Annotated in this window: 52 protein-coding genes, 5 tRNA genes, 2 pseudogenes, 2 riboswitches and 1 other annotated feature (2 of these 62 running past the window's edge); of the genes and pseudogenes, 16 read left to right on the plus strand and 43 right to left on the minus strand. The window is 31.1% G+C overall.

Annotation, left to right across the window (positions count from 1 at the left end; all coding sequences use genetic code 11):
* The 10 genes and pseudogenes from RCG18_RS03715 to RCG18_RS03760 all read right to left on the minus strand — a co-directional run.
* Positions 1 to 229, minus strand: partial view of a YncE family protein gene (locus tag RCG18_RS03715; protein WP_308040090.1) — the 5' portion only. The gene continues 1,304 nt to the left of window position 1, outside the view; the window shows 229 of its 1,533 coding nt (coding positions 1–229); the start codon lies at positions 227 to 229; its stop codon lies off the left edge, out of view.
* A gap of 346 nt (positions 230 to 575) precedes the next feature.
* Positions 576 to 650: transfer RNA gene (locus tag RCG18_RS03720), tRNA-Cys, on the minus strand.
* A 5-nt stretch (positions 651 to 655) separates the two neighbouring features.
* A tRNA-Gly gene (locus tag RCG18_RS03725) sits at positions 656 to 730 on the minus strand.
* A gap of 6 nt (positions 731 to 736) precedes the next feature.
* Positions 737 to 812: transfer RNA gene (locus RCG18_RS03730), tRNA-Phe, on the minus strand.
* Between the two features lie 14 nt (positions 813 to 826).
* Positions 827 to 903: transfer RNA gene (locus RCG18_RS03735), tRNA-Asp, on the minus strand.
* Between the two features lie 7 nt (positions 904 to 910).
* Positions 911 to 986: transfer RNA gene (locus RCG18_RS03740), tRNA-Val, on the minus strand.
* A gap of 236 nt (positions 987 to 1,222) precedes the next feature.
* Positions 1,223 to 2,110 (minus strand): Hsp33 family molecular chaperone HslO, encoded by an 888-nt coding sequence (gene hslO / locus RCG18_RS03745; RefSeq protein ID WP_308040091.1) that lies wholly within the window; start codon positions 2,108 to 2,110, stop codon positions 1,223 to 1,225.
* Positions 2,111 to 2,189: 79 nt separating this feature from the next.
* Positions 2,190 to 2,938: pseudogene (locus RCG18_RS03750) on the minus strand (class I SAM-dependent methyltransferase).
* A 120-nt stretch (positions 2,939 to 3,058) separates the two neighbouring features.
* Positions 3,059 to 3,322 carry a small, acid-soluble spore protein, alpha/beta type gene (locus tag RCG18_RS03755; RefSeq protein ID WP_308040093.1) on the minus strand — a complete coding sequence of 88 codons (264 nt, stop codon included), beginning with the start codon at positions 3,320 to 3,322 and terminating at the stop codon, positions 3,059 to 3,061.
* Positions 3,323 to 3,564: 242 nt separating this feature from the next.
* On the minus strand, positions 3,565 to 5,265 hold the full coding sequence (locus RCG18_RS03760; RefSeq protein WP_308040094.1) for a peptide ABC transporter substrate-binding protein: 1,701 nt from the start codon (positions 5,263 to 5,265) through the stop codon (positions 3,565 to 3,567).
* 194 nt (positions 5,266 to 5,459) lie between these two features.
* Positions 5,460 to 5,682, plus strand: a riboswitch (Lysine riboswitch).
* Between the two features lie 267 nt (positions 5,683 to 5,949).
* Here RCG18_RS03760 and RCG18_RS03765 point away from each other — a divergent pair.
* The 3 genes from RCG18_RS03765 to dapB all read left to right on the plus strand — a co-directional run bounded on the left by RCG18_RS03765 (position 5,950) and on the right by dapB (position 8,780).
* Positions 5,950 to 6,945 carry an aspartate-semialdehyde dehydrogenase gene (locus RCG18_RS03765; RefSeq protein WP_308040095.1) on the plus strand — a complete coding sequence of 332 codons (996 nt, stop codon included), beginning with the start codon at positions 5,950 to 5,952 and terminating at the stop codon, positions 6,943 to 6,945.
* 63 nt (positions 6,946 to 7,008) lie between these two features.
* On the plus strand, positions 7,009 to 7,890 hold the full coding sequence (gene dapA / locus RCG18_RS03770; protein WP_308040096.1) for a 4-hydroxy-tetrahydrodipicolinate synthase: 882 nt from the start codon (positions 7,009 to 7,011) through the stop codon (positions 7,888 to 7,890).
* Between the two features lie 143 nt (positions 7,891 to 8,033).
* Complete coding sequence (dapB, locus tag RCG18_RS03775; protein ID WP_308040097.1) at positions 8,034 to 8,780, plus strand: 4-hydroxy-tetrahydrodipicolinate reductase; 747 nt, start codon at positions 8,034 to 8,036, stop codon at positions 8,778 to 8,780.
* Positions 8,781 to 8,955: 175 nt separating this feature from the next.
* Here the strand turns inward: dapB and RCG18_RS03780 are convergent, their stop codons facing one another.
* From RCG18_RS03780 to tnpB, 9 genes are all read right to left on the minus strand, one after another.
* Positions 8,956 to 10,380: an amino acid permease gene (locus RCG18_RS03780; protein WP_308040098.1), complete on the minus strand. Its 1,425-nt coding sequence runs from the start codon at positions 10,378 to 10,380 to the stop codon at positions 8,956 to 8,958.
* A gap of 138 nt (positions 10,381 to 10,518) precedes the next feature.
* Positions 10,519 to 11,373, minus strand: coding sequence for a gamma-glutamyl-gamma-aminobutyrate hydrolase family protein (locus tag RCG18_RS03785; protein WP_308040099.1), 855 nt, complete (start codon positions 11,371 to 11,373; stop codon positions 10,519 to 10,521).
* A gap of 320 nt (positions 11,374 to 11,693) precedes the next feature.
* Positions 11,694 to 13,181: a sigma 54-interacting transcriptional regulator gene (locus RCG18_RS03790; RefSeq protein ID WP_308040100.1), complete on the minus strand. Its 1,488-nt coding sequence runs from the start codon at positions 13,179 to 13,181 to the stop codon at positions 11,694 to 11,696.
* A gap of 44 nt (positions 13,182 to 13,225) precedes the next feature.
* Positions 13,226 to 13,426, minus strand: coding sequence for a hypothetical protein (locus RCG18_RS03795; RefSeq protein ID WP_308040101.1), 201 nt, complete (start codon positions 13,424 to 13,426; stop codon positions 13,226 to 13,228).
* A gap of 114 nt (positions 13,427 to 13,540) precedes the next feature.
* On the minus strand, positions 13,541 to 14,785 hold the full coding sequence (locus RCG18_RS03800; RefSeq protein ID WP_308040102.1) for a methylaspartate ammonia-lyase: 1,245 nt from the start codon (positions 14,783 to 14,785) through the stop codon (positions 13,541 to 13,543).
* Positions 14,786 to 15,207: 422 nt separating this feature from the next.
* Entirely contained in the window at positions 15,208 to 16,659 is a 1,452-nt protein-coding gene (locus RCG18_RS03805) for a methylaspartate mutase subunit E (RefSeq protein ID WP_308040103.1), read from the minus strand.
* A gap of 173 nt (positions 16,660 to 16,832) precedes the next feature.
* Positions 16,833 to 17,237, minus strand: a complete 405-nt coding sequence (glmS, locus tag RCG18_RS03810) for a methylaspartate mutase subunit S (RefSeq protein WP_308040104.1) — start codon at positions 17,235 to 17,237, stop codon at positions 16,833 to 16,835.
* A 774-nt stretch (positions 17,238 to 18,011) separates the two neighbouring features.
* Positions 18,012 to 19,127, minus strand: coding sequence for an aminotransferase class I/II-fold pyridoxal phosphate-dependent enzyme (locus RCG18_RS03815; protein ID WP_308041957.1), 1,116 nt, complete (start codon positions 19,125 to 19,127; stop codon positions 18,012 to 18,014).
* A 234-nt stretch (positions 19,128 to 19,361) separates the two neighbouring features.
* Positions 19,362 to 20,468 carry an IS200/IS605 family element RNA-guided endonuclease TnpB gene (gene tnpB / locus RCG18_RS03820; RefSeq protein ID WP_308040105.1) on the minus strand — a complete coding sequence of 369 codons (1,107 nt, stop codon included), beginning with the start codon at positions 20,466 to 20,468 and terminating at the stop codon, positions 19,362 to 19,364.
* A gap of 357 nt (positions 20,469 to 20,825) precedes the next feature.
* Between tnpB and RCG18_RS03825 the strand changes: the two genes are divergently transcribed.
* The gene (locus RCG18_RS03825) at positions 20,826 to 21,218 is read left to right on the plus strand and encodes a hotdog domain-containing protein (RefSeq protein WP_308040106.1); all 393 of its coding nucleotides are present in this window, start codon (positions 20,826 to 20,828) and stop codon (positions 21,216 to 21,218) included.
* Positions 21,219 to 21,264: 46 nt separating this feature from the next.
* Here the strand turns inward: RCG18_RS03825 and RCG18_RS03830 are convergent, their stop codons facing one another.
* The gene (locus RCG18_RS03830) at positions 21,265 to 22,542 is read right to left on the minus strand and encodes an FAD-dependent oxidoreductase (RefSeq protein WP_308040107.1); all 1,278 of its coding nucleotides are present in this window, start codon (positions 22,540 to 22,542) and stop codon (positions 21,265 to 21,267) included.
* A gap of 98 nt (positions 22,543 to 22,640) precedes the next feature.
* Positions 22,641 to 23,624 carry a sulfide/dihydroorotate dehydrogenase-like FAD/NAD-binding protein gene (locus tag RCG18_RS03835; RefSeq protein WP_308040108.1) on the minus strand — a complete coding sequence of 328 codons (984 nt, stop codon included), beginning with the start codon at positions 23,622 to 23,624 and terminating at the stop codon, positions 22,641 to 22,643.
* Positions 23,625 to 23,808: 184 nt separating this feature from the next.
* Between RCG18_RS03835 and dapD the strand changes: the two genes are divergently transcribed.
* Positions 23,809 to 24,519: a 2,3,4,5-tetrahydropyridine-2,6-dicarboxylate N-acetyltransferase gene (gene dapD, locus RCG18_RS03840; RefSeq protein WP_308040109.1), complete on the plus strand. Its 711-nt coding sequence runs from the start codon at positions 23,809 to 23,811 to the stop codon at positions 24,517 to 24,519.
* Positions 24,520 to 24,572: 53 nt separating this feature from the next.
* On the opposite strand, the gene RCG18_RS03845 is transcribed toward dapD, so the two are convergent.
* The 3 genes from RCG18_RS03845 to pdaB form a co-directional block, all read right to left on the minus strand.
* On the minus strand, positions 24,573 to 25,307 hold the full coding sequence (locus RCG18_RS03845; protein ID WP_308041958.1) for a single-stranded DNA-binding protein: 735 nt from the start codon (positions 25,305 to 25,307) through the stop codon (positions 24,573 to 24,575).
* A 100-nt stretch (positions 25,308 to 25,407) separates the two neighbouring features.
* Entirely contained in the window at positions 25,408 to 25,911 is a 504-nt protein-coding gene (locus tag RCG18_RS03850) for a hypothetical protein (protein WP_308040110.1), read from the minus strand.
* Positions 25,912 to 26,097: 186 nt separating this feature from the next.
* Positions 26,098 to 26,817 (minus strand): polysaccharide deacetylase family sporulation protein PdaB, encoded by a 720-nt coding sequence (pdaB, locus tag RCG18_RS03855; protein WP_308040111.1) that lies wholly within the window; start codon positions 26,815 to 26,817, stop codon positions 26,098 to 26,100.
* A gap of 229 nt (positions 26,818 to 27,046) precedes the next feature.
* On the opposite strand from pdaB, the gene RCG18_RS03860 reads away from it, so the two are divergent.
* Positions 27,047 to 27,274, plus strand: a complete 228-nt coding sequence (locus RCG18_RS03860; protein ID WP_308040112.1) for an alpha/beta-type small acid-soluble spore protein — start codon at positions 27,047 to 27,049, stop codon at positions 27,272 to 27,274.
* A gap of 114 nt (positions 27,275 to 27,388) precedes the next feature.
* On the plus strand, positions 27,389 to 27,913 hold the full coding sequence (locus tag RCG18_RS03865; RefSeq protein ID WP_308040113.1) for a DUF4364 family protein: 525 nt from the start codon (positions 27,389 to 27,391) through the stop codon (positions 27,911 to 27,913).
* A gap of 8 nt (positions 27,914 to 27,921) precedes the next feature.
* Here RCG18_RS03865 and RCG18_RS03870 read toward each other — a convergent pair whose 3' ends face one another.
* Positions 27,922 to 28,809, minus strand: a complete 888-nt coding sequence (locus RCG18_RS03870; RefSeq protein ID WP_308040114.1) for a YncE family protein — start codon at positions 28,807 to 28,809, stop codon at positions 27,922 to 27,924.
* Positions 28,810 to 29,055: 246 nt separating this feature from the next.
* On the opposite strand from RCG18_RS03870, the gene RCG18_RS03875 reads away from it, so the two are divergent.
* Positions 29,056 to 29,307: a TIGR03905 family TSCPD domain-containing protein gene (locus RCG18_RS03875; RefSeq protein ID WP_308040115.1), complete on the plus strand. Its 252-nt coding sequence runs from the start codon at positions 29,056 to 29,058 to the stop codon at positions 29,305 to 29,307.
* Between the two features lie 89 nt (positions 29,308 to 29,396).
* Here the strand turns inward: RCG18_RS03875 and RCG18_RS03880 are convergent, their stop codons facing one another.
* From RCG18_RS03880 to RCG18_RS03910, 7 genes are all read right to left on the minus strand, one after another.
* Positions 29,397 to 30,734: a folylpolyglutamate synthase/dihydrofolate synthase family protein gene (locus RCG18_RS03880; protein ID WP_308040116.1), complete on the minus strand. Its 1,338-nt coding sequence runs from the start codon at positions 30,732 to 30,734 to the stop codon at positions 29,397 to 29,399.
* A gap of 236 nt (positions 30,735 to 30,970) precedes the next feature.
* Positions 30,971 to 31,606, minus strand: a complete 636-nt coding sequence (locus RCG18_RS03885; protein ID WP_308040117.1) for a hypothetical protein — start codon at positions 31,604 to 31,606, stop codon at positions 30,971 to 30,973.
* Positions 31,607 to 31,677: 71 nt separating this feature from the next.
* The gene (locus RCG18_RS03890; RefSeq protein ID WP_308040118.1) at positions 31,678 to 31,860 is read right to left on the minus strand and encodes a hypothetical protein; all 183 of its coding nucleotides are present in this window, start codon (positions 31,858 to 31,860) and stop codon (positions 31,678 to 31,680) included.
* Positions 31,861 to 32,033: 173 nt separating this feature from the next.
* Positions 32,034 to 34,682: a valine--tRNA ligase gene (locus RCG18_RS03895; RefSeq protein ID WP_308040119.1), complete on the minus strand. Its 2,649-nt coding sequence runs from the start codon at positions 34,680 to 34,682 to the stop codon at positions 32,034 to 32,036.
* A gap of 20 nt (positions 34,683 to 34,702) precedes the next feature.
* Positions 34,703 to 35,209 (minus strand): GNAT family N-acetyltransferase, encoded by a 507-nt coding sequence (locus RCG18_RS03900; RefSeq protein ID WP_308040120.1) that lies wholly within the window; start codon positions 35,207 to 35,209, stop codon positions 34,703 to 34,705.
* Between the two features lie 85 nt (positions 35,210 to 35,294).
* Positions 35,295 to 35,514 (minus strand) — a binding site (T-box leader).
* Positions 35,515 to 35,639: 125 nt separating this feature from the next.
* Positions 35,640 to 36,212 (minus strand): response regulator, encoded by a 573-nt coding sequence (locus RCG18_RS03905; protein ID WP_308040121.1) that lies wholly within the window; start codon positions 36,210 to 36,212, stop codon positions 35,640 to 35,642.
* Positions 36,213 to 36,234: 22 nt separating this feature from the next.
* Positions 36,235 to 38,070 carry an ATP-binding protein gene (locus tag RCG18_RS03910; protein ID WP_308040122.1) on the minus strand — a complete coding sequence of 612 codons (1,836 nt, stop codon included), beginning with the start codon at positions 38,068 to 38,070 and terminating at the stop codon, positions 36,235 to 36,237.
* Between the two features lie 331 nt (positions 38,071 to 38,401).
* Here RCG18_RS03910 and RCG18_RS03915 point away from each other — a divergent pair, with 331 nt between their 5' ends.
* The gene (locus RCG18_RS03915; protein ID WP_374119029.1) at positions 38,402 to 38,836 is read left to right on the plus strand and encodes a hypothetical protein; all 435 of its coding nucleotides are present in this window, start codon (positions 38,402 to 38,404) and stop codon (positions 38,834 to 38,836) included.
* 63 nt (positions 38,837 to 38,899) lie between these two features.
* Here RCG18_RS03915 and RCG18_RS03920 read toward each other — a convergent pair whose 3' ends face one another.
* From RCG18_RS03920 to kdpF, 4 genes are all read right to left on the minus strand, one after another.
* Positions 38,900 to 39,526 (minus strand): K(+)-transporting ATPase subunit C, encoded by a 627-nt coding sequence (locus tag RCG18_RS03920; protein ID WP_308040123.1) that lies wholly within the window; start codon positions 39,524 to 39,526, stop codon positions 38,900 to 38,902.
* A gap of 110 nt (positions 39,527 to 39,636) precedes the next feature.
* Positions 39,637 to 41,700: a potassium-transporting ATPase subunit KdpB gene (kdpB, locus tag RCG18_RS03925; protein WP_308040124.1), complete on the minus strand. Its 2,064-nt coding sequence runs from the start codon at positions 41,698 to 41,700 to the stop codon at positions 39,637 to 39,639.
* Positions 41,701 to 41,749: 49 nt separating this feature from the next.
* Positions 41,750 to 43,432: a potassium-transporting ATPase subunit KdpA gene (gene kdpA, locus RCG18_RS03930; protein ID WP_308040125.1), complete on the minus strand. Its 1,683-nt coding sequence runs from the start codon at positions 43,430 to 43,432 to the stop codon at positions 41,750 to 41,752.
* A 29-nt stretch (positions 43,433 to 43,461) separates the two neighbouring features.
* A complete protein-coding gene (gene kdpF / locus RCG18_RS28965) occupies positions 43,462 to 43,539 on the minus strand; it encodes a K(+)-transporting ATPase subunit F (RefSeq protein ID WP_374119117.1) in 78 nt (25 codons plus the stop codon).
* A 650-nt stretch (positions 43,540 to 44,189) separates the two neighbouring features.
* On the opposite strand from kdpF, the gene RCG18_RS03935 reads away from it, so the two are divergent.
* The gene (locus RCG18_RS03935; RefSeq protein ID WP_308040126.1) at positions 44,190 to 44,531 is read left to right on the plus strand and encodes a hypothetical protein; all 342 of its coding nucleotides are present in this window, start codon (positions 44,190 to 44,192) and stop codon (positions 44,529 to 44,531) included.
* A 78-nt stretch (positions 44,532 to 44,609) separates the two neighbouring features.
* On the opposite strand, the gene RCG18_RS03940 is transcribed toward RCG18_RS03935, so the two are convergent.
* Positions 44,610 to 45,755 (minus strand): universal stress protein, encoded by a 1,146-nt coding sequence (locus RCG18_RS03940; RefSeq protein WP_308040127.1) that lies wholly within the window; start codon positions 45,753 to 45,755, stop codon positions 44,610 to 44,612.
* 278 nt (positions 45,756 to 46,033) lie between these two features.
* Here RCG18_RS03940 and RCG18_RS03945 point away from each other — a divergent pair, with 278 nt between their 5' ends.
* Positions 46,034 to 46,294 carry an ABC transporter substrate-binding protein gene (locus RCG18_RS03945; protein WP_308040128.1) on the plus strand — a complete coding sequence of 87 codons (261 nt, stop codon included), beginning with the start codon at positions 46,034 to 46,036 and terminating at the stop codon, positions 46,292 to 46,294.
* Positions 46,295 to 46,393: 99 nt separating this feature from the next.
* On the opposite strand, the gene RCG18_RS03950 is transcribed toward RCG18_RS03945, so the two are convergent.
* Positions 46,394 to 47,455 (minus strand): FAD:protein FMN transferase, encoded by a 1,062-nt coding sequence (locus RCG18_RS03950; protein ID WP_308040129.1) that lies wholly within the window; start codon positions 47,453 to 47,455, stop codon positions 46,394 to 46,396.
* A 141-nt stretch (positions 47,456 to 47,596) separates the two neighbouring features.
* Positions 47,597 to 47,762, minus strand: a riboswitch (M-box (ykoK) riboswitch).
* Between the two features lie 647 nt (positions 47,763 to 48,409).
* Between RCG18_RS03950 and RCG18_RS03955 the strand changes: the two genes are divergently transcribed.
* From RCG18_RS03955 to RCG18_RS03965, 3 genes are read left to right on the plus strand one after another with little or no spacing between them, the layout of a single operon-like run.
* Positions 48,410 to 48,835 carry a hypothetical protein gene (locus tag RCG18_RS03955; protein ID WP_308040130.1) on the plus strand — a complete coding sequence of 142 codons (426 nt, stop codon included), beginning with the start codon at positions 48,410 to 48,412 and terminating at the stop codon, positions 48,833 to 48,835.
* Between the two features lie 16 nt (positions 48,836 to 48,851).
* A complete protein-coding gene (locus RCG18_RS03960) occupies positions 48,852 to 49,352 on the plus strand; it encodes a GAF domain-containing protein (protein ID WP_308040131.1) in 501 nt (166 codons plus the stop codon).
* 14 nt (positions 49,353 to 49,366) lie between these two features.
* Positions 49,367 to 50,986, plus strand: a complete 1,620-nt coding sequence (locus RCG18_RS03965; RefSeq protein WP_308040132.1) for a thiamine pyrophosphate-binding protein — start codon at positions 49,367 to 49,369, stop codon at positions 50,984 to 50,986.
* 337 nt (positions 50,987 to 51,323) lie between these two features.
* Here RCG18_RS03965 and RCG18_RS03970 read toward each other — a convergent pair whose 3' ends face one another.
* Both RCG18_RS03970 and RCG18_RS03975 read right to left on the minus strand, forming a co-directional pair.
* The gene (locus RCG18_RS03970; protein WP_308040133.1) at positions 51,324 to 52,388 is read right to left on the minus strand and encodes a uroporphyrinogen decarboxylase family protein; all 1,065 of its coding nucleotides are present in this window, start codon (positions 52,386 to 52,388) and stop codon (positions 51,324 to 51,326) included.
* Positions 52,389 to 52,559: 171 nt separating this feature from the next.
* On the minus strand, positions 52,560 to 52,742 hold the full coding sequence (locus RCG18_RS03975) for a hypothetical protein (RefSeq protein WP_308040134.1): 183 nt from the start codon (positions 52,740 to 52,742) through the stop codon (positions 52,560 to 52,562).
* A 133-nt stretch (positions 52,743 to 52,875) separates the two neighbouring features.
* Here RCG18_RS03975 and RCG18_RS03980 point away from each other — a divergent pair, with 133 nt between their 5' ends.
* Positions 52,876 to 54,546, plus strand: a complete 1,671-nt coding sequence (locus tag RCG18_RS03980; protein ID WP_308040135.1) for a recombinase family protein — start codon at positions 52,876 to 52,878, stop codon at positions 54,544 to 54,546.
* Positions 54,500 to 55,341, plus strand: a pseudogene (locus RCG18_RS03985) (ABC transporter substrate-binding protein); the annotation flags it as partial. The gene RCG18_RS03980 and the pseudogene RCG18_RS03985, both read left to right, overlap by 47 nt.
* An 81-nt stretch (positions 55,342 to 55,422) precedes the next feature.
* Here the strand turns inward: RCG18_RS03985 and RCG18_RS03990 are convergent.
* The 3 genes from RCG18_RS03990 to RCG18_RS04000 all read right to left on the minus strand — a co-directional run.
* Complete coding sequence (locus RCG18_RS03990) at positions 55,423 to 56,214, minus strand: sulfite exporter TauE/SafE family protein (RefSeq protein ID WP_308040136.1); 792 nt, start codon at positions 56,212 to 56,214, stop codon at positions 55,423 to 55,425.
* Between the two features lie 24 nt (positions 56,215 to 56,238).
* Positions 56,239 to 56,805, minus strand: a complete 567-nt coding sequence (locus RCG18_RS03995; RefSeq protein ID WP_308040137.1) for a TetR/AcrR family transcriptional regulator — start codon at positions 56,803 to 56,805, stop codon at positions 56,239 to 56,241.
* A 162-nt stretch (positions 56,806 to 56,967) separates the two neighbouring features.
* Positions 56,968 to 57,671: the 3' portion of an acyl-CoA dehydratase activase-related protein gene (locus tag RCG18_RS04000; protein WP_308040138.1), read on the minus strand. It continues 3,586 nt past the right edge of the window; only the last 704 of its 4,290 coding nucleotides appear in the window; its start codon lies off the right edge, out of view — the gene reads right to left on this strand; it ends in the stop codon at positions 56,968 to 56,970.

Consider the following 57,671-nt stretch of genomic DNA (forward strand, 5'->3'; position numbering starts at 1 on the left):
TAGGCATTTTCAAAGTTTTAATGCTATCATTAGCACATACTATAGAAATAGTGTTCGATCCACTATTTGCAACAAGTATTCTATTTTCACTTCCTATTACAACGTCATAGGGTTGAAGTCCACAATTAATTTTTTTGATGATTTCATCTTTTGCTCCGTCTACTATCGATAAAGTTCCCTCTACATAATTTGCAATATAATATATGATTTTATTTAACAAATCTTTCATGTTAAAAATTCACTTCCCATTCACACCTCAAAATAATGGTTTTACATATACTTAAGTAGTTGATTAATTTTATAGATAACAAAACTAACAACTACTATACAGAGCTAATATTATAATATGCAGATGTTGTACTTTATTTGAAAAAGTTTTGTCAAAACTAAACCATTGTACTATATTTTTTAGTGTGCTTTAATTAAGCATATTACTAATATATGCTGTGAATTAACTTTTAATCTATCATATCTTCATCTTTTAAATGTATTAAATGATTTCATCTTAAAATCACTATGATATCTTTATAAAATAAAAAAAAGAGAATTGTTAAAAAACAATTCTCTTTTTTATTTGGAGGCGCCACCCAGATTTGAACTGGGGAATAAAGGTTTTGCAGACCTCTGCCTTACCACTTGGCTATAGCGCCATATTTGGAGCGGAAGACGGGATTCGAACCCGCGACGTTCACCTTGGCAAGGTGACGCTCTACCACTGAGCCACTCCCGCGTTATGTGGTGGCTGGACCAGGAATCGAACCAGGGACACGAGGATTTTCAGTCCTCTGCTCTACCGACTGAGCTATCCAGCCAATTTAGTTTTTTATGGCGACCCAGAAGGGACTCGAACCCTCGACCTCCGGCGTGACAGGCCGGCACTCTAACCAACTGAGCCACTGGGCCATATTTATGGTGGGCACAACAGGGCTCGAACCTGTGACCCTCTGCTTGTAAGGCAGATGCTCTCCCAGCTGAGCTATGCGCCCTCACCAATTTTCTAAGACATATAAGATTATACAACAGTAATTTAATCATGTCAACATTTTTTATGTTTTTTATAAATTACTGAGTATTCTCAATATATGCTTAACAAACACTATCATATAAAATTAAATACAATCTGTCAAAGCCCTAATTATGAACTGTATAAATTTATATTAGTTTATCTTAATCTATCACTATAATTCTTTTAGTTTCTAGATTTTTAAATTTTAAAATAATTCTATTTAGCCTTAGAAGACTTAAGAAGTTCGCCAATTTCCTCTGAATTAAATTTGTAACTTTTATTACAGAAATGACATTTTAATTCTTCTTCTTTTCCTTCATTGTACAGGTCTTGCAAATCCTTTTCTCCTATACTAATTAATGCTCTCTCAACTCTTTCTTTAGAACAATCACATTTATATGAAGGCTCCATATCCTCTAATATCTTTAAATCCATATCATCAAATATGAAATTTAAGATTTCTTCTATAGTCATTCCTTTGCTTATCATTTCTGTTATGGAAGGTATTTCTTGAAGTCTATAGGTTATTATGTCTGCAACTAATTCATTTGCTCCTGGCATCATTTGGATTATAAATCCACCAGCAGCACTTACACTTAAATCTTTATCCACAAGTACTCCTAATCCTACTGCAGATGGAGTTTGTTCTGAAACTGTAAAGTAATACGCTAAATCATCACCTATTTCACCTGTGTATATAGGCACCTGGCCAACATAAGGTTCTTTTAATCCCATATCCCTTATGATAAATAAATTACCATTTTTCCCTACAATCCCACTTACATCAAGCTTTCCTTTTTCATTTGGAGGCAAATCAGCCTGAGGATTACCAATATATCCTTTTACATGCCCATCAGAATGAGCTGTTACTACAACCCCTTGAGCCTCTCCTCCTCCAGAAATTTTTAAAGTTATTGAATCACTTTCTGACTTAAGCATAGCCCCCATAAGGCTTCCCGCTGTAAGCATTCTTCCAAGCGCTGCAGCTGCTGTAGGAGCACAATTATGAACTTTAACACCTTCATTTACAAGGTTAGTTGTTATTGCCGCTATTATTCTAATATCACCATTTTGAGCTGTAGCTCTCACTATCTTATCTTTCATTTTTTTCCTCCTTTTAGTCGGAAACACGAGGTAATTTAACCCGTTCGATCCCGCTCACAAATTACCCGTTAAAGTCCATTTATGACTTTAACCTCTTTTTCACCACATAAACTATTCTTTCTGTTATATCTTGTATATCTCTATCCTCATAATTATTCATTTTCATAACTATTTCAAGCCCTATTTCCTTTAAGATTGTTTCTATTTCTTCGCATTTATAAGCTCTTTCACTATGTTGCTCATCAAATCTTTTATACAGTTCTCCTTGCTTAACAAAAAAGTAAGATACATGTCCACAATATCATCTTCAAGAGAGTTCTGCCAAACATAAGTAACATTATCATCGTCATAATTATAGACATTATTTCCCAGTACTTCTGTAAGCTTATAGTATGAATTAATATCAAATATAAAAATACCTTCATCCTTCAAATGGTTTAAAACACCTAAAAAATATTCTTTTAATTTGCTATCTTCTAATATATAATTTGTAGAATCTAAGCAACAGGTAATTAAATCAAATTTTCTATTTAAATTTAATTCAGTTATGTCCTGACAGACGAATTTGATATTATTTCTATTGCCTCTTAATTTAGTCTCTGCTTCTGTAAGCATATCATAAGATAAGTCAACAGCCCAAGTACTATTAAATTTAGATACAATTTCTCCTGTAATATTACCTGTACCGCATGCAAGATCTAAATAATCTTTTCTATTTATCTTTAATTCATCGCATATATTTAGTATTTGACTTGCCCATTCCTTATAATTTATATCACTATTTATAAGTTCATCATAAATATGAGCAAATTCTTTATAACATTCCATATTAATTTCCCCTCAAAGTTACTAAATTACATTTCTAAATTATCTACCAATTAATATTATATATTTTTGATACATAAGTCAATAATATAGCTTATTAACATAAACTTATATATAGCTCTTTTATAATCCATATCTTTGTTCATTTAAAATAACTTCATTTTTAGGAATGTTTAACTCTTTTTTTCTCTTAGTCATTATACCGCCTATTCTCCCTGTTTCCTCAGCGGTTAAACCGCTCCACCCATGCTTATCTACCTTATCTTTTAGTCCTAACTCTTCTGCTATTTCATATTTTAATTTCTCCCTAAGCTTCTCTGCTTCTGTTAACTCTCTATGAGACTTTAATTTAGCTTTTATAACCTTCTTTAATGGTGTTTTTGTCATATTATACCACCCTCCCACTTTTCTGTTTATTATTTTTTACATTTAATAAATTATTTATACGTCATAATACTTGGTTATAAATAAAAATTAGCTTAGGCATCTTAAAGAAAATAGCAAGTCAAATATACTAGTATACTGACTAGTTATTTTCTTTCAGACGCCTTAATTGTAAATTTATAATACAAATCTAATAAGGGGCTGCCTCATAATGCATAGATATACATTATTAACAGTCCCTACTATTAATTATTTCTCCCACTAGTATAAGCATATTTTAATTCAACATCTGGCCCGAATAATGGTGTCATTATGCCCTTTACATATTTATATTTTAAGATTTGTCTGTTTTTATATACAATAGGTGAAATTACTGCATCTTTTAACACAAGTATATTTTCAGCCTCCTTAAAGGCTTCAAATCTCTCTTCATTCCCATTTACTCCAATACTATTTGCTTTTCCTACTAGTGAGTCATATATAGAATTTGACCATCCAGTTGGTATAACACCTGCGCTAGCGACCCATAGATTTAATTCAGCAGAAGGGTCATTGTAATCCCCTGTCCAGACTATACTAGCCAGTTGGTATTCACCTGAGCTTATTCTCTTCTGGAACACTGGATAATCAACATATTCTATTTTTAAATTTATTCCAAGGTTTTTACAGTACATTTTTTGAAAGAATTCCGCTATATTTCTTTGATTTATATCTGCCCCCGCTTGCAAATAACTTATTGTGATTTTACTTGTATCTGCTTCCATCCCCAGTTCTTTTAACCCTTCAATCAAAAGTTTCTTAGCATCCGGATATTCCTTCTTTAACTCTTTTATTGGTTCAAAGTTAGCTTTTTCTCTAAAGTATTCCTCTCCTATCTGCACAGACGGCGGCACCCACCCATAAGCTGGAACGTATAGCCCCTTCCACAAATCTTTACTGATAACCTCTCTATCTACAGCTAGTGAGAAAGCTTTTCTGACCTTTGGATTGTTGAATATCTTATTACTTTGATTGTAAATTTCACAATTTATAGATGGTTCCTCTACTTTTAAAATATCAATTTCATTCTTCTTGTTAAGTTTATTATTCCATTCCGGTGATAAACCACCTACCAGATCTAGCGAATCATTTAGAAATTCATTCATTATATCTATATCATTTTTTTCTATCTTCATTATTATTTTTTCAAGCTTAACAGATTTAGCATCCCAGTATGAGTTATTTTTTATCAACTCTAGTTCTTTGTTATGAGTCCACTGTTTTATTAAAAATGGGCCATTAAAAACTAGTGTATTCACCTCAGTTCCATATTTATCTCCATACTTTTCTACAATATCCTTTCTTTGAGGCTGCATTATTTTATAACTAGTTAACTTTAAAAAATATCCACAAGGGCTTTCTAGTGTAATTTCTAATGTTTTATCATCTAGTGCCCTTACTCCTAATTTGTTCGAGGATATATTACTAGACTTATTCGTTTCCAAAAGATTATGCTCCTTAGCCCCTTTTATTGGATACAATAAAAATGCATTTTGTGATTTAATTGTTGGATCTAGCGTTCTCTTAATTCCATACTCATAATCTTTAGCTGTTACCTTCTTACCATCAGACCATTGATTATCTCTTAAGTAGAATGTCCATTTCAATTGATCTGGAGACACTTCCCATCTTTCAGCACCAGCAGGCTTGACTATATTTTTGCCATTCTTATCTTCCTCGACTCTTGTTAGGGATTCATTAACCTCGAAGAGAATTTGAGATGAGTACCTATCAGTTGATTTAGATGGGTCTAAAATTTGGGGTTCATCTTTTAATATAATACTTATATATTGCTCACTATCATTTTTATTTAATTCCGAATTGGTTTTAATTGTGTTTTTTCCGCATCCCCATAAAGAAAAAATAGTAAAAACTATTATTATTAATCCAATTTTTTTAATCTTCAATAAATTACCTCCTTATGCCTATAAATTAGATCTTCATGGACTTTTTTACATATTATACATTATTGGTGGTTTACTATGTTTTTATTCAAGTGGTCTCTACAAAACTTCTAAAAATAGTTATATGTATGCATAAAAAAAACTTGAAATGTATAATTACGTATGTTAAACTAATTGTAATTTAATAACGATACTTACCTTAGGGTAGAGGTGCTGTAATTAATAGTATTTATTTTTAGTCGGCAGACGCTAAGAAATAGAGAAAGGAATTATGGCCGAAGAAAATAATTTGGCGGAATTATTTTCTGGCTTTGCATATAATATGTGTAAGGTTGTCACTTAAGTTTTTGTTTTATGCAAAAACTTAGCTATACGGTTTTTGTATGGTTTCATTTATGAAGGTGGAGAGCTACAAAGGGTACACAGAGTTGCATTGTATTTTTTGTGCAGCAAAGGTGTTCCTTTGCTGCTTTTATTTTTCTAGAAATTGCATGCAATTATATAATATAATTAATTTAAAGCACTTTTTGCAATATATTAAGCAATTTTAGCAATAATTTATGCAAAAATTCAACATATAATATAATTAGCTAAGTTGAATTCTTTAAGCAGGAATACAAAATCTTAAGTCATAATTGCTTGAGGTTTTACAATAAACTATAAATAAAATTTTAGGGGGTATTTAAAATGAAATACAATGTAGCAGTGGTTGGCTGTACAGGCATGGTTGGAAGAAAGTTTTTAGAAGTATTAGAAGAAAGAAATTTCCCAGTGGATAAAATTTACCTTTATGCATCTGCAAAATCTGCTGGAAAGGTGATAAAATTTAAAGACATAGATGTTGTTGTTGAAGAGCTAAAAGAAGATAACATTAAAGATAAAAAAATAGATTTCGCACTATTTTCTGCTGGCGGAGACATAAGTAAAGAATTTGCTCCTATATTTGCTAAATATAACGTTACTGTTATAGATAACAGCAGCGCTTGGAGAATGGATCCTGAAGTACCTCTAGTTGTACCTGAGGTAAATCCTGAGGACATCAAGTGGAGCAAAGGGATAATTGCAAATCCTAATTGTTCTACAATTCAAGCTGTAGTTGCACTAAAGCCTTTACATGATAAATATGGAATAGACAGAGTAATATATTCAACTTACCAAGCTGTATCTGGTGCTGGAATGGGTGGTTATAATGACTTATTCGAAGGTTATAAAGGTACTGCACCAAAAAAATTCCCTTATGCTATAGCTGGTAATGTTATTCCTCACATAGATGTATTCATGGATAACGGATACACAAAAGAAGAAATGAAAATGATTAACGAAACAAAAAAAATATTACATGATGATAACTTAAAAATCACAGCTACTACAGTTAGAGTACCTGTAGTTTATAGTCACAGCGAAAGCATCAATGTAGAATTAAAAAATCAATTTGAACTAGATGATGTATTTGAATTATATAAGAATTCAAAAGGAGTAATCTTAAAAGACGATGTTCAAAATCTTGAATACCCAATGCCTATAGATGCTGCAGGTCGTGATGAAGTTTTTGTTGGAAGAATTAGAAGAGACTTTAGTACTGATAATGGCTTAAATTTATGGGTTGTAGCAGATAACATAAGAAAAGGAGCGGCTTCTAACGCTATTCAAATAGCCGAATATATAATTAGTGAAAATAAGTAATTTATATAAATCTAAAACATAAATTACTTATGTATATAAAAATATTTAAGATGAGGTGTTTGTATGAGTTTATTTAAAGGTTCCGGTGTTGCTATAGTAACTCCATTTAATGAAACAGGAGTAGATTTTAAAAAATTAGAAGAACTACTTGAATGGCACATTAAGTCAAGCACAGATGCCATAATAGTTTGTGGTACTACTGGCGAAGCATCTACAATGAGCGAACAAGAAAGAAAAGAAACAATAAAATTCACAGTAGACATAGTAAATAAAAGAATTCCTGTAATAGCTGGAACAGGAACAAACAATACTGCTGCATCAATAAACATGAGCAAATGGGCTGAAAGTATAGGTGTAGACGGACTTTTAGTAATAACTCCTTATTATAATAAAACTACACAAAAGGGTCTTGTAGAACATTTTAAAGCTATAGCTACAAGTGTTAAGACTCCTATAATTATTTATAATGTTCCTGGAAGAACAGGAATGAATATTACTCCAAAAACACTAAAGGAACTATGTCAATTTGACAATATAATTGCTGTTAAAGAAGCAAGCGGAAATATAAGCCAAATAGCTGAAATAAAAGCTTTATGCGGCGACAGACTTGATATATACTCTGGAAATGATGATCAAATAATCCCTATACTATCTTTAGGCGGTGTAGGTGTTATATCAGTACTTGCAAATATAATTCCTAAAGAAACTCATGATATGTGCGAATTATATCTTGCTGGTAAAACTAAAGAGGCTTTAAAATTACAATTAGATTCTCTTGCTTTAACAAATTCTCTATTCATAGAAACAAATCCTATACCTGTTAAAACAGCTATGAATCTTTTAGGAATGAATGTTGGAAATTTAAGACTTCCATTATGCGATATGACTGATGCGAATTTAGAAGTTCTAAAGAAAGAATTGAAAAACTACGGGCTTTTAAAATAACTTTTTAAAATAAAATTATAATCTTAAGTATGGCATCATATAATATGAAGATAAACTTTGTAGAATAAAGACATAATTCTCATATTATTTGATGCTATAATTTTAACACATTTTATTTTTAATTAATTACTAGGAGGTTTACAATGGTTAGAATTATACTAAGTGGATGTAACGGAAAGATGGGAAGGGTTATTTCAAGTATAATATCCAATTTCCCAGACTTAAGTATCGTAGCAGGTGTTGATAAAAGTAACCAGCAAAACACTTATCCTATATTTTCAAATATTGCTGATTGTACTGTTGATGCAGATGTAATTATTGACTTCTCAAGACCAGATGCATTAGATAGTCTTCTTAAATATGCTAAAGAAAAAAATGTAGGTATTGTATTATGTACAACAGGTTTCAGTGATGAACAGATTTTAAAAATTAAGGAAGCATCTAAAGAAATTCCTTTATTCCGTTCAGCAAATATGTCTATAGGAATTAATGTGGTAAATAAAGTTTTAAAAAGCATAAGTGCACTACTTTATAAGGACTTTGATATAGAAATAATTGAAAAGCATCATAATCAGAAAGTTGACTCACCAAGTGGAACTGCTCTTTTACTTGCAAATACAATAAAAGAATCCTTGCCTGAAGAAACTATATTTGTTCATGGGAGAGAAGGCATAGCTAAAAGAAGCCCTAAGGAGATCGGAATACATGCTGTTAGGGGTGGAAGCATAGTTGGAGATCATGAAGTTATCTTTGCAGGGCAAGGAGAAGTTATTGAGGTTAGCCACTATGCTATTTCAAGAGAGGTATTTGCTGTAGGTGCTCTTAAAGCATGTCAATTTATGTACGGCAAAGGAAAAGGACTATACTCAATGGATGATGTAGTTAAATAGCTTTTATATAATTATTAAATACACTAATTTGATGAATATTGCTCATAGCAAAGCACCTCATAGGAAAAGTTCCATGAGGTGCTTAAAAATTCTTGTTTCTTTATTTACTAAGTCTTTATCTTAACAACTCCAAGAATATACTTTACTTAAATATCTGCTAAGTTAAATTCTAATGTTAACCTTCTTTAATTTGATTTTCTTCTACATAGACTTCATTTTTAACAGCCTTGTTTTTATTAAGGCCAAAAATATAATAGCAGGCCGTTAGCACTATAAGCCAGATTGGCCCTACAATAACTGCTACTAAGAGATCTCGATCCATACACATTGCTCCAATTACGAATGCTAAGTATGCAAGGCAAATATAGCTTGTATAAGGATATCCCTTCATTGGAAATTTTATTTTTTCTACCTCTTCAGGTTTAAGACCCTTTCTAAATTTTATTTGAACTAATACAATCATAAACCATGCAAAAACTCCTGCGAAGGTTGCAACACCAGCAACATAAGTAAATACTTTACCTGGAACAAAGTAGTTAAGTATAACACCAATACACATAACAGCTGCAGAACCTAAAATTGCATTCATTGGAACTTGTGTTTTACTAAGTTTTGCAAAAGGCTTTGGTGCTGAACCTTGAAGGGCTAAATTATAAACCATACGACCTGTTGTAAAAATACCGCTATTACAAGAAGATAATGCTGCAGTGAGTACAACAAAATTTATAATTCCAGCTGCGGATTTGATTCCAAGTTTACTGAAAGTTAAGACAAACGGACTTCCAATTGTTCCCAATTGGTCCCATGGGAAAAGTGATAAAACTACTGTTAATGCACCTACATAGAATATACAAATTCTCCAGAAAACTTTATTAATAGCTGCTGGTATTGTTTTTTCTGGATTTTTTGCTTCACCAGCTGTAACACCAATAAGTTCAACTCCAAAGAAAGCAAAGGTGACCATTACTAAGGCCCTAATTGGGCCTGATATTCCATAAGGAAAAAATCCTCCATGAGTCCATAAGTTTGAAAAACCTATGGCTTTTCCTGCATTACCTATTCCAAACAAAATCATAACTAAACCCACAATAATCATAGCAATTATAGTAACAACCTTTATAAGTGCAAACCAAAACTCAAATTCTCCAAAAGCTTTTACAGCAGTTAAATTTACAATTAACATAATAGCGAGAGCTGTAAGTGCTGATACCCATTGCGGAACAGACGGATACCAAAACTTAATATAAACACCTACTGCAGTAACTTCTGCCATACAAGCTGAAACCCAGTTTAACCAATAAGTCCATCCTGTTAAATATCCAGCAAGTGGACCTATATAATCATGAGCATATGCACTAAAAGAACCTGCAACAGGCTTCTCAACTGCTACTTCGCCAAGTGCACGCATAATATAAAATAAAATAGCTCCACCAACAGTATATGCTAATAGAATTGATGGACCTGCTGTTTTAATAGCTCCCGCTGATCCTAAAAACAGCCCAACTCCTATAGCGCCTCCAAGTGCCATCAATTGAATATGCCTTTCCTCTAAACCACGCTGAAGATTCTCTTCTGAGCCAACACCATTTTTCTTATCCATTGTAAAATCCCCCTACTTTTTATTTTAAATTACTAAACGTTTTCTTTTTTCACCCAAAATTAGTTAAACATATCAATTCTAGAATTATGTGATAAGTATAGATGATAGTTCACTCCATCTTTTTATGATTTATTTAGATTATTTTTCACAACAGTTTGCCATAACCAGTTCTTTATATCTTTTATTACTTTTTACTTCATTTACTTTATTAACTAAAAACTTTGTTGACATCTTATATTTCATACACGCATCTACAAATGCCTTGAAAATTAAAAATTGTTCATCATAATGTTCTATCATCATTTCCGGATGCCATTGTGTTCCTAGTACAAATCTGTCTCCTTTTAATTCTATAGCTTCAACTATTCCATCTGGAGCTACAATAGAAACGTTAAAAACATCCGCAACATCTTTTATTGCTTGATGATGATATGAGTTTACTTCTATAGTTTTTTTATTTAAAATTTCGTAGAATTTACTATTTTTATTGATCTCTACTTTATGCACCGGATTATACTTCGGAGACCCATACATAGAATGATTTATATCTAAATTATTTTTTAGTTCTAATGGTACCTGGTATAAATCCTGATATAGTTTCCCACCACAGGCAACATTTAAAAGTTGATAACCTCTACAAATCCCCAAAACAGGCATTTCACTTTTGCTAATTGCATTTTTCGCTAAATTCAACTCATGTTCATCTCTGCCTGGACTAATTGGCCCTATCTTAGAACCCATAAGTTCACCATAATGCTTTGGATGAATATCACTTCCTCCTGCAAATAATAATCCATCTAACATACCAGTAATGTCTTCAATATTATTTTTATAATTATACACTGGAATAATTACTGGGATGCCACCTGCCTTTTCAATTGCCTTAATATAATCATTTGTGGTAAGCTGCCAATCAAGCTTGCTACCTAAACTACCAAAAAGTTCACTTAATCCACTACAATAATCTGCACATATGCCTATAACCGGTTTCATTTCTACTCCTCCTACTTACTTAGTAAAAAATTTAGTTATCATTGAGAATATAATTAAATAATGTCTATCTGTTATGTATTGAATATCTACTCCTTTCCTTATATAAAATAATTTTTTACTATGTATATTTATAAGCAAAATATGTGCCAAAATAGAATTAACAGATTTAGTGCAGTTTTAATTACTTTTAAAATCTATATTGTCAAAATGACAAGTCATTTTGACAATATAGATTAAATATATTAGTTTTGATTAAATATTAACAATAGTAAAGTCTATTGTCATTTTGACAATAAGTTTTTCATTTTGAATAATAAATTCTACAAATTGTATTTTTTTATGTCTCTATATAAAGTAGACAGGCTTATCCCTAGCTCTTCTGCAATTTTTTGTTTACCTTTAAGCGTACTACCGTACTTAATCAATAGATTTTGAAGGCAGTTTCGTCTTATTGATTCTAAATTCTTATATTTTTCATTTTTTGCTTCACTACTAATTTTTCCTGGAATGCATGCAGTTGTTAATATATCTGTATTAGCCATATTAACCGAATACTCAATTGCATTCTCTAATTCCCTTACATTCCCATGCCATTCGTATAGCAATAATTGTTTTTTTACCTCTTCCGATATACTAATAATATTCTTTTTAAACTTTTCATTGTATTTGGCAAGAAAATATTCAGCTAATAAGATAATATCCTCCGGACGTTTTCTAAGAGGTGGTATCATTAGCGGTATTACACATAATCTATAAAAAAGATCTTCTCTAAACTCATCTTTTATTACCATATCTTCAAGATCTTTATTCGTAGCTGCAATTATTCTAACATCCAATTTTATTGGCTTTACTCCTCCTACTCTTTCCAATTGACCATATTCAATTACTCTTAATAATTTAGGCTGCAAATGCAGTGATAAATCTCCAACTTCATCAAGAAATATCGTTCCACCGTTAGCAAGCTCAAACTTGCCTGGTTTTCCTCCCTTATTCGCTCCTGTAAAAGCACCGCTTTCATATCCAAAAAGTTCGCTTTCAAGAAGATTCTCAGGTATAGCCGCACAGTTGATTGCTATAAAAGGTTCTTTCTTTCTTTCACTCATTTCATGAATAGCTCTAGCAAATAATTCTTTACCTGTCCCACTCTCCCCTAAAATTAAAACATTCGATTCATATTTTGCAGCCTGCATTGCAAGACTCTTTGTTTTATTCATTAACTTACTATTTCCTACTATACTGTCAAGATTTATATTTAAATGTGAAGCATCCGCTAAAAGGCGATATGCTATGTTGCTTAATTCTTTCTTATGTTTAAAAGTAAAGAGAACATCAGACTTCTCGTTGTTTTTATTAATAAACTTTATGCTTACAAACATTCTGCTATTGAGAGCTGGACATCTTAAATCTAATTCCCACTCCTTGTTACTGTCTTCTTTTGCATCACTTATTATATTCTCTAAACAAGCTTCTTGAAAAATATTTTTAATGTTAGTCTGATTCTTTAATATTTCTTTCATATTGCTGTTATATTTAATTATTTCACCACAAAAATCGGTTAATACAATTCCCTCACTTATTGAGTTTAATACTGTTATTAACCTATCTTCTGTTTCTTTTTCTTTTATCTTTGTTATAATCGCATCTCCGAGTTTTTCAAGAAATGTAATCAGCTTGCTCTTCATTTTAATTAGTTTATCTTTAAGCTCAGGTGTTAAAGATGCAATTGTAATCGCCCCAATACACTTTCCTTCATTTTTTATAGGATATATTATTGAGTATTCTCTTTCGCATTTATTGTAATCTTTCATTGGACATGCATTGCAAATCTCATTTTCCTGAGGATTATCAATGATTAAGAGAACTCCTTTTTAATAACATAATCATTTGCACAACCTTTAGGAAGTGCTATTCCAGTACTTTCCTTAAATACACCAGTTCCTGCTACTCTTATTAAATACTTGTCAGTAACATAAATATCAAATTCAATAACTGAACTTGTTGTTTCTATTAAATTCTGTATAAATTCTTTTATTTGATACATTAAACTGTGCATAGTGCTTTGCCCCTTTATCAATAAGTCATTTTTTTGAAAATATATCTAATGTTATAAAGTTGAGTATACGAAAAGGCAGTTTTAAAAACTGCCTTTTCCTAACCAAAAATCTGCTTATTTGTTTCTTCTATTTATTAATGCAAGTACTCTGTTCATTTCGTTGTTAACTATCATGTAGCCTTCGTCTACACCCATTCCTGGTTTTGCAAGTACTTGTTTTGCTCCACAAGCCATACCTATGTTTGTTGTAACTTCAGCAGATCTATTAGTTTCGTTGCAAGTTCCTCCACAATAAGCTCCCATGCCATGTTCTTTACAGTACATTATAGCATCAGCTATATTGTTAACTCCTCCAAGATCTGGAGTTTTGATTTGAACCATATGTCCAGCTTTATTATCTGTAAAGAATTTAACATCCTCAACAGTATTGCACCATTCATCTGCAACTAATTCAACTTTTATTCCTCTGCTATCAATTTCAGCTCTTAAATCTCTTAAAGCTTCCATTTGCTTTTGTCTGTCTTCTACGTCCATAGGTCCTTCAATTCTTAATTGGAATGGTTTAGCTGCTTCTTCTAATATTCCAATATAGTCAGCCATAGCTTTTGTATTACAGTCAAATGCCATTCCTATTGTTCCATAAACATCTATATGGAATATTGGATTATAATTTTCTGATGTTCTTAATTGAAGCACTCTATCTCTTAACCATTTTACATAGTCTAATAATTTCTCACCCTTTAATCCAAGCTTTTCTGCTACGTGGTTTATAAGTGCGTGAGGCATTACATCTGCACCTTTTATGATCATTTTGTCTGAGTTATCGTATCTATCATCACCAGATTGTGTGAATATTGGCACTCTTTTTATTTCAGCTTCTGGATTGTATTCATTTCTTATAACTTCAGCCATAGTTATTTTTTGTGATTTTGCTACAGCATCAAGTATTGCTTGAGATACTCCGTATCTTATAGCAGTGTGTAATCTATTTCCGTTAATTTTCATGTTATCAAACTCTTCAGCAAGAGCTTTAAAGCTGTTTAATTCTCTTCCTATAAGCTTTGGTGCTATTTCCTTTTCTATTACTGGTATAAAGTCTTTTGCTAAAAATAGTGGATCTCTTCCGCCTGCTCCTGAATATTGAACAGCAGCACAATCTCCGTATGCTACTTGACCATCTTCAAGCACTAACATAACAGATATAGCTTCTCCTGCCTGTCTTACACTAGTAAAGCCATCTGTTACAGGCTCTCCTACATATGTAAATCCATCATGTTTTGCTCCTTTTTTTATTGCTCTTTGGTCATCAAAATAAAATCCAGTTTTTCCTTCTGCACAAATAACGTCAACTATTTTCATTTTTTACACCTGTCTTTCCAATTATTTTATTTTTATGTTATAAATAAATTAATTAGAAAGTTAACTTATACAGAGGGATATGTTTCCAAAGCTGAAGATAGATTTAAAAACTTTGTGTTAGTCTTAGCGGAGAATTTGAGAAAACCTTAGATTATTCGATTGTCTGAGCATAGCGAGTTTATCGAAGGTTCTTAGGTCTTCTCAAATTCGAGCTTTAGACTAACTAAAAGTTTTTAACGTACTGAAGCTTGGAAGCATAGACCGGAGTATAAGTTAACTTTCAGCCTTATATTCTTATATAGATAAATGTGCTTAAAAGTTGACTTATTCTTGATTAAATACATTGATATACAAGGCTTCTAATGAAGGAATAAGTCAACTTTATGGTTAAGAAATCTATATAATGTTAAAAATTAATTTTATTATTCTGGTCTTCCTATAAGAACACCCTTACCTACAGCAAATATATCATCTATTGTCATTTGGAAGCTTACTTCTCTTCCTTCGAAGTTTCCTCTCTCTTGTAGCTTTTTCATGTTAAATTCTTTTAATTCATCACTTAGAGGTACATTCCCAAAGTTAAGATATCTTACAGCTCCATTGTTATCTCTTGCTGGCATCATCTGTCCTAAATTATATTTACTTGGAGCGAATGGTATATCTACTGTTCCAACTTCGAAACCTTTTACTGTTCCTATTGCTAAATCGCCATTTCCAAGTTCAAATAATTTATCCATCATACATTTAGTTTCAGCTTTAATTACAGCTATTTCTGTTTCTAATTCTTTTGACATAGGAAGTCTTTGTCCTTGAAGCATGTTTAATGCCATTTTTGTAGCCTTTATTCCAGCTGCATTCGCTTCTTTTGTTGGTATTCCTAGTGCTTCATGAGGAGTTTTTACTATAACCTTTGTAGCTCCAGCTAAAGCTGCTGTTGCTGCTCCTGATGATATAACTCCGAAAGCTTTTGCTTCATCTTGTGGGAATCCACCCATCCACTGATGGAATACTGTTGTTACATAAACATCATTATATCCATATTGCTTTAAGTATTCATTTACTTGCTCTTCTAAAGCTCTTATTGCTGCAACGTCTTGAACTAGGTTTCCGCATTGTCCATATCCAACAGTTATGTTTTTAACTCCTTGCTCTGCTGCAAGTAAAGCTTCTATTATAGCAACTGTATTTGATGTGCTTGGTGGAACTAATGTACCTGTTAAAGGACCGAATGGTTCTCTATTTATAGATATTCCTTGCTCTTCATAATATCCAGCAAGTCTATCACAGTACTGCCAATCTAATAAAGTCTTTTCTATAGATACACTCTTTGCATAAGGAATGTTGTAGGATATTCCACCACCTTCATTTGAAGTCCATCCTGCTGCATGGATTATCTCTGTAAGTAATCTAGCATCTGGTGTACCGTGTCTTGCTTGAAGAGGTAATTCTACTGATTCAAATACCTTTCTACATCCTTGCACTCCATGGTTAACTCCTGGGAAACCATTTAATAGTGATCTTCCTGCTGCTATACTTTCTTGAATTCCTACTTCACACTCATCGTATCTGTTTTGTCTTGTATAACTATCTATAGTTGATGGAAGCAAATCTGCTCCACCTTCATTTTGTAGGTATGTTAAAAGTTCTATATGCTCATTTAATAAAGCAACACCTGCTCTTGGTTGAGCTAATGTAATTCCTGTTTCTTTAGCCTTCTTTAATTTAGCTGGAAAGCTTTTACTTTCAGGTATGCTCTTTAAGTATTCAACAGCTTCTTGAAGATCTACTTCTTTACCAGTTGGCCACTGAGCTAAAACCTCTTTTCTCATATTGAAAAACTCTTCATCAGTCCATTTTTTATTTTTAAGTTCCAATCCGATTACCTCCTAATCTACATTAACCAAATATTTTTTCATTATTCTTACCGCTTTATCTGGATTCACTTCTGCTAATAACCCCATAGCAGATAAAATTTATGTATCATTATAAAGTAAATATTCTTCTAAAAGTTAGTCTTACATCGTTTTCAAGAGAGGCCTATTTAAACCTAAAGCTTTAGATCTGCCTTTAAATCTCCAATTGTTATTTCTGGAGATGTTCCTGGAGCATACACTTTGTCGAATCCCATATCTTTAAACTTTTGGTGAACCTCTTCCCATTTTTGCTTTCCAACAACTAAGTTTCCACCAACATACATTAATATTCCTTTTAAACCTGCTTCATCACACTTTTCTCTTAATCCTCTACAGTCTATCTCTCCATGTCCGTATAATGATGAAACTATTATGGCATCTGCATTAGTTTCTATTGCAGCATTTATAAAATCCTCTTGCGGAGAAAGAACTCCTATATTTACTACATTAAATCCTGCTTGTGTAAATGAATGTTCTAATATTTTATTCCCTACAGCATGACAGTCAGATCCAATTACACCTATTACTAAAGTTTTCATTATGAGACCTCCTAAAATTTACTTTTCATATTTTAATTCTATATATAATATAAAGCCTTTGTTTTAGTTATAATTTAGGCTATATAAAAATCATTCTATTATCTTATATCTAAGTTGTTTTTCTAGTAACTTGTACACTTTTTGAAAATTCCATCATTTTAAAATCTCAAAAACAGAATGGACTAATAGACCAATCCATTGTTCTTTTTTTATAATAGCATAATAAAAAATACATATCAAATATTTTTTCAAATAATTCATTTTTCATAATTTTCAAATAACTATATGTATTTTTATTCATATTTTTCATTCAATATTCATGGTCTGAAACTCTACTATTTCGTAACTAATTATAAAAATCTATAATTAATTACAAAATTCTATATTTATATACTAATATGCACAAGCATATTTGCTATACTGTTCAAATAAGCATTTTATAAGCCCTGCATATATTTTCATATAACCAAAAACATAACATGAATATTTCATTGCATAAAATTGCATACACTAATTTACTTATACAATTATTTTATCTTGCTATTATATTTCATAATAATTCTTAATTGATTCTAATATTAACTGATATATATTTAGATACTTATTATTTTATAGGTCCAATTTTAAAATTGGACTCATGAGATTTTATTCGATAACTATCTGCTCTAATACTTCTCGCACTCTGTCTATCTTAAATTACATAACAAAAAGTGCAATACTTAAGTATATAGAGCTCTTCTATAATACAAAAGACTGCACTTTTTTAAGTTTAAATTATAAATTCTCAATAAAGTTTTCTATTCTATCGCATGCTTCTTTTAATTGTTCCATGCTATAAGCATAGGAAATTCTCATATAACCTTCTCCACCAACACCAAAGGCCGATCCTGGTACAGCAGCAACTCCTGCTTCCTTTAAAAGTCTTTCACAAAAATCTTCACTTTTAAAATTAAATTTCTTTATGGAAGGAAACATATAAAAAGCACCCATTGGAATATTAGATTCAAATCCCATTTTGGTTAGTCTGCCATATAAATAGTCTCTTCTTTTTATAAATTCATTCTTCATATATTCTACATCTTCCATACAATTTTTAAGTCCTTCATATGCTCCATATTGGACAATAGAAGGTGCGCAGGATACATTGTACTGGTGAACCTTCATTATAGAGTTCATAAATTCTTCTACAGCACATACATATCCTATTCTAAGTCCTGTCATAGAAAACATTTTTGAAAATCCACCAACCACTATTACTTTATCTTTTATGTCATCGAATTGTGCTATAGAATAATATTCTTTTTCAAAATATAGTGCACTATACATCTCATCACTTACAACAATAATCTCATTTTCACTTATTATTTTATGAAGTTTATCATTATCTTCTTTGGATAAAATAGCTCCTGTAGGATTAGACGGATAGGATAACACCATAACTTTAGGTTTTTCTTGTGCTATTAACTTTTCTAGCTCTTCAAAATTAATTGAGAAATCTTCTTTTAAGTTATAATTTACAATATCGCCGCCTAATAGCTTTACACAACTTTCATAAGCTGGATAAGCCGGTGTTGGTACTAGAACCTTATCTGAAGGATCTATCAATGCCGCAAAAACATCCATTAACCCTTCACTACCTCCTACTGTAATACATATCTCGTTTTCATTATAATTTATATGTTGAGTTTTTAAGTAGTTAGAAATCTCTTTTCTAAGTTCTATAATACCTGCATTTGATGTATATGTAGTTTTATTTTCATTTATTGCATTAATCATAGCTTCCTTAATTTTCTCAGGTACATTAAAATCCGGCTGACCTAAAGTTAATGAAATTGTATTAGGATATTTAACTACTTTGTTGAAAAACTTTCTAATTCCTGAGATCTCTATACTTTGAACATTTCTGAGAAATAATACTGTTTATATCTTTCATTTTACAACTAGCCCCTTTCCATTACTTACGTTAAATCATACCTTAATAATGTCTAGTTTAATACTTTAACAATATGATATCGTGAACTTACTCCACCCATAAGGGGATGTGGCTTCCTGCTTCTTCGACCTCGTAATCTACTATCTCCACAGGCTTAACTCCGATAGTTCCTACGGTATTTATCTACAGGCTTAAGCTACTAATATTTTTAGTTCTTTCAACCCTTGTTTAAGAATATTTTTACTTGCATTGATGTCCCTATCATGTTTATTATCACACTTAGGACATACCCATTCCCTTATGTTTAAATCCTTTACTTCTGCATTTTGATAGCCACATATTGAACATAATTGACTTGAAGGGTAGAAAGTATCTATTTTATGTACAGTTCTACCATACCATTCAGCCTTATATGTGAGTAGTCTTGTGAACTCCGACCAACTGCAATCACCTATTTTTTGTGCTAACTTTTCATTCTTCATCATGTTTTTCACATTCAAATCTTCAAGAACTATAATTTGATTTTCTTTTATAAGTCTTGAAGTTAATTTATACAAAAAGTCTATTCTTTGATTAGCAATTTTCTCATGTATTTTGGCAAGTTTAACCCTTGCTTTATGATAGTTCTTACTTCCTTTAGTTTTACTGCTTAATCTTCTTTGAGACTTTATCAACTTTTCATAAGACTTTTGAAGATATTTAGGATTTTCTATATTTTCCTCATTAGATATAGTACAAAATGACTTTATGCCTACATCAATACCTATTGCATTAGGATTTTGAGGTAATTTTTCATTCTCAATATTACTACAACAAACTGAAACAAAACACTTATTAGAAGGCATTCTGCTTACAGTAACATTAAGTATCTTACCTTGAATTTCTCTATGCTTTTTAAACTCTACCCAACCAATTTTAGGTAGTTTAATTTTGTTCCCCTCAATTTTGATGTTTTTATTAACCGTTTGAGTTCTATAACTTTGATTATGGTTATGTTTACTCTTGAATTTAGGGAATCCACTGCCCTTAAAGAAATTTTTGTAGGCTTTATCTAAATCTCTCAAACTCTGTTGAAGTGATATTGCATCTATTTCTTTAAGCCACTCATATTGATTTTTAAGTTTTTTCATATCATTAGCACACTCACCATAAGACATGGATTTACCTTCACTTTTGTACAATTTTATCTTCTTATCAAGGTAGTAATTATATACAAATCTGCAAGAGCCAAAAGCCTTACTTAACATTATTTCTTGCTCTTTAGTTGGTGCTAATCTAAATTTAAAAGTCTTTTCCACAATATCACCTCACCTTCATGTAGTTCATATAGTCATTATACAATGATATTGAAATAATTCAAAGATACATTCAGAATCAGAAGTTAGTGTAATACTAAATTAATGGAGTATCGAATTCCCTTGGCTTAAAGCCTCTTACCTCCTCAGCCACAAGTATTCGAGGTTTTACGGGCCAAAATATAAAACTATTTTTATAAACAGACTTCTTAGTTTTGTATAGAATCTAAAAGCTCATGAAGTTATCTATTATTCTAAAGCATTTTTCGACTACTTTTTTACGAATTATGTTATAATACAAATAATGAAGAACTTAAGAAACTATAAAAAATTTTTAACAATTGAAAGGGTGATTGCTAAATGAACCTTAATGATCTTTTGAAGATTGGAGAAACACATGTTAATGAATATATAGTCAAGCCGGAAGATACAGCAGACTTTATCGGAAACAAAAGTGTAACTATGTTATCTACACCTGTTATGATTAAATTTATGGAAACCACAGCTACACATTCAATAATTAATAATATACCTAAAAACTATAGACCTGTTGGAACTAGAATTGATGTTAAACATATAAATCCAACTCCTGTCAATGCAAAGGTTACTGTAAAAGCAGTATTAACATCAATCGAGGGTAGAAAGCTTTGTTATGATGTAGAAGCTTTCAGCGAGGAACGTAAAATAGGCTTTGGAGTATATGAACAGCACTTAATTAACTTAGAAGATTTTTTAAGTAAAAATAGAAAATAGGAACTGGACCTTCGACTTCCAATTCCTATCTTTATCTATCACTATTTTAAATTAATTTTTGATTCATAACATCTGTCAACCCTAAGGTTTCTATTTTACTTTCAATTTCATTTTTATCAGTAGTATATAGTTTCATATCCTGCATTCGTTTAAAATATTCTGCTCCTGCAAAAGTATATCTATTCCTTCTTCCTTTCTTTGACATCATCTTGTAATTAGCATAAGATATAATATCCCCAATAGCTGTTGTTTTTGGAAGAACTAATAGTGGCATACCTGAAAGATATCTTACAGCATTATGCCCCGCTAAGCTTCCTGTGCATATAGCTTCTGTATGCCCTACAAAAAGACCGCTTTTCTCACCACCACAGAATAAGTTGCTTATATCTCTTACCTTCATATCATCGGTTCTTGGAGCTACGGATAAATATCTAATTGAATTGCCTTTTCCTCCTGCATAAGGATCAATATATTTTGCATTCTCTAGTCCTTTAATCTTTCTTAATTTATCCAATGGATAATAGGAAGTCATAAGCTTTACATGCCCTGTGTCAAGTAAAACCACGTTTTCAGCAAATTCTTTCAAAGCATACTGTTGACATACTTTCGCTTTTAATTTATCCATATTTATATCCTCTGGAGGAACCTTTAGAACAACTGCTCCTTTTTCATTTAACTCTTTAACCAATCCTTCATCTAAACTCTCTTTGCAGAGTTTACAAGAACCACTAAAAGCTCCGTATATATCGTCTTCCCTTTCTCCTTGAAGATCGTCCACGCCAGCCCTCATGCTTATACTTACTCTTGGGCCAAAAGCTGGACATCTTAATACACACATTGAGCAACCATTGCCATATCTCAAACAATTACCCATAGGTCCAGTTGAGCCTGTGGTTTCAATAAATACATCACCTTCATCATAAGTTCCATCTGCTAAATACAATCCTATTATCTTATCCTCAACTTTCTTTATATCTACTACCCTAGATAGCATTTTTAATTCTATGTCTAATTCTAGTAAATATTTTTTAACAGCAGGTTCTATTTTGTTAACATCATAAAGCCAGGCATGCTTATGTCCTGGGAAATCTATATTCTTATGTCGTGTATTTTTGTCTGTTATATTAATTAAATCTCCTGCTCCAAGTGCTAAAAGCTCTTCAGCAGCAGTATACCTTCCGTTATTTCTCATTATTCCACCAACGTTACCCAGTCCTAAAAGCATATCGGTTTTTTCATAAAGTGTAACTTTAGCTCCTGCTTTTTTTGCTGTTATTGCAGCAGCACAACCAGACCATCCACCACCGATTATAATAACTTTCATTAATAATCCTCCTTATTAATACTACCCTAAAATACCAATAGTTAGATTAAAATACATCTTATATTTCTGCAATTCATAATTTAAAGCAATTGTCAGCTTTAAATAAGCCTTCTTTCTTTAAATACATATTTAGGATCTATCTGAATCTTACATAGCTTCTTAACTACATGATTTTTATATCTTGTGCTGCACGTACCGCATACTCCTTCTCCACAGCACATTTTTGAGTTATTACAACAAGATACATCAATGGAATCACTTAAATAGTTTAACAATTTATAAATTAATATATCAGGCCCGTCACAATGAACTAAATTCACATTTTCAACCTTTAATATTTGGCCAATTATATTTTTAAATTCTTCTGAAAGCTCGCCTGCCTCTAACATATTGCAGTAAAATATTTCAGCATTACACATATCAAAATACTTTTTACCCAAAAGTTCCTTAAAAGGGGTTTTATCTATTATTGCAATAACTTTGTTTCCATTTGAATATAATTTTTTTAATACCGGTACTAATGGTGCAATCCCTATCCCCCTTGCCACTACAATAGAAATCCCTTCCTTTGCCTTATATACATTTTTCAATCCTAAAACTCCATTCCAAAATGGCCCTCTTATAAGTACGCTTTCGTCTTCTTTAAGCTTACAAATACTTTTTGTTTTTATTCCCTTTAGTTCAATAGCTACTTTTAGAGTATTTTCCTCAGTATCTGCTTCCATTATAGAAATAGGAGTATCATAATAGGTTGATGACTCAGGATTTCTTATGAATATTACACTACCAGGGTATATTAAATCGCTCACTAAACTATGTGGAGCATTTATTGTAAGAATAAATAATTTATTTTCCAATACCTCTTTTTTCATTATCTTGCATAGATATTCTTTCCTTACATCTTTAGCTTTTTTATTATTCAATATATATTCTTGATACATGCACACTCCTTTCCAGTTAATACAATCGCAAAAGGTTTTTCCTGAAAGTTGTGAACATAGTATGCAATCTCCAGTTTCTGCCAGATGACAAGGACAATATATAGTTCCAGCATCAATACAATCCTTTATTTCATACCCCATTAAATTACCTCCTAACGCACTATACTATTAGATTATTTTTCGAGGTTATATTTTGTTACTGAAACTTATATTTTGTTGCTAAAAATGTGCTTTACCCCTTTAATTCATGAAATATATTTATTATAATTATACTTATTATGATAAATATGATGATTTAAATTACTTAACTAAGGAGGTTCTAAATATGAACTATAATTTAACCGATCCATATGAAATTGCCAGATACATAAAAGAAGCTAAAAAATCCACTCCTATTAAAGTATATCTTAAAGGAGATATCTCAGATTGCAATCTAGGAAATATAGAAAGCTATAACGGTTCAGACTTTTATGTACTTTTTGGTGAGTCTGAAGAAGTTTCAAAATTTCTTGAAGATAACAAAGAAATGATTAAACAATTTAGAATGGAATCTGACAGAAGAAATTCTGCAATACCTCTTATTGATGTAAGAAATATTGAGGCAAGAATTGAGCCAGGTGCCATCATAAGAGATAAGGTTACAATAGGTAAAAATGCCGTTATAATGATGGGAGCTGTTGTAAATATAGGTGCTGAGATTGGCGAAGGTACAATGGTAGATATGAATGCTGTTGTTGGCGCGCGAGGTACTCTTGGTAAGAGAGTTCACCTTGGTGCTGGTGCAGTTGTTGCTGGTGTTTTAGAACCGCCAAGCAAATCACCATGCGAAATAGGAGATGATGTTCTAATTGGTGCTAATGCAGTTATACTTGAAGGAGTGAAAATTGGAAAAGGTTCTGTTGTAGCTGCAGGTTCTGTTGTGACCGAAGATGTCCCTGAAGGAGTAGTTGTAGCAGGCACACCAGCTAAAATAATAAAGCAAGTTGATGAAAAAACAAAGGATAAGACTAAGATTCTTGAAGATTTAAGAAAGTAAATTAATTCAATTTAAACAGTGAATAGTTTTTAATACCATTCACTGTTTACTTTTTAAGAAATCTGTTTTCCTGGTAGAGTTTCCTCTAAGTTAGTTTCATTCTCCTTATGGCTATATTCTACATCTTCATCCATCTCTATAGTGCTATTTATTTCATTACCATTTTCATCTTTATTTACTTTTTCCATTTTTGATATAGAAACTTCATATGCTATCTTTTTTATTACATCCTCTTCTGAAACCTTCTTTTGGTATTCTCTGCTCTGCAGCCTTCCCCAAATTCTTATGTTATCACCAACCTGTAAAGTCTTACAGAATCTTGAGTTTCTTCCCCAAGCAATAGTTGGTATGTAGTCCGATTTGTTATAAGACCTATTTACTGCAAGAAGCATATCTGATATTTCTCTTCCAAAAGGAGTTGTCCTATAAATTGGTTGTTTACAAATAAAACCATCAAGAAATATCTGATTAGGATTTTTGCTTCTTTCCTCGCAAGTGCTAATATTTCTTGCAAAAACCGTTAATATTAGCCTATTAGCCCCATCTACAAATTTGTTATAAGATCTTAGCTGACCCTCAACTATAATTTGGGCCCCAACTCTAATATCCATACCACTTATTAGTCTTTCAGAAACCGTGATAAATAATGAGTCCTTAGCATCACTTAATCTCGGAACCTCGATATAAAAAGTATAAAACCCCTCGCCATACATCTCATGACTAAATTCCAGCTCCGAGCTTACTTCTCCCTCAAGATAAATTTTATTATTTAACATTAAATTGTCCATCATAACCCCTCTTTCCCTTAGTTTTTGAATTATCTCATCAACATATAATTATTCAAAGAATACTGGAAATATACTTATTAAATTTTAGTATATATACTGTTTAGGTTAAAACAGTGAGTTTTTTTCCTTTAACTAAACTACTTATATCTTTTCCTTCAATAAGGCTAATAGTTATTCCAACCATAGCTGCATATATCTCTTCTTCTCCGCTAAAACTTATATTAATTGGGACTTCTGCAGGTTCTAATTTTCTAAATGCATTATAGTTTAAGTCCCTCTGTAGACAATACACAAAACTGTTATTATCCTCCATGCTCGAAACTGTTATTGTATTTTTGCTACCTAAACCATAAGTTATCATGTTTCCATATATGTTAACATTTCTATTACTATTTACTAAATCCATGTTAACAAAGCAATATCCTCCGTTTAATAATACATCTTTAATGCTACTATTAGAATTAAAGATTACGTAATCATAATAACTTTCTCTTTTTACAGCATATTTAGTAAAATACTTACAATCAACCTCTAATGATTTGAGAACTTTCTGTAAATAGGAATTAAAACTTTTATTACCACCTATTATGGATACTGTTTTCATTTTCCTACCTCCTCAAAATAATTGATTAAAATTATTTTAAACAAGAGATAGTTTTTTATACTATTTTATTAGTTTATATATAATATCTCCTTCCTAATCTACTTTTATATTTCCATTATAATACAAATTTGCACTAGGTTTCAATAACTCTTATATTAAACTAAGTAAAACATAGTATAAATTGACTTAATTAGGTATTTGTTTACCTGAGTAATCAATTTTATAATTATCTTTATAAATCAAATTTCCAATTTTTTCGAATTTATAACCTTCTCCTTGGAGTTTTTCTATGATTCTTGGCAAATTGCCTGGTGTATACTTTGCATTATTGTGGAATAGTAAAATGGAACCTGGCTTTGTATTTTTTATAATCCTACTATACTCTATATCTGACCCCTCTTCTCTCCAATCTATACTATCCACATCCCATTGTACGCAATAGTGTCCTGTTTCGGATGCAGTTTGTACTGACATATCATTATATGACCCTTCTGGGAACCTGAAGAGTTTTGTGCCTTCACCTGTAAGCTGTCTAATCTTTGCATCACTAATATCTATTTCTTGTATAATTCTTTCTCTTGATATTTTAGTCATGTCTGGATGCTTATTAGAATGATTTCCAATCTCATGGCCTCTCTTGTAAATTTCTTTTACCTTGTCTGGATTTTCGTCTACCCACCCTCCTACTAAGAAAAATGTTGCTTTAATATTGTATTTATCAAGTATGTCTAATATCTTTTCTGTGTTGTCATTACCCCAGCTTACGTCGAAACTCATAGCTATTTTTTTATCTTTTATATCAACACAGTAAATAGGCAAATTTCTGTTTATTCTTATAAAAGCTCCTCTTTCTTTATAGTTGATAAAAATAGATGTTATAATAGCTACAAAAAGCAAAAATAACACAAGTAAAATTTTTTTGATAACCCAAACCTCAAAATTTTCCCTCCAAAATATAATTGTTCTTATAAATTTATATAGTATCATTTACTAGCAATTATTACACAAATTAAATAAATTTCTTGTTAATATTTTTAGTGGTTAAGTTAACCTAATCTTCCTAAAACTCTATAGAATAAACTGATAATAAAAGTACAAACTATGATTACAGTACATAGTTAAAGGAGGATTTTATATGGCATTAGGTCAATCTGGAAGTGGAAGAACACAATTAGTACCAGAAGCTCATCCTATACTGGATAATATGAAATATGAAATAGCTGAAGAATTAAATTTAGGAGTTCACCAAGGTTCTGAAGATTATTGGGGCGAAGTTTCATCAAGAAACTGTGGTAAAGTCGGTGGTGAAATGGTAAGAAGACTTATATCAATGGCAGAACAAAACCTAGCTAACGGAAAATAGCATATAAAAAATAAAGCACTGAAGAAATTCAGTGCTTTATTCATTTTCATACATTTTATGTTATAATATAAAATATAATTATTGTGTAACTAATAATTTATCAGGAGGATAGAAATGTTTGAGGATACTGTAGAGCTAGCAGAAAACAAATTATTACTGCTTTACATACTTAATAAAATTAAACTTCCTATTTCGAATAATCATATAACACAGATTATTTTAGAAAATAATTTTATTAATTATTTTACTCTTCAGCAATATTTAGCAGAGCTTGTTTCTTCGAGTTTTATAAAAGATATAGACGACTCAGGTAACCACAGATTTATGATTACTGAAAAAGGGACTAAAGTGTTATCTTTATTTGAAAATAGGCTTTCTAATAGCAAAATAGATATTATAGATAACTATTTAAAAAATCACATAGAAAATATAAAGAAGGAAGTTGCTGTAACGGCTAACTATACAATAGAAGATAAGGATAACTATATAGTTAGCTTGAAGGCACTAGAAAATGATTCTATACTTATCGATATAAAAATTAATGTAGGATCAAATAAACAAGCTAAAGATCTATGCCAAAAATGGAAAAGTAATTCTTCAGAGTTATATAATAAAATTATTAATTTGTTGATAACCTAATAGCATGTTTATACTAAAATCATACCTGTAGGCTCTCCCCCTATAGGTATATATTTTTTATTTCCACTTTCAATATTTACATTTATTAATCTATTATTATAATTATCTCCTACGTATATATTTCTGCCATATTTCATTATTCCTCTTGGCATTCCACCCACAATTATTTTTTTATCTTCCTTATAATGATTTATATCTATAATACTTATGCTGCCATCTCCAAAGTTGGATACAAGACAAGTTTTCTCATCACAATACATATCAATAGGTGAATTTCCCACAGTAATTCTGTTAATAACCTTATAGTTTTTCAATGAAAGGATCGCTATACTTCCTCTAAAATCGGAGCCTATATTACTTTCACATACAAGAGAATATTGTCCATCAACTGTAAATAAGGCTTTTGTAGGATATGCACCTACTCTTATATTTTTAATATTATCGCTATTAGTACAATCAATTATTGTTATGCTATCATCATACATATTTGATACTAGTAAGAGCTTCTTCTCCTTATTTAAGCATATACTATGTGGTAAACTTCCACAGGGGATTTCCTCTACTATTTTATTTTCTATAAGATCAAATACTATTAAACCATTAAGGTCACCACATATTATATATGCATTTTTTCTAAAAACAACTACATCATTACAGTGTACACCTATATAGTGGCTGCTTTCCTCTACTTCTTCTAATAAATTTATAATTGATATACTATTACTATAATTATTTGCTACTATAAGTTTGTCTTTGTATAAACATATGCCATGTGGTCCAATTCTGTCATTCATATTATTTGACTTTAATATGATTCTACCTTCTTCTTCGAAATTATTTATATTAACCTTTGAAATAAAATCTGAAGAAGTATTACATACATATAAATGCCTCAATTCTATCCCCCCCTTACAAATATAATATGAACATCCCTCAAAATAGGTAATAATAATTTAAGAAATTTTATTAGGCATCCGAAAGAAAATAATAAGTCAAAGATGCAAAAGATATCTTGAAGATGCCTTAGTTAAACTTTAAGAACATTTTTTAATAAAACTATATCTTGAGTAATATAGATGTTTTGTTATATAATATTTTTGTCAATCGTAAATTTACTAATAAGATTCAAGGCAGGTGATATTATGTATAGCTACAAAACTAGTGGAGTTTGTTCTAAAGAAATAAATTTTGATGTAGTAGATAACAAAATTACTAATGTTTCTTTTGTTGGAGGATGCAATGGTAACCTTCAAGGATTATCTAGTCTCTTAGAGGGGTTAGAGGTTGAGGACGCTATTGGAAGATTAGAAGGTATATCCTGTGGCGGCAAGAGTACATCTTGTCCTGATCAGTTTGTAAAAGCTCTTCAAGAAATGATTATAAAGAATAATTAGTCTTTGTAGAGATATTTTTGTACAAGTATCTTTTATGCTATAGGGGTACAAGGACGAAAGTTAACTTTCGTCCTTGTACCCCTATAATACTAAAGTGATTTTAATATTTTCCTCATGTCACCTATCATATATAATGAGCCAGAAATTAACAATAGATCATCATCATTGCAATATGAAAGAGCTAACTCATATGCATCTTTATAATTCTCTACCGCTTCACATTTTGTGTTATACTTTTGTATTACATTTTTAAGTTCTTCTGCACTCTCAGCTCTATAACTATTAGGTGTTACTGCTATAACTCTATCCGCTAGTGGAACAATGGTGTTTACCATCTTATCTACTTCTTTATCTGCTAATATTCCTAATATTAACGTCATCTTATTATATTTAAAATATAATTCAACATTTCCCTTGAGTTTTGAAATACCATCTATATTATGTGCTCCATCTATTACAACTAAAGGCTTGTTCCTAACAACTTCAAGTCTTCCTATCCATTTCACAGTCTTTAATCCATTAATAATGTTATCAACACTTATCTTTATCCCTTGCTTTATAAGTTCTTCTATAACAAAAACTGCTGTAGCACAATTTAATAATTGATGTTTACCTAACAAAGCTAATTCTATATAATATGTACTCTCATTAGTCTGTAATTTAATGTTTTGACTGTAATTCGTGCTCCTATTGTCTATTTTAGTATTATTATCTAAGTATTCTACACAGTTATTTGGAACCTTTATTAATTTACAACCTCTCTCAAAGCATACTTTTTCTATAACTTCTTCCGCTTCCTTTTGCTGCGGATACATTATTACAGGCACACCATTTTTTATTATTCCAGCTTTTTCATAAGCAATGTCCGCTAATGTATTGCCTAATATTTGCATATGATCATAGCTTATAGATGCTATGACACTTGCTAACACTCCTCCACCTTCATTAGAAGAAAATGGTTCAATCACATTTGTAGAGTCTAATCTTCCACCTAATCCTACTTCAACTACTGCAAAATATACGTTTTTCTTCGAAAAATAATAAAACATTGTACAAGTTATAATCTCAAATTCAGTTGGATGTTCATAGCCTAATTCTATAACTTTATTTACTGAATTTGAAACTTCTGTAACAGTTTCACTTAACTCTTCTTTAGAAATATTTTCTCCATTTATTTGAATTCTTTCTTCAAAGACCTCAAGGTAAGGTGAAGTATACATACCAACCTTATATCCAGCATCCATAAGTATTCGAGTAATCATAGCCGTAGTAGATCCTTTTCCATTAGTGCCGGCTAAATGTATACATTTTAACTTTTTATGAGGATTTCCCAGCAATTCTAGTATCTTTTCCGTTCTATCCAATCCAAAGTTAGTTCCGAATTTGGCCGTATTGGTTATATAACTCATAGTTTCTTGATAATTCATAATGTCACACCCCAATATTTTAAAATTTATTCAATGGATAATTTGTTCTGATTTAAACTCTATCTTATTTTATCAAGAATTTAACAATCAATCAATTTTATTATAAAACTATATATTCTTATAAACAGAGTTCTAAGTATAGTATAAATTATTACTATATTAACAATTTCTGTATAACTAACCAAAAAATAAAAACTGCTATAATATTTCTACTACAACAGTCTTCTATATCAATCCTATTTTACAGATTCTATAATACTATTTATTTTTTGAATTTCATATTCTATCATATGCTTTTGCTCGCTTTGAAGATTTTCTTTCTTATTTATACTTTGTTTTAACTCTTCTATTTCTTTCAGCAATTCTTTAATTCTACTTTGATATTGATTTACTACTTCATCTGTATTCTTAGAGAATTCTTTAAGATAATCCCTAAGTACCACCACTCTGTCTTTACCATCCTTTAGTAAAGCATTAATGTTCATGCCTGATGCATTTATTATATTAACAACTGACTGTTTTTTTATTTCAGTTGGAAGATTACCTGGCAAAGCATTAAAAAAGTTATCTATTATGTACACCTTTTTTGTATTTTCATTTTCCAAATTAAACATGCTATATATTTCTTCTATACTTAGAACTGTATCTATATTCATACCACTAGTTTCCTCATATATATTATTTTCTATCTCTTCTTGGTTTGCTACTACAATTTCATCATCTTTTGATGAGTAACTTTCAATATTATTGTCTTCCTGTTTATCACTTTCGCTTAATATTTTATCTTCACTTTTACCCTCATCTTCTAGTTTTGTGTCCTCTATTTTCTCTACTAGCTTGAATTTTTCAAATATAGATTTTTTTGCTGCCATCTTCTTATCCTCCTATTTATTACTACAAAATTTAACACTATAATAAATCCTTTAGTTAGTTTTTATCTGTCTTAAACTAAAACTCCTGAAATAAATCCCAATATAATACATAACGTACTTTCTACAGTATATCTACATCTGTCGGTTAATCTAAATCTATTTTTAGCAAGCTTTTTATCTAGAATAAAAAAAGTAATCTCACAAAACAAAAGAGTAAATAGAAATATCATAGAAGCTTTAATGTATTTATCCATAATATACCAACCTTCCATTCACTTTAGCAAAAGTATCGTATATACAGTTCGACTCATATATAATATACGTAAGTTTTAAAATATACTTTAATGTATTTTTAAATATACTTTAAAATTTTTTAATACATAAAAATACCCTCGTAATTATTACGAGGGGTATTGGACTTAACCTGTTATTTTAAACTTTCCAATCTTGAAACTACTGCTGCAAGCATTTCTTTATACTTGTCACCTTTAGCTTTTTCTTCATCAACTACTGCTTGAGGTGCTTTTGATACGAATTTTTCGTTAGCAAGCTTCTTTTCTACTCTATCTATTTCTTTTTCTAGTTTTTCTTTTTCTTTATTTAATCTTTCAAGTTCTTTTTCAAGGTCTACTAAATCAAGTAAAGGCATAAACATTTCTGCGCCTCTTGTAACTACTGAAACTGCATTTTCTGGAGCCTCTTCTTTGCTATTTAAGAATTCTACTTCACTAGCTGAAGCAAGCTTTTGGAAATAAGTTTCTCCACTCTTGAAAGCTTCTAATGCTTCATTTTCAGTTACGAATGCCATTACTTTAGCTTTTCTTGAAGGTGGAACGTTCATTTCTGTTCTTACATTTCTTAATGACTTAATAGCTTCTATTATATATTCCATATCTTTTTCAGCTTTTTCATCATTTAGTGCTTCATCATATTCTGGCCATTTTGATATAACTATTGATTCAAACTCAGTGTAAAGGTGAGTATATATCTCTTCTGTTATAAATGGCATTATTGGATGTAGTAATTGTAAACTTGTTGATAAAACTTTGTTTAATACGTTAAATGCAACGCCCTTAGCTTCTTCATCTTCTCCGTACATTACTGGTTTTACAAGTTCTATATACCAATCACAGAACTCACCCCAAATAAAATCATAAACCTTTTGTGAAGCTATTCCAAGCTCAAATTTTTCTATATTATCTGTTACTTCTTTTACTACAGTATTCATTCTTGATAGTATCCACTTATCAGCAGCACTGTAGTTTTTGCACTCCTTGTATTTGTTCATAACTTCTTCATCTATATTCATTAGAACGAATCTTGAAGCATTCCAAATCTTGTTCGCAAAGTTTCTAGCAGCTTCTACTCTTTCTGGATAGTATCTTATATCATTTCCTGGAGCGTTTCCTGTTGTAAGTGCAAATCTTAAAGCATCTGCACCAAATTGCTCAATTACTTCTAGTGGATCTACACCATTTCCTAAGGATTTAGACATTTTCTTTCCATTTGCATCTCTTACTATACCGTGAATTAATACATTTTCAAATGGAATATCATCCATACAATATAATCCTGAGAATACCATTCTAGCTACCCAGAAGAATATTATATCGTATCCTGTAACTAATGTACTATTTGGATAGAAATACTTTAAGTCTGGTGTTTTATCTGGCCAGCCCATTGTTGAGAAAGGCCATAATGCTGAACTAAACCAAGTATCTAATACGTCATTGTCTTGTTGTAATTTTTCTGAATTACATTTAGTACATTTTGTTGGCTCATCTACAGAAGCTATAACCTCACCACAATCTTGACAGTACCAAACTGGAATTCTATGTCCCCACCATAATTGTCTTGAAATACACCAATCTTGAATGTTTTCCATCCAGTTGAAGTAAGTCTTTTCAAATCTTTCTGGTACAAATTTAATTTTCTTAGTTTTTACAACTTCTAAAGCTGGTTTTGCCAGTGATTCCATCTTTACAAACCATTGTTTTGAAACCATAGGTTCTATAACTGTATTACATCTATCATGAGTTCCTACATTGTGATTGTGTTCTTTTATATTTACTAAGAAGCCTTCATTTTTTAAATCTTCAACTATAAGTTTTCTAGCTTCATATCTATCTAATCCATCATATCTGCTTCCTGGGAAGTTTATTCTTCCATCTAGGTGCATAACAATTATTTCTGGTAGGTTATGTCTCTTTCCTACTTGATAATCATTTGGATCATGAGCCGGAGTTATTTTAACTGCCCCTGTACCAAACTCTAAATCAACATAATCATCTGCTACTATCGGAATTTCTCTATTAACTAGTGGAAGTATTAAAGTCTTTCCTATTAAGTGAGCATATCTTTCATCATTAGGATTAACTGCAACAGCAGTATCTCCAAGCATTGTCTCTGGTCTTGTAGTAGCTATTTCTAAATATTCATTACTGCCTACAACTGGATATTTAATATGCCAGAAATGTCCGTCCTGCTCGCTGTATTCTATTTCAGCATCTGATATAGCAGTTTGACATTTTGGGCACCAATTTGTTATTCTATTCCCTTGATAAATTAAACCTTCATTGTATAACTTAACAAAGAAATTTCTAACAGCTTTGTTTGCTTTCTCTTCCATAGTAAAACATTCTCGTGTAGAGTCTACTGAACAACCTAACTGTTTTACCTGGTCCATTATTCTGCCTCTATACTCATTAGCCCATTCCCAAACCTTATCTAGGAATGCTTCTCTACCCATTTCTTTTTTCTTAAGGCCTTGTTTTAGAAGTTCATTTTCAACCTTAACTTCTGTAGCTATACTTGCATGGTCTTGTCCTGGCAGCCATAAAGTACTATAACCTTGCATTCTTTTAGTTCTTATGATTATATCTTGAATAGTATCGTCTAGTGCGTGGCCTAAGTGAAGCTTTCCTGTAATATTTGGTGGAGGTAATACTATTGTATATGGAGTTTTATTCTCATCCACTTCTGGAGTAAAATAGCCTTTCTCCTCCCAATTTTTATAGATTCTGCCTTCAAATTCTTTTGGGCTATAAGTTGTTGCCATTTCTCTTTTTTCTGACATTCTAATTCCTCCTTAGATTTTTATATATTTTTGTATCTTGCCATTATATAATCATCAGCATATTTGCCATCTTTAATAGCAGCATACTTTTTTATTCCCTCAATTTCAAATCCAAAATTTTTATAAACCTTTATAGCTTTTTCGTTATCAGTAAATACGCCTAATTCTATTCTAATTAACATAAGCCAATTATCAGCTAAGTCAAGTATTTCTGTCATAAGCTTTTTCCCTATCCCCATACCTTGGTAAGCTTTGTGAACCATAATACCTAAGGTTGCAGTGTGCTTTGTTCTTGGATTACTACTTACATTTAATCCTATAATTCCAACTACTTTTTTAATTCCATTTTCCTGAACCTCAGCTACAAGTAAGTGGTCATTTCTGCCTAAGCCTTCTATGAAAGCCTTTGATTGATGAAAACTTTCACTTGTTATGCCTAGTATATTTTCTCTTACGCCATCCATACGTCTTATTTCATTAATATCTTCATAATCCCCCAATTTTACTGGTCTAATAACCATATCCATGTCTATCCCTCCCCTATATTTTTCCCCTTACCATAAGCTTTATCAAGTTTATCTATTTGTAAAACAAAAAGAGGTTTTCCATCCATAAAAGGACGAAAAAACCTCGCGTTACCACCTTTTTTCCTGCAAAATTACAGGCTCTTAATACAAATAACGGTTAAGAAAACCGTCTTTACCTACTATAAATTCAGCAAAGAAGCTCCGAAGCTACATTCAAAGTAATCCATATAGAAAGCCTTTCAGCTAATAAGCTTTCCTCTCTTAATACTTTTCTTACCTTTACTCCTCTTCATCATAGCAAATTGAATCCCTATATTTAACTTTTAAATAATATTATATCCTTATTTGTTCTACTGTCAAGTATATTTATATAAATTAATAATATTTTTTCCACAAAAGTACGAATTATTCTTTATATTTATCTATTACACTATATACTAAATCGCTCTGACGTTTCATAAAATTTTTTAGCTTGATTTAGATTTCCACTTTTTTCATAAATCATTCCAATGGTATAATATACTTCTGGACATAATGGATCTATAGATAAAGCCTTTTTCAAAATATCATAAGCCTCTTCATTTCTTCCTAATTCAATCAATTCTCTGCTGTACTTTAAGTAGTCCTCTAAAGCTTTAGCACTATCATTATTAAAAATTTCATTTAATACAGACTTAATTTTTTCAGCAGTAAAAGGTTTTTGCAAATATACCACAGCACCAAGTTTTGTGCATTCCACTGCATTTTTAATTGTAGCAAATGCAGTCATAATTACCACTGGAATATTAATGCCTTTTTTTCTCATTTTCTGCAAAACCGTGGTTCCACTTATTTCTGGCATTTTTATGTCTAAGAAAGCCAAATCAAACTTCTCAGTATTTAATAGCTCAATTGCCTCATGTCCATTTTTAGCTGTGATAACTTCATAATCATTTATTTCAAGACATGTAGTTAATAACGTTCTTATATTTTTGGTATCATCAACCACTAATGCTTTTTTCATTTAAAATAACCTCCATATCTAACTAATTTGCCACAGGAATAGTAAAGATAAAAGTGCTTCCTACATCTAATTTACTTTCACACCAAATTTGCCCACCATGAGCTTCTACAATTTCCTTAGCAATAGCTAATCCTAACCCGCTGCCTCTCATTTCTAAATCGCTACCTTTTACCTGAACAAACTTATTAAATATTCTCTTCTGGTACTCAACAGGTATTCCTACTCCTGTATCAGTCACAGATACAAATATCTTCTTATCTGCAATAAATGCTTTTATGAAGATTTCATCTCCGGCATTTACGTATTTTAAAGCATTTGACACTAAATTATTTAATACCCATGATATCTTATCTTGATCTAATAGTATTTTGGGTAGCTTCTCGCTTGCTTCATAATATAAATTTACTTCCTTATCTGCAGCCTGATCATTAAATCTCTTAATGCAGTTTTCTATTATTCCAATTATAGAACAGGGCTCTATGTTAAATAACGCCTTATCTGATTCAATTTTAGAAAGCTGAAGCAGCTCATTTATAAGGCTAGAAAGCCTTTCTCCATCCTCTCTTATTGTTCCTACAATACTTTCTTGCTTTTCGCTTAAATGTCCTATTTTCTTATCCGTAATCAAGCTTAAGCCCATCATTATCGAGGTTAAAGGCGTTTTTAACTCATGAGATATAGTAGCCATAAAATCTGCTTTTATTTTTTCAAGCTGTTTTAGCTTAGTAACATTCTGAAACAATACAACTATTCCATATATATTTAAATTTCTATCTTCTATAGCTGTAGCAATAATATTAAAGTAATAATCTTTTTCCCTTATCTCTAAATTCATTATTTTTTCTGCTCTTTTTTCATGTTCTTCCCCATAGACGCTGGATATATATTCATATAACTCTCTATTATTTATGCTTTCTAAAAAGTGCTTATTTAAAACATCAATTTCTTTTATACCAAAAATGTTTTCACAAGCATCGTTTAATAAAATAACCTTGTAATCTGTATCTAAAACAATTAAAGGGTCAGAAATACTTTTTACAATGGCAAGGGATTTATTTTTTTCTTCTAACAACTTCCCTTTACTACTATATTCAAATTGTTGAAGTCTTTTTGTCATGTTATTAAATTCATGAGCTAGAAGACCTATTTCATCAGTTGAGACTACAGGTATCTCCTGATGCAAATATCCTTCTTTAACAGACTTTATGCATTCCGTAAGAATGTATACTGGCTTTAAAAATCTATTAATGAAAAATGTTGAAATAAAGAACCCTCCTACTACAGCCAACGTAGATAATCCTAAAATTATATACATTGTTGCTATTGTGTCATTAGTTACATTATTTTTTCCATTAAACATTGCTTTTTCATTTAAAGATGATAAACCTTTTAATTCACTTTTCAAGTTATTATACTGAACGCTAATTTTCTTATTATAAAAGTCAAGAGCCTTATATGTTCCCTGTTTACCTTTAATTTCCTGTATGTCGGGAAATAACGTCATATATTTGACATACTCATTATTAATTTTAGTTACGTAGTCCCTCTCCCCTAGTTCTGTTACATTATTAGATTCTATGTTATACCATTTATAAAACTCATTACTACTTTTGTAAAACGAATCCTTTCCTATTTGTTCATTGTTATTGATATAGCTTAAAATAGCCATATTTTGTCCATCAATGGCTTCAATCATGTTGTCAACTGCACTTATACTCTTATAATTATTAACCATTAAACCATCTATAGACTTACTTAATATATGAAAACTAATTACTGAAGTAAATCCTACCACAGCAATCATTAATACAAGACAAATATATACTGCTGAAATTTTACCTTTAAGTGTTCTTATCATATTCTCCTCCGTTATGATACTCTTCATTTATTCCTCAGTATATGATTATCGGTAACTAACGTCAATTAGTTAAGCTAATATTAAAACGAGAAAACATCAAATATACCTATAAGTTAGCAAATTAATTAAGCTAGATCCTACTTAATAGCAAGGAAAATCAAAAAACAGGCAATTTTCAAGACTTCAGCTAAAAGACTATAGATTATATAATTAACTAATAATAAACCGTATGTTATAATTCTAGCTGTACTTATTTTATGTATTAGCACTATAAATACATTATTATATTTCATGATAACTATACAATAATTGTTGATTATAGAGGTGTAATATGAGTAAAATTTCAAAGAAAGGTTTTATTGAAAACTTGTTAGTAATCTTTTGTAAAAATACTTTAGAAAGAAAAGAAAAAAAACAATCTCATGACCTTAATAGCTTAGATAATAGCGTTGTAAGGCTTTTAGATAAAAAGGGAAACATAAAAACAGTCAATGCATGCCGTCTAAAAAAAGGAGATATAGTTGTTGTAGAGGTTGGTGATATCATCCCAAGTGATGGTGAAGTAATTGAAGGATTAGCTTTAGTAGACGAGTCTGCTATAACTGGTGAATCTGTTCCTGTTATGAAGGAAGTCGGTGGAGATTCCTGTTCAGTTATAAGCGGGACAAGGCTTGTAAGCAATTGGCTTAAAATTAAAGTCGTTAAACCTCCTGTAGAATCATGTTTAGATAAAACATTTTACTCTACAGAGCGCAATGCTATATAAAGTGAATCCTATATAAATAAAAATAACTCTAGATAGTCTAGAGTTATTTTTATTTATAACTTTTTATTTTATTTTTAATAATGTTGCTATTTCAAGATTTACCTTAAGAACGTTAACTCTAGGTTCCCCAAAAATTCCCAAAGCTCTTCCTTCCGTATATTTGTTAACTATATTTTGAAGCTCTGCTTCGCTTATGCCTGTAGCTTTTGAAACTGTTGGTATTTGTATCTTTGCTGATTCAGGGCTTACATTTGGATCAAGTCCTGAACCTGAGCTTGTAAGTAAATCTGTTGGTATATCTTCTTTCTTCACGCCAGGATGGGATTTTAAGAACTCATCTATATCTTTTTGTACCCTATCAGTTAAAGCTTTATTTGATGGAGCAAGGTTTTGTGAACCTGAACTTACACCAGTATATGCAGCTTTACCGTTCTTATCAGGTTTAGTATCTGCTTCAGTATAAGTATTATAATTAACTGCTGAAACTCTTCCATGGAAAAATCTTGGATCAGTAAAACTCTGACCAATGAGCTCTGAACCAACTTCTTTTCCATTGACAAATATCATGCTTCCATTGGCCTTTTTATTAAAAACAAGTTGACTTATCCCTGTCATAGCTAAAGGATATATTATTCCACATAAGATCAACAATACAACACTTATAAGAATTGATCTCTTTAATGTTTTCATGGTTTTAATCTCCTTCATAAAATATATTTATATAAGTATTTTATTAGGGATACAGGCTCAGAATTGGTGTGGATAATTCATCACCTGCATCCTTAAACAAAATTAAGATATTAGCTTAAATTTAATATTCTTAGTAATGGTGTTATAATTAAATCTATGACTTTAATCCCAACAAAAGGTACTATCATACCACCAACACCAAATACTAACATATTTCTGAGTAAAAGCATTTCCGATTTCATAGGTTTATACTTTACACCTCTCATGGCAATAGGTATCAACGCTGGGATTATTATGGCATTAAATATCAATGCTGAAATTATAGCACTAGAAGGCGTGGATAATTTCATAACATTTAATATCTGCATTTGAGGTATTACTACAGTAAATATAGCAGGGATTATAGCAAAGTACTTAGCAACGTCATTTGCAATACTAAAAGTTGTTAAAGCCCCTCTAGTTATAAGAAGCTGCTTACCAATTTCAACAACCTCCAAAATCTTTGTAGGGTCTGAATCCAAATCAACCATATTTGCTGCTTCCTTAGCTGCTGTAGTACCACTATTCATAGCAAGACCAACGTCTGCTTGAGCAAGAGCTGGAGCATCATTAGTCCCGTCTCCTGTCATAGCTACTATCTTTCCTTCATTTTGTTCTCTCTTTATAGCATCTATTTTATCTTCTGGCTTAGCTTCTGCTATAAATTCGTCAACCCCAGCCTCTCTAGCAATTGTTTCTGCAGTTAATGGGTTATCTCCCGTACACATTACAGTTTTTATTCCCATTTCTCTTAGCCTTGCGAATCTTTCAATAAGACCAGGCTTTACTGTATCTTTTAGATATATAATTCCATATATTTTGTTATCTACACATACTACTAATGGGGTACCACCTAATTTGGAAACTCTAGTTAGATTTTCATCTAAATCTGATGGAATTTCACCACCGGCTTCAGTAACGAATTTCTTTATCGAATCTTGAGCTCCTTTTCTCACCTTTCTTCCATCGGTCAGGTCTACTCCACTCATTCTGGTTTGAGCTGTAAATTCTATAAAGTCTAAATTCTCATATTTAGATGCTTCTACTGTAGTTCCTTGTTTTTTACCAAGTTCAACTATGGACTTTCCTTCTGGAGTATCATCTTTAAGTGATGATATTACTGAGTAATTGATAAGCTCTTCAATTTTTATACCACCTGTTGGAATAAACTCAGCTGCTAATCTATTACCATAAGTTATAGTACCTGTTTTATCAAGTATCATTGTATTAACGTCACCGCAAGCTTCAACGGCTTTACCTGACATTGCTATAACATTAAATCTTGTGACTCTATCCATACCAGCAATACCTATAGCTGATAAAAGACCACCTATAGTTGTAGGTATCAGACAAACAAGGAGTGCAATTAATGTTGATATAGGAATTTTAACTCCAGAATACATAGCCATAGGGTAAAGAGCTACTAAAACTATTAAAAATATTAGTGTTAAACTAACAAGTACTGTATTTAAAGCTATCTCATTAGGTGTCTTTTGTCTGGATGCACCTTCTACTAGAGCAATCATCTTGTCAAGGAAGGATTCACCAGGTGTAGCTGTTATTTTAACCTTTAACCAGTCACTTACAACCTTAGTTCCTCCAGTAACAGAGGCAAAATCTCCGCCAGCTTCCTTCATAACTGGTGCGGATTCGCCTGTTATAGCAGACTCATCTACAGATGCAAGACCTGCTATAACTTCACCATCATTAGGAATTAAATCTCCTGTTTCTACAAGAACAATATCTCCTTTTTTTAGTTCACTTGCACTTATTACTTTTACATCGCTATTGCTATCTAAAAGCTTAGCCATAGTATCTTTACGTGTTTTCTTCAAGCTTTCTGCTTGAGCTTTACCACGACCTTCTGCTATAGCTTCAGCAAAATTTGCAAATAAAACAGTTATAAAAAGAATTAACATAACAATCAAATTATATGTTCTTAAGTTATTACCAGTATCTCCAAATATGGTTGGAAAAAATGTTAATACTAAAGATATAAAGAAGCCTATTTCAACGACAAACATAACTGGATTTTTAATCATATATTTAGGATTTAACTTTCGAAAGGATTCAGTTATAGCTTCATTAACTATTTCTTTGGTAATAAACTTATTTTTTCTATCATTTTTACTCATACCAAATGCTCCTTCTTAAATATTTGTAAAACTTATATTACCATTAATCTTAACGTATAAGTGTTAAATGCTCTGCTATCGGTCCTAATGCAATAGCTGGTAAGAATGTTAATGCTCCGATTATTAAAACAATAACCACTAGAGTTATTGAGAACATAGCATTATCAGTTTTAAAGGTACCAGCAGTTACAGGTATAGCTCTTTTAGAAGCTAAAGATCCTGCTACAGCTATAAGAATTATCATGGATAAATATCTTCCAAGGAACATTACAATTCCTGTAGTAGTATTCCAAAATGTTGTGTTAACTGACATACCTGCAAAACCTGATCCATTATTAGCTGCAGATGAAGTATACTGATAAACCACTTGAGTTAAGCCATGGAATCCAGGATTTGATATACCAGCTAAGCCTTGAGGAACAATTAATGCTAGTGCAGAAAACATAAGTATTAGAAACGGATGTATTATTATAGCTAGTGCAATCAGCTTAATTTCTCTTCCCTCTAGTTTCTTAGATAGGAACTCTGGAGTTCTACCTACCATTAATCCGCATAGGAACACAGTTAACATTGCATACATAATCATATTCATAAAGCCTACGCCTTTTCCACCAAAGACTACATTTAACATCATATTAAACAGTGGTACTAACCCTCCCAAAGGTGTTAAAGAGTCATGCATATTATTTACAGTTCCCGTTGTAAAAGCTGTAGTTACAGTAGTAAATAACGAGGATTGAGGTATGCCAAATCTAACTTCTTTACCTTCCATGTTTCCCATAAGCTGATTAAGACCTATATGTGATAGCGCTGGATTACCTGCTTTTTCTGCTGAATAACAAATTGGAAGTACAAGTAAAAATAATATTCCCATAGCGGCAAATATTGTCCATCCTTGTTTTTTATTCTTTGCCATTAATCCAAAAGTATATACTACAGCACCAGGCAGTATCATCATTGATAACATTTCAATTAAATTTGTTATAGGTGTTGGATTTTCAAAAGGATGAGATGAGTTAGCACCAAAGAAGCCACCACCATTTGTCCCTAAATGTTTGATTGACTCAAGAGTCGCAACTGGACCTAATGCTATATCCTGAAGCTTACCTTCTATTGTAGCTACTGTATGAGTACCGGTCAGAGTTTGCGGTACACCCTGTGCTACTAATAACAAAGTAACTATAACTGATAGAGGAAGAAGTACTCTAGTTATAACTCTAGTTAAATCTACAAAAAAGTTTCCAAGAGTTTTATTTCTGCCAATGATTCCTCTCATAAATGCAAGTGCTGCAGCAAAACCAGTAGCCGCAGAAGTAAACATCATAAATGTCATTACAGTCATTTGACTTAAATAAGATACTCCAGATTCACCACTGTAATCCTGAAGATTTGTATTGGTTATAAAGCTTATTACTGTATTAAAAGTAAGTGACTGCTCCATTCCCCCTACCTTACTTGGATTAAAAAAGTGTATAGATTGTGTTCTCAATATTAAATATCCTAATGCTGCCATTACTGCATTTACAGTAATAATTGATAAAACATATTGCTTCCACGTCATTTCTTCATCTTTCTTTATTCCGCATATACTATATATAAAGTTATCTATAATATCGAAAAATCTGTTACCGAAATGTTTTTCAAAGGTACTTACCTTGTACAAATATTTACCAACTGGGATAACCAATAAAACAAATATTATTAGCGGTAGTATTATTTGCAAAGTTTCCATTACAACTTCCTCCTTATACAATTAAATTATTAAAACTTTTCAGGGTTAAAGAGTGCATAACATAAATATACAAACAGCAAGATGGTTATTATAATTAATCCCCACATTCTCTAGCTCCTCCTACTAATCCTTTTTATTTTCAGTTTGCTTATCGCACCAATCAATAAAAAATTTTAGACATACAAAACCTATAAAAAGTGATGCTGCAAATATAACATCCAACATATATATTTACCTCCTTTTTGTCCAGTTGAACATTAATAAATCATAATTCGTTATCAATGCAATTGAGCATATTGAGATTATACTGCCATTAAGGAAAAAAATGAAATTTAGTGTTGCCCTCAATTTGAAAAACTCCAAGCTATTGTACACAGTTTAGAAAAACTATTATCAATATTCTTAGTAATCCTTAGTATTTGCTTTACTTAACTTAAGTATTCTAAATTGACATAAAACAAAAAAGTACTAAAATATAAACTTTTTTTAATTTAAACCTGTATTAATATTCTGACTTTAGTACTAATCAATATTTTGCTATTAACATCAATTAACTAAAAAGTCAATATATTGTTCATATCATAACATATAATAAATAAGCACAAATCATAGAAAAAGTTTTATATTTCAATTTAACTACTTTTAATGTTATTGATAATGTTAAATAGAAAATGAATCTTGATTTTAAATATTAATAAATAAGTACTATAATCTTTATACATAAGATGAATTTTTTAATGAACTGAGGTGTTTATGTATGAAAAAGCTGTTATCGCTTTTAATATTCGTTTTAATCATTTTGTTTATGACAAGCTATGATAAAAATCCTTATTATGGCAAATATATTTGTCAAGTAAATACTAATTTAACATTGAATCTTAACAAAGACAATAGTTATAATCTAATAAATACATTTAATAAAGACGCAGAATACTCCTATGGAAAATATACAATTACTGATAACCAAATTACTCTTATACCTAAAGAAGATAATTCTTGTTTTTTTAATGACAAAACTATAAAAGGAAAAGTAGAAGGAACAAGAATTACACTTTCAAACTTTCTAGTCGACCAAAGCTGTATATTCAATAAACAATAATTAACATAATAACTTAATAAAGTCATAAGGCTAGATCCTGTAAATTTCACTGTGCAGGATCTAGCCTTATGACTTTATTTATCTTAAATCATTTGGTATGACATGAACTTCTATATCTTTTGTAAGCTTTAAAAGTCTTGTAACTGTCGAGCCTCTTAATATAGTTTGCCATTTAGTTCTCGTACTATGGCCAATAATTATCTGTGTTATATATCTCTGAGTTGCAAATTGTGCTAACTCTCTTGATATGCTCTTTCCAGTCAGATTTACAACTTCTGCTCCTAACTGCCGTGCCAATTTAAAATGTCCTTCAAGCCTCTTCGAATCTTTTTCGGTCATTTTCTGAGCAAATATCCTTGTGCTATTTATGTTAACTACAACCCATTCACATTTGAATTTTCTCGCTATTCTAGCGCCTCTTCGAATGAGCTTTTTAGAAGTTGGACTAGGACTTATACATACCATTACTCTTTCTATAATGTGCCAGTTTTCTTTAATTCCATGCTCTTTTTTATACTCTTCAAGTTCTTCATCAACTTCTTCGGCAGTTTGTCGAAGAGCTATTTCTCTTAATGCATTTAGGTTACCTAGCCTAAAAAAGTTTTTTAATGATCTAGCAATATTTTCATATTTATATATATATCCGCCTTTTAACCTGCTTTGAAGGGCTGTTGGAGTAATATCTATTACTACTACTTCATCTGCCTCTTCAACAATTTTATCTGGTATAGTTTCTCTAACTGTAACTCCTGTAATTTGTCTCACTATATCATTAAGACTTTCTAAATGCTGAATATTTAATGTAGATACTACATTTATCCCTTGGCTTAAAATCTCTTCAACATCTTCATATCTCTTTTTATTCTTAGATCCTGGTACATTGTTATGTGCCAATTCATCTATAAGAACAGTACTAGGCCTTCTTGATATAATAGTCTCAGTATCCATTTCCTCCATTACTATACCATTGTACTCAATCTTTTTTCTAGGTATAGTTTCTAGATTCCCTATTTGAGCCTCTGTTTCTTTCCTCTGATGGGATTCTAAATACCCGATTACTATGTCTTCACCTTTTTCAAACCTGCTATTAGCGTCATTAAGCATAGCATAAGTCTTTCCAACACCTGGTGCATAACCTATGTATATTTTTAATTGTCCTCTTAGTTCTCTTTTAAACTTTTCCAAAGCTTCCTCTGGGGTATCTCTTTTGAACTCTCTTCTCATTTATCTCAACCTCTTAAAATAACTATATATTTAAGTACATTATATCTAACAAAATATAGTAAGTAAACTTATTCTTCTACTGTTCAGAGATTCAGAAACAAGACTCCAGTAAGAAACACATATTCACTTAGTTATATTTTTTATTTATAATTTTCATAGAAAATTTAATTTTATACATTTCTCAATTTTGAGTTCTATATGCTATACAAAAGTTTAACCAAAATTTACTTAATTTCATAATATAAATTAATATCTAATTTATTTAACGGAGGTTCTATATGAAAAAACGTAAGTTTATTCCCTACTCCATTTTAATGACTTTTATTTTTATAGTCACTATTTTTGCCGGATGCGCTGAAAAGAAAAATGCTGATAAGGATGTTGTAAATGTTAGGTTGAATGAAGTTACTCGTTCAGTTTTCTATGCTCCAATGTACGCAGCAATGAGTCAGGGATTCTTTGCTGAAGAAGGTTTAAAAGTAGACTTAACAACTGGAGAAGGTGCTGATACAACTATCTTGAAAACACAAGTATTATAGTAAAAAAGTGTAAATAATATAAAAAAGGAGCCTGACTATAGTTGTCAAGCTCAGTTATTGATATCCATATATTACCTAAAGCATTGTTGTGAAATTTTATTAGTTTGCAAATTTAAAATCCTTATTTAAATTTGTAATTTTATCTTTAAATCCTTTTGTAGTATATATTTTATTATCTGTTGCAGTAACTTCACAGGATACTCCTGGTATATTACTTGCAAACTGTACACCTTTTTCCGGTCCTAATATAAAAATTGTTGTAGTCAGAAGATCTGCTAACATATTTTTGTCTTCAACATTGCTATCAATTATTATTGTATCAGACATTACACCAGTATCTGCTGGATATCCTGTAGCCGGATTCATTATATGATGATATCTCTTTCCGTTATTAATAAAATATCTTTCATTATCTCCTGATGTAGATAACGCTTGATTTGATATCTTAACTATTCCTAAATAATTTTGGTTATCTTCACTTCTAGGGTGCTTGATTCCAACGGACCATAGATTATCTTCTTCATTTGTTCCAATTGCATATATACTACTTCCCCCTAAGCTTATAAGGCCCTTTTTGATTCCATACTTATTAAAGATTTTTAATACTTCGTCAGCAGTAAACCCTTTAGCAATTCCTCCCAAATCAATAGCCATTCCTTGTTTTTTAAGCATGACACTGTTATCAGTCTCATTAATACTAATATTATTATAACCAACTAGAGGCAGCTTGGCCTTTATTTCAGAGTCCGCTGGTAATCTTTGTTTATCTGTTCCTATACCCCATAAGTTTATTATTGGCCCCGTTGTTATATCCCATGCTCCTCCACTCAACTTTGAATATTGTATTGATGTTTTTATCATTTTGATTATTTCTGGGTGAACCTTTACATATTCTTTTCCAGCCTCAGCATTAATTTTACTAACATCACTAGTACTTATATTAGGGCTAGCAATTTTATCAAGTTCATCTACTTTCTTAAACCCTTCATCAACAGCTGCTTTTGCATTTGGTCCATAAGCTTTTAAGCTTATAACCGTATCCATCATAATATTACTTTGCTCGTAGAGTTGATTATTTGCCTGGCTTTTAAAGCTTGAACAGGATACAAAAGATACAGTAAATAAAATACAAGCCACTAATACACATATAATTTTTTTCATATGTTTTTCTCCTTTACTCTACAAATACTTTGTAAAACCTTCATATTTTTCTAATTCTACAAACATATATCTTATATAGTAAAAAATAAAAGAGCCCTAAAAAAGACTCTAAAACTCTAAATGCGAATAAATAAACATTCTTACAAATATCCTTCATTGAGCTTTAGCACTATATAGCTTTGAGTTAAACTCAGCTACATTAAGTAAAACCTTAATCCGGCAGTACCTGTTGACCCATTGGCATCTTTCGATATTTTTGGGCAGTAGCGTATATCTAGTATAGGAGCCTCACCTAACAATATTTTATTTAATTTTTGTCTAAATTTATCATATATTGTAAGTATAGATTTTTTTATTTAGCTTGTCAATAAAATATGTAGTTTTCCGTGTTAAATTCAACTTACATTTTTGAAACTTTATGTAATTATATAAGCTAAAGTACCTAAATAGTTAAATATTGTTTTAAACCACTTTACAAATCTGTTATTTAAATATATTAAGACCTTAAATTCGTAATAATGACTTTTCCTTTATCGTAATGACTTTATTATTTTTAACAAAACATTATATCACTTGTTTTTGCATATTTTCATATTATTTATTGAAGATTATACAAAATTCCCCTTTTTTCGACTTGCCTTTTTGGTATAATATACACATATTAGTAATTTGATGTAGTAATCTTGATTAAATAAGATTACTAATTTGACAAAATAACCATTAACAAAATTTAATCTACTATTAGGATTAGATTTTGTAGATTTTTGAAAATCAATTTTAAATCTATTAAAACATGTTTATTCTCCTCCGCTGTGATTTATTATTTTGTGTAGATATATCTATCATTTCATAGTGGCGGAAAATATAAAAGCCTAACGGCTAAAAAGTTATACAAATCAGCGCTTGCAGAATTCCTCAAGCGACTAAAAAATTAATTATAGGGAGGAAACTAATATGAAAAGAGAAAAAATATTTAGACAGGGAAAACCAAATGAGTGTAGTTATACACTTGAAACAAAACCAGGACAAAAAAGAGTATATGAAACTATAACTGGGTTATTTACAGATGAAGAATACTCAGAATACCACAATGAATATGCAGTACAACTTTGCAGCGAAATAAAAAATATGGGAAAATGGATTAAAGTTGTAGATATGAGAAAATACAAAATGTCAAGCGTAGTAGAATCCGTATCAAAGCATCTTAAATGGTGTAGTGATAACGGATTGCAAGCATCCATTGTTATAGCTGACGGAGTACTAGTTAAATCTCAAATGAACAGATCAACTAAGGTAGATGGATCCAAGGAACTATTTCCTCAATTCTATGTAACTACTTTAGAAGAAGCTGAAGCCAAGGCTAGAGAATTAGGCTACTAAGGAGGATAAAAAAGGAATGGATGAATTAAACTCCGCTATTGCTGAGTATAAAGCTGATGAAATTAAATATAAAATTAGCAGAGTAAATAAACTCTATGAAGATTTATTTAGTGTTTGTCATGTTGGAGATATAAACTATCACCGTTTTAAAGATGGACATCTGGATCCAATACATATAATGGAAACAGATTTAATGGGCATCAAGAGATGGAAGGATACCCATAGAAGTATGAGAGGCAGATTGACAATAAAAGGCGATCCTGTTCTTGAAAGAATAATCAAGGGAGAGACGGTATATATTTATGATGTTCCAAATGATCCAGGTTCATCGCCAGCATTTAAAGCCTTTGGTATAAAAAGCCTTTTAATATTTCCTCTGTTTGATAAAGACAATCAAACAGCCGTAGGATTAATATGCATACCATCCTTGGACAAGCATCATGAGTTTACGTCCTTCGAAATCGAAGAATGTGGAAATCTCGTGAGAGAGTTTAATAAAGATATAAATGATGACTAGGAGCTGACAGATTTATGAAGGTATACGAAAAAGTACTTCAATACTTATCACTAAATGGCGTAAGAGAAATATGGGGAGTCCCAAGTGCAACCTTTAGCCCAATAGTGGATGCACTAATAGATTTTAAAGATATAGAGTATATTAGAACATTTCATGAAGGAGCAGCAAGTTTTTCCGCTGACAAGTATGGAAAAATTGGTGAAAAAATAGGTGTATGTGTGCTTTCTGGCTCTGTTGGATTAGCTAATGCTATAAACGGTATTGCAGAAGCAAGACAATGCAAATCACCTGTTTTAGTCATAGGTGGACAAATAAATACTTGGCAGAAAGGATTGGGAGCTATTCAGGAATTGCCTGGAGATAAATTAGTGGGTGGATTGGTTAAGTATACCGTAGAAATAAATAATGAAAAAAATGTTATCAAAGAATTAAAAAAGGCTATGGAAATAGCACTAGAACACCCTAGAGGACCTGTTCATGTAGAAATACCTCTAGATATTCAAAAATCAGAATACACTGGCGAAGAATATGGTGTTGTTAACTTTAGAAGTATTATGCCAAATTATACTGCCTTAGATGAAGCTGTAAAACTTATAAATAAATGTTCTAATGGATTGATAATTGTAGGCGGAGGGTGCAGAGGATTAAGAGATAAAATATTATATCTTGAAGAAAAATTAAATTGGAGAATGGTAACAACTACTGGCGGAAAATCAGTAATCGAGGAGACTTATAGGTTAAACATGGGTAACTTTGGTTTTCCAGGCACAGACTTAGCTAACAAGATAGTACTCAATGATGACAATATCGAATGTGTACTTGCGCTGGGTACCCAACTTGGTGAAAATGCAACCCAAAACTTTGATAAAAGACTTACAGCAGGTAGAAAGCTCATACACATAGATATAGATAATGAAACCTTTAATAAAGCATATAAAGCTGATGTAGCTGTTATTTCAGACCTTGGAGAAGCACTTGATTATTTGGCAAAACATATCATGCACAAATATGTAGATACTGATATTTCAGAACCATTAAATGAATCATATGAAGATAGCCATACAGGAGTTTCTCTAAGAAGATTTTATGAAAATATAACAAATATTCTACCAAAAGATACTTTCTATCTAAATGATATAGGCTCCAGCCAAAACTTTGCTTATAAATTTTTAAAAGTTCCTAAAGAAGGTGACTTCGAATGTAATATATCTCATGGAAGCATGGGTAGTTCATCAGGTGCTATGGGCATCTCAAGGTTATTTCCAAATAGGACTGTAGCTGTAGTTGTTGGTGATGGAAGTTTCTTTATGAGCAATTTAAATGAACTGAGAACTCATAAAAGATATAATATGAATATAATAACATTTGTAGTTAACAACAGTGGGCTGGAATTCGTAAGAAAAGGTCATGATGTTATTCATAGTAGACATCCTGAAATAATGGAGGATGAGAAAATCGATATAACAAAAATGGTTTCTAGTATGGGAATAAAGGCCATAAAAATAAACTCTGACTTGGAATTATTTAAATTAAAGGACTTAGATTTAAATAACGAACCTCTAGTTGTTGAACTTATGGTTAACTGCTCAGAACCTATGCCCCTAGGTAGATTAGCTCTACTTATAAAAAACTAAAATAATATTAATTTTTTCACCCATTTAGTAAAAATACTCAATTCCTAATTCTATACAAACAGTAAAACATAAAAAACTATGTGACTTAAAACGCCAATAGAATAGTTGTTACTAGCAAGTGACTTTAGAAAGATTTACAATAGTAATTTTACCCAAGTTTTTCTAAAGACATTTGCTAGTAACATATGATCATGTTTTTTATCAAAAATATGATTTATCTATACACCTCAATAATTCTCTAGTATCACTAATAATAACTCCCCTCATAATAAAATTGGTCTGTAACCTCAAATTTACTATAGAGAGGAGCTTGTTTGCATATTTTATTATTTACTAATTAATCTAATAGTCTTAAATCCACAGGACATTTTCCATAGGTCCTACCTGCTTCCATAAACATTTCAACCTTTTCTATTGGTGTATGCATTGGAATTTGACATCCTGTGCTTAGAATGTACCCTTTTTTAGAATCATGTCCCTTTCTAATTGATTCTTTAACTGCTTTAAAGATATCTTCTTTGCTTCCTGAATATACTACATCTACTGGTGGAACGTTTCCAGTAATAACTACTCTATCACCCATTATTTCTTTAGCTTCTTCTAAATCCTCTACATTATCAATACTGAAATTAGAAACACCAGCATTTACAACGTCTTCCCAAATTTCCTTACTTTTGCCGCAAATATGTATACCAGGAGCGCCTCCTGTTTTTTCTTTTATCTTATTTATATTTTTCTGTAGAGCAGGTAAGGAAAACTCTCTAAACTGCTTTGGACTTATAAGACTAGTAGATGAAACTGGATCTGCAAATCCAATAGATACACCTAGCTTAGCTACTTCCTCTATATACCTGTTGTTAGATTCTGCTACTATTTCCATCAAAGTATGCACTCTTTTAGGATACTTAATCATCCATTTTAATAAATTTTCTGTTCCCACTACTGAAGCCGCAACACTAAAAGGTCCCGACATAGCAGCGCCAACATCTACTTCGTCTTTAAGCGCATCCCTAGTAAGCCTTATTGCTTCAATTAAAATTGGCAAATTACCATCCTTTAGCGGATCTACAACCTTAAGAGACTCTATCTCATCTACAGATTTAATAGCTGGTTCCACTAAATATGAAATACCATACTCAGGATAACCTACTTTAGATCCCATAGCTTGAGCAACCCCTCTAAGGCTAGTAGATATACCTACGCTATCATGACGGAGTCTTTTAAATAAAGCTATTTCCAAATCAGCCATAAGTTGTGCTGAATGATAATATTCCCTGGCTGTTACTCCAATAAAAGGAACCATTGTAACTCCCATATCAGGAACACATATTACTCTATCAATTTCCTCTCCTTTAGAAAAAGCCTTCATTCTTTCTAGTGGTGTCATTTCTTCTCTAATCAACTAAAATCATCCCTTCTTTTGCTTTCATATATACAATTCTAACATTGTAATGTCAAGCTTTCTACAAACATATCAAATTGTAATAGTTCAAGCCTTTTCTATAAAAATTTCAATATAACATCATTTTTTAAAGTTATCTACTTCTTCTTAAATTTTAAAAATAAAAAACCGTTACTTTGACTTTTTCCTATGGTTTCCTTTGATACTACTTATATACTCTTCTAAAGTCACATCTCCATACTTCTCTTTTAGCACCTCAAACATAATCCTAATCTTTCTATTTTCTAATTCTCTTAAATTCTCTTCTTTATCTGGACAATTAACCTTAACTAAAACATCTTTTTTCTCTCTCATAAAAATCTCCATTAAAATCACTGTTATAACTATAATATTCAGCTCTATTAATTTCTTTCAAAAATCTTCTTTTAAATTTTACAAGAACATAAACTTTAATATAGAACTTTAACTTGATATGGAGGTAGGCTCTATGATTGCTGCAATATATGCTAGAAAATCTATTGAAACTGACAAAGGAGAATCTATAGAAAACCAAATACGATTATGCAAGGAGATTGGCGATAAAGCAGGAATTACAGATTTTTTATACTATAGGGATGAGGGATTTAGTGGTGGTAATACTAATCGTCCTAAGTTTAAGCAAATGATAAAGGATGCTAAAGCTAAGAAGTTTTCTATGCTTATTTGCTATAGGTTGGATAGAATTTCTCGTAATGTAGCTGACTTTTCTTCTACATTAGAAACTCTCCAAGAATATAATATAGCTTTTGTTTCCATCAAGGAACATTTCGATACTTCAACTCCTATAGGTCGTGCTATGGTTTATATTGCTTCTGTTTTTGCACAGCTTGAACGTGAAACTATTGCTGAAAGGGTTAGAGATAACATGCTTGAACTTGCCAAAAGCGGTCGTTGGCTAGGTGGTACCGCTCCACTTGGTTTTAAGTCTGAAGCTATCAATTATAGAGATGTAAATGGTAAGAATAAAAGAATGTACAAATTAACTTTAGTACCAGAAGAAATTGAACTTGTTAAGCTAATTTTTAATTTGTATTTAGAGAAAAAAGGGTTTCCTTCTGTTGCCACCTATCTTTGCAGTCATCATTATAAAGGCAAAAACGGTGGAGAGTTTTCACAAGGTACTGTGGAGCAAATTATAAAAAATCCCGTATACACCTATGCCGATAAGAAAATTTATGAGCATTTTAAAAATCTTGGTGCAGTAGTTTGTGGTGATTTTGATAGTAAGAATGGTGTTATCACTTATAACAAAAGAGAAAAAGGAAAGAAAACAAACCCTATTAATGAATGGATTATAGCTGTTGGAAAACATAAGGGTATTATTCCTAGTGACCTATGGTTGAGGTGTCAAAATATCAATGCTTTAAATAATAAAAAGACTTCTCCTAGAAGTGCTACTGGTAACAAATTTCTTTTATCTGGACTCTTAATCTGCAGTGAGTGTGGAAGTGGCATGAGTTCTTGGAGCAGAAATAATCCTAAAAGCGGTAAATACGAAAGATATTATAGATGTACCTTAAAGAACAGAGCCTCTAATAGATGTAGTTCTACCATGTTAAATGCAGATGTAGCTGAAGATTTAGTTTTAAAAAATATAAAGGGACTTACTGTAGAACAGCTTATAAAATATTATGATAAGATAGTTTCTAAACAAAAAAGTAAAGACAGTTTAATCAAAAAGGAAGAACTAAAACTACAAGCCCAAATAGAAAACAATAAAAAACTTATTCAAAGGTTAATAAGAAAACTAGCTCTTTTAGATGATGATTCTTTCATAGTTTCAGAGTTTCAAAAGGAAATTAATAATTTAAATTCTCAAAACCTTTCTTTAAAAAAGGATCTACTTGCCTTAAAGAATCTTACCTTAAAAATAGATTCCGATTTAAATTATATTAATGAAATAACCAGCAAAATAGAGAACTTTAAAGAACTTTTTGACTGCATTGAAAGTAAAGATAAAAAGCGTCAGTATCTTTTAGAAATTGTAAATACTATTGTGTGGGACAGTAAAAATAGAACTCTACAAGTTAACTTATTCAACTCTAATTCTGATGTTCCTATTGGCGGTGTTAGAAAAAGCTCTAAGGATAACTTGTCCTTTGAAAATGTTTCCAGATAAAACTATGCAACAGGTATTAAGCAAAAGTGCTGATATAGGATTTTGCGGACCTGAGCAAGTTATATATATCTACAATCAAAAAGGGATGATTATCCTGTATTGTTTGCGCAGTTAACTCAGACAGATGGTTCTTTTTTAGTTGGAAGACATGAGGATAGTAATTTTAAGTGGGAATCCTTAAAGGGAAAAACTGTTATTGGTGGAAGGCCAGGAGGAGTTCCTGAAATGACTTTTGAATATGTACTTAAAAAACATGGTCTACAGCCAGGAAAAGATTTAAATGTTATAACCAATATTGCTTTCGCTGCTGTTACTGGCGCATTTAAGGGCGGTACTGGAGATTATGCAACAATATTTGAGCCAAATGCAAGTATGCTAAAAAAAGTAAACTCTGGGTATGTTGTAGCTTCAGTAGGAAAAGAGGCTGGAGAAATTCCATATACATGCTATTTTTCAACAAAATCATATATGGATAAAAATCCTCAAACAATAGAAAAATTTACTCGTGCAATTTATAAAGGCCAGCTTTGGGTTCAAAAACATAGTGATGAAGAAGTAGCAAAATCTATAAAATCCTTTTTCCCTGGAACTGATGAGGAAATACTAGTATCTGTAGTAAAAAACTATAGAGGCATTAATGCTTTTGCTTCTAATCCAACACTTAAAGAAGAAAATTTCAGTAGACTTATGGATATAATTCAATCTTACAAAGCTGATCTAATACCTCAGAGACCACCATTTGATAAAATTGTAAATAATACTTTTGGCGAAAAAGCTATTAAGGAAATAAAATAAGGGTGCACAATGCACCCTTATTTTGTTAACAACCTTTTACACTTATCACAAAAATTATTTTCTATATTGAAAATAGCTAGTTTATTTGATTATTTCTATTGTAGTCATAATTATACCCATAGCCATAAAGCATATTCCCACAACCTTTTGCAATGTCTTTTCATTAACTTTATTTGCATAACGAGAACCTATAACTCCACCAAGTACTGCTCCTACAGATACTAAACTACCTAATACAAAGTCTATATTACCTCTAATCCCATAACCAACCGTAGAGGAAAGAGCTGTTATAGCCATTATAAGAGTAGAAGTACCTATAGCCTTATGAAGTGGAAATGACATTAATACTATTAAAGCTAAAAGTATCATAACTCCGCCGCCAGCTCCAAATATTCCACTTAATATTCCTATACCTAATCCTATAACTAAAGCTGCTAATATTTTTTGCCACTCTTTTTTAAAGTTAACCAATTTGCTTAAAGTATCTGATGAATCCTTTTTCTCTTTATAACTCCTACGGACCATTGATAAACCTGCAATAACTAATACAATTCCAAAACTTGAAGACAAGTTGCCTTCTCCCATTTTACTTGCAAATGATGCACCTAATTGAGCTCCAATAATAGAAGTTAAAGCTATCCAAATACCTGATTTAAGCTCTATATTACCATTCTTGTAGTAAGAATAAGATACAGTTAAAGAAGCTATAACATCCACAAAAAGACTCGTACCTATTGCGGTATGAACACTAACCTTAAAGAGCATAGTTAAAATAGGAACTATAATCATAACCCCACTAGCCCCTATAAGACTTGTTATGCCACCTGTGATAATACCTATAACTATTGCTAATAAATACAATACTAAATTCATAAAAATATATCTCCCTTGCTATTTCTATTTAATAGATAAACCTATGAAATTAACTAAAAAATTGATGTTATCTCCTTTATCATTTGGATGAAATTCTAACATTACTAATGTAGATACTAATAAGGATTCTGCTAATCTAGTATCAATTTTAGAATATTTGCTAAGAGTTTCAACCTTATCAAGATGGCTTAAAAAATTTTCTACTCTTAAAATTAAGCTATTTTTTAAATCATTAATCTCTTTATCATCTTTCAGCTCAGCTACTGAAGTATTTATCAGAGCTTTTCCTAAACCATTTCTTTCTTCAATGTCTTCATAAAGTGTGCTTATAAATTTTCTAAGTTTTTCTTCTGAAGAAATAGTAATATCACTTATAGAATCAAGTTTATTAAATGTATTTTGCCAACTTTCTTTAAGTATGCTTACATAAAGTTGTTTCTTATTTTCATAGTAATTATATAGAGTTCCAACAGCTACACCGGATTTTTTAGATATCATTTTCATATCAACATTAGTATAGCTAAGCTCAACAAACAATTCTAAAGCACAATTTCTAATAGTCTTCTCAACATCTTTTATTATCTTTGGCATAACATCACCTCTTTTTTATGAATCATGATTCATTTAAACATAATCCTATTTTATACTCTTATTTGCTATTTGTAAATAAATTTAAATGCCAAATTTGATAGAATTATAAATAACAGCTTTGGTAAAAAAACTATAAAAAAAATAAGAATGCTTAATGCATTCTTATTTTTTAGTTCCATCTTCAGCTGCTATTTGATCTTTAGTTTCAGTTTGGTTTCTCAACACTTCATTTTCCATAGCTTTAAAGGCTACTGAAAGCATGAGCTTTATCCTGTTTAATTGGTTAACCTCACTTGCACCAGGATCATAATCTATAGCTGCTATGTTTGCACCAGGATATCTTCTTTTTAATTCCTTTATCATTCCCTTACCTGTAACATGATTAGGCAAACATGCAAAAGGCTGCATACATATAATATTCTTTGTTCCACTCTCTATAAGTTCTACCATTTCTGCAGTTAAGAACCAACCTTCGCCAGTTTGATTACCTAATGATACTATTGGTGAAGCACCTTCTGCTAATTTTTCAATTTCTATAGGAGGACTAAATCTTTTGCTATTAGCTAAAGCAGCCTTCATAGGTTTTCTATAATACTCAATAGCCTTTATAAAAGCATTACGTATAATTTTGTTTCCTCTATTTCCTGAAAGATATTCATATTTAAACTTCGCATCGTATGCACAATACAGGAAGAAGTCTACTAAATCCGGCATTACTGCCTCAGCACCTTCTTTTTCAATAATATCTACAATATTATTATTTGCTGTAGGATGAAATTTTACAAGTATCTCTCCTACTATTCCAATCTTAGGCTTTCTAATATTATTTATCTCTAAAGTATCAAAATCCTCTACTATAGCATATA

It is taken from the genome of Clostridium sp. OS1-26 (assembly GCF_030915445.1).
Classification (GTDB): Bacteria; Bacillota; Clostridia; order Clostridiales; family Clostridiaceae; genus Clostridium_AM.

Bases quoted from the DNA above. Each gene is read 5' to 3' on its own strand.
- RCG18_RS03940 (WP_308040127.1), bottom strand. From the start codon at position 45,755: ATGAGAAGAGAGTTCAAAAGAGATACCCCAGAGGAAGCTTTGGAAAAG.
- RCG18_RS03945 (WP_308040128.1), top strand. From the start codon at position 46,034: ATGAAAAAACGTAAGTTTATTCCCTACTCCATTTTAATGACTTTTATT.
- RCG18_RS03900 (WP_308040120.1), bottom strand. From the start codon at position 35,209: ATGGATATGGTTATTAGACCAGTAAAATTGGGGGATTATGAAGATATT.
- RCG18_RS03895 (WP_308040119.1), bottom strand. From the start codon at position 34,682: ATGTCAGAAAAAAGAGAAATGGCAACAACTTATAGCCCAAAAGAATTT.
- RCG18_RS03845 (WP_308041958.1), bottom strand. From the start codon at position 25,307: ATGGACAATTTAATGTTAAATAATAAAATTTATCTTGAGGGAGAAGTA.
- RCG18_RS03965 (WP_308040132.1), top strand. From the start codon at position 49,367: ATGAAGGTATACGAAAAAGTACTTCAATACTTATCACTAAATGGCGTA.
- RCG18_RS03980 (WP_308040135.1), top strand. From the start codon at position 52,876: ATGATTGCTGCAATATATGCTAGAAAATCTATTGAAACTGACAAAGGA.
- RCG18_RS03885 (WP_308040117.1), bottom strand. From the start codon at position 31,606: ATGGCAGCAAAAAAATCTATATTTGAAAAATTCAAGCTAGTAGAGAAA.
- RCG18_RS03890 (WP_308040118.1), bottom strand. From the start codon at position 31,860: ATGGATAAATACATTAAAGCTTCTATGATATTTCTATTTACTCTTTTG.
- RCG18_RS03990 (WP_308040136.1), bottom strand. From the start codon at position 56,214: ATGAATTTAGTATTGTATTTATTAGCAATAGTTATAGGTATTATCACA.
- RCG18_RS03790 (WP_308040100.1), bottom strand. From the start codon at position 13,181: ATGAAAGATTACAATAAATGCGAAAGAGAATACTCAATAATATATCCT.
- RCG18_RS03800 (WP_308040102.1), bottom strand. From the start codon at position 14,785: ATGAAAATAGTTGACGTTATTTGTGCAGAAGGAAAAACTGGATTTTAT.
- RCG18_RS03825 (WP_308040106.1), top strand. From the start codon at position 20,826: ATGAACCTTAATGATCTTTTGAAGATTGGAGAAACACATGTTAATGAA.
- kdpA (WP_308040125.1), bottom strand. From the start codon at position 43,432: ATGGAAACTTTGCAAATAATACTACCGCTAATAATATTTGTTTTATTG.
- RCG18_RS03975 (WP_308040134.1), bottom strand. From the start codon at position 52,742: ATGAGAGAGAAAAAAGATGTTTTAGTTAAGGTTAATTGTCCAGATAAA.
- RCG18_RS03755 (WP_308040093.1), bottom strand. From the start codon at position 3,322: ATGACAAAAACACCATTAAAGAAGGTTATAAAAGCTAAATTAAAGTCT.
- hslO (WP_308040091.1), bottom strand. From the start codon at position 2,110: ATGAAAGATAAGATAGTGAGAGCTACAGCTCAAAATGGTGATATTAGA.
- RCG18_RS03955 (WP_308040130.1), top strand. From the start codon at position 48,410: ATGAAAAGAGAAAAAATATTTAGACAGGGAAAACCAAATGAGTGTAGT.
- kdpF (WP_374119117.1), bottom strand. From the start codon at position 43,539: ATGTGGGGATTAATTATAATAACCATCTTGCTGTTTGTATATTTATGT.
- kdpB (WP_308040124.1), bottom strand. From the start codon at position 41,700: ATGAGTAAAAATGATAGAAAAAATAAGTTTATTACCAAAGAAATAGTT.
- RCG18_RS03880 (WP_308040116.1), bottom strand. From the start codon at position 30,734: ATGAATTATCAAGAAACTATGAGTTATATAACCAATACGGCCAAATTC.
- RCG18_RS03795 (WP_308040101.1), bottom strand. From the start codon at position 13,426: ATGCACAGTTTAATGTATCAAATAAAAGAATTTATACAGAATTTAATA.
- dapA (WP_308040096.1), top strand. From the start codon at position 7,009: ATGAGTTTATTTAAAGGTTCCGGTGTTGCTATAGTAACTCCATTTAAT.
- RCG18_RS03950 (WP_308040129.1), bottom strand. From the start codon at position 47,455: ATGAAAAAAATTATATGTGTATTAGTGGCTTGTATTTTATTTACTGTA.
- RCG18_RS03765 (WP_308040095.1), top strand. From the start codon at position 5,950: ATGAAATACAATGTAGCAGTGGTTGGCTGTACAGGCATGGTTGGAAGA.
- RCG18_RS03910 (WP_308040122.1), bottom strand. From the start codon at position 38,070: ATGATAAGAACACTTAAAGGTAAAATTTCAGCAGTATATATTTGTCTT.
- glmS (WP_308040104.1), bottom strand. From the start codon at position 17,237: ATGAAAACTTTAGTAATAGGTGTAATTGGATCTGACTGTCATGCTGTA.
- RCG18_RS03830 (WP_308040107.1), bottom strand. From the start codon at position 22,542: ATGAAAGTTATTATAATCGGTGGTGGATGGTCTGGTTGTGCTGCTGCA.
- RCG18_RS03785 (WP_308040099.1), bottom strand. From the start codon at position 11,373: ATGAAACCGGTTATAGGCATATGTGCAGATTATTGTAGTGGATTAAGT.
- RCG18_RS03920 (WP_308040123.1), bottom strand. From the start codon at position 39,526: ATGAAAACATTAAAGAGATCAATTCTTATAAGTGTTGTATTGTTGATC.
- RCG18_RS03860 (WP_308040112.1), top strand. From the start codon at position 27,047: ATGGCATTAGGTCAATCTGGAAGTGGAAGAACACAATTAGTACCAGAA.
- RCG18_RS03875 (WP_308040115.1), top strand. From the start codon at position 29,056: ATGTATAGCTACAAAACTAGTGGAGTTTGTTCTAAAGAAATAAATTTT.
- RCG18_RS03995 (WP_308040137.1), bottom strand. From the start codon at position 56,805: ATGCCAAAGATAATAAAAGATGTTGAGAAGACTATTAGAAATTGTGCT.
- dapB (WP_308040097.1), top strand. From the start codon at position 8,034: ATGGTTAGAATTATACTAAGTGGATGTAACGGAAAGATGGGAAGGGTT.
- RCG18_RS03960 (WP_308040131.1), top strand. From the start codon at position 48,852: ATGGATGAATTAAACTCCGCTATTGCTGAGTATAAAGCTGATGAAATT.
- RCG18_RS03905 (WP_308040121.1), bottom strand. From the start codon at position 36,212: ATGAAAAAAGCATTAGTGGTTGATGATACCAAAAATATAAGAACGTTA.
- RCG18_RS03915 (WP_374119029.1), top strand. From the start codon at position 38,402: ATGAGTAAAATTTCAAAGAAAGGTTTTATTGAAAACTTGTTAGTAATC.
- RCG18_RS03835 (WP_308040108.1), bottom strand. From the start codon at position 23,624: ATGGGGTATGAAATAAAGGATTGTATTGATGCTGGAACTATATATTGT.
- dapD (WP_308040109.1), top strand. From the start codon at position 23,809: ATGAACTATAATTTAACCGATCCATATGAAATTGCCAGATACATAAAA.
- RCG18_RS03780 (WP_308040098.1), bottom strand. From the start codon at position 10,380: ATGGATAAGAAAAATGGTGTTGGCTCAGAAGAGAATCTTCAGCGTGGT.
- RCG18_RS03850 (WP_308040110.1), bottom strand. From the start codon at position 25,911: ATGAAAACAGTATCCATAATAGGTGGTAATAAAAGTTTTAATTCCTAT.
- RCG18_RS03865 (WP_308040113.1), top strand. From the start codon at position 27,389: ATGTTTGAGGATACTGTAGAGCTAGCAGAAAACAAATTATTACTGCTT.
- RCG18_RS03935 (WP_308040126.1), top strand. From the start codon at position 44,190: ATGAAAAAGCTGTTATCGCTTTTAATATTCGTTTTAATCATTTTGTTT.